At 71.7% G+C, this 57,339-nt stretch carries 43 protein-coding genes, 1 tRNA gene and 1 pseudogene (1 of these 45 only partly in view); 33 read left to right on the top strand and 12 right to left on the bottom strand.

All coding sequences use genetic code 11. The features are described from left to right. Nucleotides 1–122: 122 nt before the first annotated feature. Nucleotides 123–1,130, bottom strand: coding sequence for an ATP-binding protein (locus ABZY91_RS08135; protein ID WP_355400714.1), 1,008 nt, complete (start codon nucleotides 1,128–1,130; stop codon nucleotides 123–125). Nucleotides 1,131–1,352: 222 nt separating this feature from the next. Here ABZY91_RS08135 and ABZY91_RS08130 point away from each other — a divergent pair, with 222 nt between their 5' ends. Further along, nucleotides 1,353–2,252 carry an oxidoreductase gene (locus tag ABZY91_RS08130; RefSeq protein WP_329885721.1) on the top strand — a complete coding sequence of 300 codons (900 nt, stop codon included), beginning with the start codon at nucleotides 1,353–1,355 and terminating at the stop codon, nucleotides 2,250–2,252. A gap of 427 nt (nucleotides 2,253–2,679) precedes the next feature. Here the strand turns inward: ABZY91_RS08130 and ABZY91_RS08125 are convergent, their stop codons facing one another. Then, nucleotides 2,680–3,516: an HAD-IB family hydrolase gene (locus tag ABZY91_RS08125; protein ID WP_355400720.1), complete on the bottom strand. Its 837-nt coding sequence runs from the start codon at nucleotides 3,514–3,516 to the stop codon at nucleotides 2,680–2,682. An 812-nt stretch (nucleotides 3,517–4,328) separates the two neighbouring features. Here ABZY91_RS08125 and ssd point away from each other — a divergent pair. From ssd to ABZY91_RS08090, 7 genes are all read left to right on the top strand, one after another. Beyond that, the gene (ssd, locus tag ABZY91_RS08120; RefSeq protein WP_355400712.1) at nucleotides 4,329–5,453 is read left to right on the top strand and encodes a septum site-determining protein Ssd; all 1,125 of its coding nucleotides are present in this window, start codon (nucleotides 4,329–4,331) and stop codon (nucleotides 5,451–5,453) included. After that, entirely contained in the window at nucleotides 5,453–6,796 is a 1,344-nt protein-coding gene (locus ABZY91_RS08115) for a TadA family conjugal transfer-associated ATPase (RefSeq protein WP_355400710.1), read from the top strand. Before ssd ends, ABZY91_RS08115 begins: the two co-directional genes overlap by 1 nt. A 321-nt stretch (nucleotides 6,797–7,117) precedes the next feature. After that, on the top strand, nucleotides 7,118–8,005 hold the full coding sequence (locus ABZY91_RS08110; protein WP_355400708.1) for a hypothetical protein: 888 nt from the start codon (nucleotides 7,118–7,120) through the stop codon (nucleotides 8,003–8,005). Nucleotides 8,006–8,217: 212 nt separating this feature from the next. Then, a complete protein-coding gene (locus tag ABZY91_RS08105) occupies nucleotides 8,218–8,838 on the top strand; it encodes a type II secretion system F family protein (protein WP_355400706.1) in 621 nt (206 codons plus the stop codon). A 168-nt stretch (nucleotides 8,839–9,006) separates the two neighbouring features. Continuing rightward, nucleotides 9,007–9,219, top strand: a complete 213-nt coding sequence (locus ABZY91_RS08100; protein WP_355400718.1) for a DUF4244 domain-containing protein — start codon at nucleotides 9,007–9,009, stop codon at nucleotides 9,217–9,219. Next, nucleotides 9,209–9,706 carry a TadE family type IV pilus minor pilin gene (locus tag ABZY91_RS08095; RefSeq protein ID WP_355400704.1) on the top strand — a complete coding sequence of 166 codons (498 nt, stop codon included), beginning with the start codon at nucleotides 9,209–9,211 and terminating at the stop codon, nucleotides 9,704–9,706. The genes ABZY91_RS08100 and ABZY91_RS08095 overlap by 11 nt, the downstream gene beginning before the upstream one ends. After that, nucleotides 9,694–10,236: an Rv3654c family TadE-like protein gene (locus ABZY91_RS08090; RefSeq protein ID WP_355400702.1), complete on the top strand. Its 543-nt coding sequence runs from the start codon at nucleotides 9,694–9,696 to the stop codon at nucleotides 10,234–10,236. The genes ABZY91_RS08095 and ABZY91_RS08090 overlap by 13 nt, the downstream gene beginning before the upstream one ends. Here the strand turns inward: ABZY91_RS08090 and ABZY91_RS08085 are convergent. Then, nucleotides 10,231–12,735, bottom strand: a complete 2,505-nt coding sequence (locus ABZY91_RS08085; RefSeq protein ID WP_355400700.1) for a DEAD/DEAH box helicase — start codon at nucleotides 12,733–12,735, stop codon at nucleotides 10,231–10,233. The two genes, ABZY91_RS08090 and ABZY91_RS08085, sit on opposite strands and share 6 nt — an antisense overlap. A gap of 220 nt (nucleotides 12,736–12,955) precedes the next feature. Here ABZY91_RS08085 and bldG point away from each other — a divergent pair, with 220 nt between their 5' ends. The 13 genes and pseudogenes from bldG to ABZY91_RS08020 form a co-directional block, all read left to right on the top strand. After that, entirely contained in the window at nucleotides 12,956–13,297 is a 342-nt protein-coding gene (gene bldG / locus ABZY91_RS08080; protein WP_327678470.1) for an anti-sigma factor antagonist BldG, read from the top strand. Between the two features lie 173 nt (nucleotides 13,298–13,470). After that, complete coding sequence (locus ABZY91_RS08075; RefSeq protein WP_329885693.1) at nucleotides 13,471–13,893, top strand: ATP-binding protein; 423 nt, start codon at nucleotides 13,471–13,473, stop codon at nucleotides 13,891–13,893. A gap of 278 nt (nucleotides 13,894–14,171) precedes the next feature. After that, complete coding sequence (locus ABZY91_RS08070; RefSeq protein ID WP_355400697.1) at nucleotides 14,172–14,867, top strand: hypothetical protein; 696 nt, start codon at nucleotides 14,172–14,174, stop codon at nucleotides 14,865–14,867. Between the two features lie 382 nt (nucleotides 14,868–15,249). Then, complete coding sequence (locus ABZY91_RS08065) at nucleotides 15,250–16,782, top strand: methyltransferase (RefSeq protein ID WP_355400695.1); 1,533 nt, start codon at nucleotides 15,250–15,252, stop codon at nucleotides 16,780–16,782. 272 nt (nucleotides 16,783–17,054) lie between these two features. Continuing rightward, nucleotides 17,055–17,570 (top strand): DUF3592 domain-containing protein, encoded by a 516-nt coding sequence (locus tag ABZY91_RS08060; protein WP_355400693.1) that lies wholly within the window; start codon nucleotides 17,055–17,057, stop codon nucleotides 17,568–17,570. A 505-nt stretch (nucleotides 17,571–18,075) separates the two neighbouring features. Further along, a complete protein-coding gene (gene topA / locus ABZY91_RS08055; RefSeq protein WP_355400691.1) occupies nucleotides 18,076–20,949 on the top strand; it encodes a type I DNA topoisomerase in 2,874 nt (957 codons plus the stop codon). A 169-nt stretch (nucleotides 20,950–21,118) separates the two neighbouring features. Then, nucleotides 21,119–24,577 (top strand): dTMP kinase, encoded by a 3,459-nt coding sequence (gene tmk / locus ABZY91_RS08050; RefSeq protein ID WP_355400689.1) that lies wholly within the window; start codon nucleotides 21,119–21,121, stop codon nucleotides 24,575–24,577. Nucleotides 24,578–24,851: 274 nt separating this feature from the next. Next, nucleotides 24,852–26,063, top strand: coding sequence for a DNA polymerase III subunit delta' (locus ABZY91_RS08045; protein WP_329952403.1), 1,212 nt, complete (start codon nucleotides 24,852–24,854; stop codon nucleotides 26,061–26,063). Nucleotides 26,064–26,373: 310 nt separating this feature from the next. Further along, nucleotides 26,374–27,558 (top strand): hypothetical protein, encoded by a 1,185-nt coding sequence (locus tag ABZY91_RS08040; protein ID WP_355400687.1) that lies wholly within the window; start codon nucleotides 26,374–26,376, stop codon nucleotides 27,556–27,558. 117 nt (nucleotides 27,559–27,675) lie between these two features. Then, complete coding sequence (locus tag ABZY91_RS08035; RefSeq protein WP_355400685.1) at nucleotides 27,676–29,412, top strand: alpha/beta hydrolase; 1,737 nt, start codon at nucleotides 27,676–27,678, stop codon at nucleotides 29,410–29,412. Nucleotides 29,413–29,536: 124 nt separating this feature from the next. Continuing rightward, nucleotides 29,537–30,187 carry a leucine efflux protein LeuE gene (leuE, locus tag ABZY91_RS08030; RefSeq protein WP_355400683.1) on the top strand — a complete coding sequence of 217 codons (651 nt, stop codon included), beginning with the start codon at nucleotides 29,537–29,539 and terminating at the stop codon, nucleotides 30,185–30,187. 80 nt (nucleotides 30,188–30,267) lie between these two features. After that, nucleotides 30,268–30,341 (top strand) — tRNA-Thr (locus ABZY91_RS08025). Nucleotides 30,342–30,743: 402 nt separating this feature from the next. Then, nucleotides 30,744–31,366 (top strand): annotated as a pseudogene (locus ABZY91_RS08020) (mobilization protein); the annotation flags it as partial. A 135-nt stretch (nucleotides 31,367–31,501) separates the two neighbouring features. On the opposite strand, the gene ABZY91_RS08015 reads toward ABZY91_RS08020, so the two are convergent. The 4 genes from ABZY91_RS08015 to ABZY91_RS08000 form a co-directional block, all read right to left on the bottom strand. Further along, complete coding sequence (locus ABZY91_RS08015) at nucleotides 31,502–31,912, bottom strand: NUDIX hydrolase (protein ID WP_355400716.1); 411 nt, start codon at nucleotides 31,910–31,912, stop codon at nucleotides 31,502–31,504. Nucleotides 31,913–31,915: 3 nt separating this feature from the next. Beyond that, entirely contained in the window at nucleotides 31,916–32,467 is a 552-nt protein-coding gene (locus ABZY91_RS08010) for a flavoprotein (protein WP_355400681.1), read from the bottom strand. Further along, complete coding sequence (locus tag ABZY91_RS08005) at nucleotides 32,464–33,738, bottom strand: helix-turn-helix transcriptional regulator (protein ID WP_355400679.1); 1,275 nt, start codon at nucleotides 33,736–33,738, stop codon at nucleotides 32,464–32,466. Before ABZY91_RS08005 ends, ABZY91_RS08010 begins: the two co-directional genes overlap by 4 nt. Nucleotides 33,739–34,106: 368 nt before the next feature. Next, on the bottom strand, nucleotides 34,107–34,253 hold the full coding sequence (locus tag ABZY91_RS08000; RefSeq protein ID WP_355400677.1) for a hypothetical protein: 147 nt from the start codon (nucleotides 34,251–34,253) through the stop codon (nucleotides 34,107–34,109). 17 nt (nucleotides 34,254–34,270) lie between these two features. Between ABZY91_RS08000 and ABZY91_RS07995 the strand changes: the two genes are divergently transcribed. The 8 genes from ABZY91_RS07995 (at nucleotide 34,271) to ABZY91_RS07960 (ending at nucleotide 45,403) form a co-directional block, all read left to right on the top strand. Then, nucleotides 34,271–34,921: an ATP-binding protein gene (locus ABZY91_RS07995; RefSeq protein ID WP_355400675.1), complete on the top strand. Its 651-nt coding sequence runs from the start codon at nucleotides 34,271–34,273 to the stop codon at nucleotides 34,919–34,921. A 35-nt stretch (nucleotides 34,922–34,956) separates the two neighbouring features. Beyond that, nucleotides 34,957–35,859 carry a phosphotransferase gene (locus ABZY91_RS07990; RefSeq protein ID WP_355400673.1) on the top strand — a complete coding sequence of 301 codons (903 nt, stop codon included), beginning with the start codon at nucleotides 34,957–34,959 and terminating at the stop codon, nucleotides 35,857–35,859. A gap of 34 nt (nucleotides 35,860–35,893) precedes the next feature. Further along, complete coding sequence (locus tag ABZY91_RS07985; RefSeq protein WP_355400671.1) at nucleotides 35,894–36,889, top strand: hypothetical protein; 996 nt, start codon at nucleotides 35,894–35,896, stop codon at nucleotides 36,887–36,889. Nucleotides 36,890–36,898: 9 nt separating this feature from the next. After that, the gene (locus ABZY91_RS07980) at nucleotides 36,899–37,576 is read left to right on the top strand and encodes a phosphoglycerate mutase family protein (RefSeq protein ID WP_355400669.1); all 678 of its coding nucleotides are present in this window, start codon (nucleotides 36,899–36,901) and stop codon (nucleotides 37,574–37,576) included. Between the two features lie 9 nt (nucleotides 37,577–37,585). Further along, nucleotides 37,586–38,722, top strand: a complete 1,137-nt coding sequence (locus ABZY91_RS07975) for a hypothetical protein (RefSeq protein ID WP_355400667.1) — start codon at nucleotides 37,586–37,588, stop codon at nucleotides 38,720–38,722. A 247-nt stretch (nucleotides 38,723–38,969) separates the two neighbouring features. Then, nucleotides 38,970–40,958 (top strand): class I SAM-dependent DNA methyltransferase, encoded by a 1,989-nt coding sequence (locus ABZY91_RS07970; protein ID WP_355400665.1) that lies wholly within the window; start codon nucleotides 38,970–38,972, stop codon nucleotides 40,956–40,958. Further along, on the top strand, nucleotides 40,955–42,196 hold the full coding sequence (locus tag ABZY91_RS07965; protein WP_355400663.1) for a hypothetical protein: 1,242 nt from the start codon (nucleotides 40,955–40,957) through the stop codon (nucleotides 42,194–42,196). Before ABZY91_RS07970 ends, ABZY91_RS07965 begins: the two co-directional genes overlap by 4 nt. 3 nt (nucleotides 42,197–42,199) lie before the next feature. Continuing rightward, nucleotides 42,200–45,403: a type I restriction endonuclease gene (locus ABZY91_RS07960; protein WP_355400661.1), complete on the top strand. Its 3,204-nt coding sequence runs from the start codon at nucleotides 42,200–42,202 to the stop codon at nucleotides 45,401–45,403. A gap of 184 nt (nucleotides 45,404–45,587) precedes the next feature. Here ABZY91_RS07960 and ABZY91_RS07955 read toward each other — a convergent pair whose 3' ends face one another. The 4 genes from ABZY91_RS07955 to ABZY91_RS07940 form a co-directional block, all read right to left on the bottom strand. After that, on the bottom strand, nucleotides 45,588–47,723 hold the full coding sequence (locus ABZY91_RS07955; protein WP_355400659.1) for an AIPR family protein: 2,136 nt from the start codon (nucleotides 47,721–47,723) through the stop codon (nucleotides 45,588–45,590). A 397-nt stretch (nucleotides 47,724–48,120) separates the two neighbouring features. Next, nucleotides 48,121–49,389, bottom strand: coding sequence for a sugar ABC transporter permease (locus tag ABZY91_RS07950; RefSeq protein ID WP_329885754.1), 1,269 nt, complete (start codon nucleotides 49,387–49,389; stop codon nucleotides 48,121–48,123). Nucleotides 49,390–49,445: 56 nt separating this feature from the next. Beyond that, entirely contained in the window at nucleotides 49,446–50,234 is a 789-nt protein-coding gene (locus ABZY91_RS07945; RefSeq protein WP_329885674.1) for an ATP-binding cassette domain-containing protein, read from the bottom strand. Nucleotides 50,235–50,362: 128 nt separating this feature from the next. Beyond that, complete coding sequence (locus tag ABZY91_RS07940; RefSeq protein WP_329952376.1) at nucleotides 50,363–51,469, bottom strand: substrate-binding domain-containing protein; 1,107 nt, start codon at nucleotides 51,467–51,469, stop codon at nucleotides 50,363–50,365. A gap of 294 nt (nucleotides 51,470–51,763) precedes the next feature. Between ABZY91_RS07940 and ABZY91_RS07935 the strand changes: the two genes are divergently transcribed. Together ABZY91_RS07935 and ABZY91_RS07930 are read left to right on the top strand one after the other, a co-directional pair. Further along, the gene (locus ABZY91_RS07935; protein WP_355400656.1) at nucleotides 51,764–52,249 is read left to right on the top strand and encodes a nuclear transport factor 2 family protein; all 486 of its coding nucleotides are present in this window, start codon (nucleotides 51,764–51,766) and stop codon (nucleotides 52,247–52,249) included. 143 nt (nucleotides 52,250–52,392) lie between these two features. Continuing rightward, nucleotides 52,393–53,409, top strand: coding sequence for a DUF2332 domain-containing protein (locus ABZY91_RS07930; RefSeq protein ID WP_355400654.1), 1,017 nt, complete (start codon nucleotides 52,393–52,395; stop codon nucleotides 53,407–53,409). Between the two features lie 181 nt (nucleotides 53,410–53,590). On the opposite strand, the gene ABZY91_RS07925 is transcribed toward ABZY91_RS07930, so the two are convergent. Further along, nucleotides 53,591–55,138, bottom strand: coding sequence for an MFS transporter (locus tag ABZY91_RS07925; RefSeq protein WP_355400652.1), 1,548 nt, complete (start codon nucleotides 55,136–55,138; stop codon nucleotides 53,591–53,593). Nucleotides 55,139–55,267: 129 nt separating this feature from the next. Between ABZY91_RS07925 and ABZY91_RS07920 the strand changes: the two genes are divergently transcribed. Both ABZY91_RS07920 and ABZY91_RS07915 read left to right on the top strand, forming a co-directional pair. After that, nucleotides 55,268–56,278 carry an AsnC family transcriptional regulator gene (locus ABZY91_RS07920; RefSeq protein ID WP_355400650.1) on the top strand — a complete coding sequence of 337 codons (1,011 nt, stop codon included), beginning with the start codon at nucleotides 55,268–55,270 and terminating at the stop codon, nucleotides 56,276–56,278. A gap of 189 nt (nucleotides 56,279–56,467) precedes the next feature. Beyond that, a protein-coding gene (locus tag ABZY91_RS07915) for a sterol desaturase family protein (RefSeq protein ID WP_355400648.1) crosses the window boundary here: on the top strand, nucleotides 56,468–57,339 show its 5' portion. It continues 7 nt past the right edge of the window; only the first 872 of its 879 coding nucleotides appear in the window; the start codon lies at nucleotides 56,468–56,470; the stop codon falls past the right edge of the window.

Here is a 57,339-nt window from a genome sequence, read left to right as displayed (position 1 = left end):
CCGCCTACCGGCGCGCGTTCCACTGGCCAGGCGTGCGGGGCACCCACCCGGCGTGGGCCCCCCGGGGGGGGGGCGCCCCACCCCCCGTCGGTGGCGCCGGGGCGGCGGAGGGCCGCCGCCGGTCAGGCCGGAGCGCCGGCCGCGGCGGGTTCGTCGGCCGCGGCGAGCCGGTCGCCGAGCACGAAGCCCCGGTCCACCTGGGTGGCGAGGTCGATGCCGACCTTGGCGTTGGCCCAGCTCTCGGCGTTGCGGAGGTGGAAGAAGACGGCCTGCTCGGTGTAGCGGCGGGCGTCCCGTTGCCCGTACGTGGTGTCCGCCTCCGCGCGCAGTTCGTCCAGCACGGCGCGGTTGGCCGGCTCCAGGGCTCGCAGCTGCGGGTTGGCGCCCTGTTCCAGCCGGCGCACCCAGTCGGAGTGCCCGAAGGCGGTCAGCAGGTCGTCGCCGACCTCGCGGCGGAGGAACTCCAGGTCCTCGGGCCCCTGCACCTTGTTGCCCACCACGCGCAGTCGCACGCCGAAGTCGCGCGCGTAGTCGCGGTACTGGCGGTAGACCGAGACGCCCTTGCGGGTCGGCTCCGCGACCAGGAAGGTCAGGTCGAAACGGGTGAACAGGCCCGAGGCGAACGAGTCGGAGCCCGCGGTCATGTCGGTCACGACGTACTCGTCCGGGCCGTCGACCAGGTGGTTGAGCAGCAGCTCGACCGCGCCGACCTTGGAGTGGTAGCAGGCCACCCCGAGGTCCTCCTCGGTGAACGCGCCGGTCGCCAGCAGTCGCACCGAGCCCTCGTCGAGCGCGACCGGGCGGGCGCAGGCCGCGTACACCGGGTTCTCCTCGACGATCCGGAGCAGGCGCGAGCCCCGTCCGGGCGGGGTCGTCTTGATCATCTCCTCGGAGGACCGGATCAGCGGGTTGGAGCCGCGCAGGTACTCCTTGATGTCGGGCAGGTGGGCCCCGAGCGAGGGCAGTTCGGCGGCCTGCGCGTCCGTCAGGCCGAGTGCGGGGCCGAGGTGTTGGTTGATGTCGGCGTCGACGGCGATGACCGGGCGGCCCGAGGCGGCCAGGTGGCGGATGAACAGTGCGGACAGCGTGGTCTTGCCGCTGCCGCCCTTGCCGACGAAGGCGATCTTCATCTGGGACTCCGGCTCTCGCTCGCTCTGGGGCCCGCCGCGGTCGCTCGTCCGCTCCGCGGCCGGGGTCGACGATCTCCAGAACTGGAAATCGTTATCGCTTCCGATAGCGGCCATGCTATCCGGGGTTTCGGGTGGTTCGCCGGAGGGAAGTGAGGATTGCCTCTAAAGGGTGATGCGAGGTTGCCGTTCCGGGAGTGGCCCCGGTTCATTACCCTCGGGTAGGTGAGCACTGGAACAGATCCCCTCGCCCCGCTGGCCCAGCTCCCCGGGGTGCCCGACGCGGTGGCCGAGGTGCGCAAGGCCGTCGACCGCCTCTACGGCCACCGGGTGATGCGCCGCCGTGCGGCCGAGGTCACCTCGGAGTCCGCCCTGCGGGGCGCCCGGGCCTCCGCCGCACTGGCGGGGGCGGACTGGCCGCTGGAGGAGGTCCGGCGGCGCAGCGACTTCGGCGCCGACCCCGAGGCCCGGGCGGTCGGCGCCGCCCTGCGGATCTCGGCCGAGGCCGGCCAGCTGCTCAGCGTCTGGCGGCACTCGCCGCTCCAGGTGCTGGCCCGGCTGCACCTGCTCGCGGTGGGGGACTCCGACGCCCCCGCGGGGCGGCCGCGCCAGGCGGGCGAGGGCGCCGACGATCCGTTCCCGCTGGAACTGAAGCCGGTGGAGGGCGTCGAGTCCGCGGTGCCGGGCGCGGTGGACGGGCCGGTGCCCGTGCTGCCCCCGGCGCCGGGCTCGGAGGAGGTCGCCGCCAGGCTCGACCAGCTCTCCCGGCTGCTGGTGGCCCGTGCGGAGGGGCAGGGCGTCGGCACGCCGGCCCTGGTGGTCGCCTCGGTGGTGCACGGCGAGCTCCTGGCGCTGCGGCCGTTCGGCTCCCACAACGGCCTGATCGCCCGGGCCGCCCAGCGGATCGTGCTGATCGCCGAGGGGCTCGACCCGAAGTCGATCTGCCCGGCCGAGGTCGGCCTGGCGGAGCTGGGGACCGACGCCTACCGGCGGGCGCTGGCCGGCTACCTGGCGGGGACGCCGGAGGGGCTGGCCGCCTGGATCGGCCACTGCGGCCGGGCCCTGCGGCTCGGGGTTCGGGAGTCCACGGCGGTCTGCGAGGCGATGCAGCGCGGCATGGTCTGACCGGACGCGCGGTCCGACCGGCGTCAAGGGCGGTCGAGGGGCGGCGGCCGGGGGTCCCGGGCCGGGAGGCGCCGGGACGAAGAGATGCGGCGGCACCTGATCCTGCCGGGTGCCGCCGCTGGCACAGATGCCGGGTGACCATGCATGCACCGGAAGTGCCCATCAGACGGGGATCCTGCCCGTTCGTCTGGTGCGGCGGCCCGACAGCGGGTCGGCTGCATGTGGGTGCTCAGTCATCTGTACGCGGTCCGTGGGGCCTGAACTGCGTTGTCGGTTTGACCTCTTAGGGGTCCTGACCGGGTCTCGCGGGCCGTGCTTCATTTGTATCGCGTTTCGGGCGAAAGGGGAACCCGAAACGAGAAGTCTTCGGCTTTTGCCCGTTTTGCCCCTCGGTTCGGCGGCGGGTGCCCGGCGCTTCCCGCAGGGGTCAGGCCGTCGGGCGCCGCCGTCGCGCCACGTACCAGATCACCCCGGCCGTGAGCACCGCCGTGCCGATCGCCACCGCGGTCAGCACCGAGCCGCTCGGCGCCGAGAACTCCGGGAGCCGACGCCGGAGTTCCACCGGCCGGTCGAAGACCAGCACCGGCCACTCCCGGGCGACCGCCTCCTTGCGTAGCGCGCGGTCCGGGTTGACCGCCGAGGGGTGGCCGACCGCTTCGAGCAGCGGCAGGTCGGTCGACGAGTCGCTGTAGGCGTAGCACTCGGCGAGGTCGTAGCCCTCGCGCTCGGCCAACTCCCGGATGGCGGCGGCCTTGTTCTCGGCGTAGGCGTAGTACTCGATCTCGCCGGTGTAGCAGCCGTCCTCGATCTTCAGCCGGGTGGCGATCACGTGGTCGGCGCCGAGCAGCGCACCGATCGGCTCGACGACCTCGGAGCCGGAGCTGCTGACGATGACGACGTCGCGACCGGCCGCGTGGTGCTGCTCGATGAGCGAGGCGGCCTCGTCGTAGATGATCGGGTCGATCAGGTTGTGCAGGGTCTCGGCGACGATCTCGCGGACCTGCTGAACGTTCCAGCCCCGGGTGAGTGCGGAGAGGTACTCGCGCATCTTCTCCATCTGGTCGTGGTCCGCGCCGCCCACCAGGAAGACGAACTGGGCGTACGCACTGCGCAGGACGGCCCGACGGTTGATCAGGCCACCCTGGTAGAAGGGGCGGCTGAACGCGAGGGCGCTCGACTTGGCGATGATGGTCTTGTCGAGATCGAAGAAGGCCGCGGTCCGCGGGCCCGTCGGACGCGCCGGGGCGGCCGGCGGGCCGGTCAGGGGCGTCGCGTCCGCCCCGGGCGCCCCGGCTGCCCCGGCCGCTCCGTCGCTCCCCGGGGCTTCGGCGGCTCCGGCGGCTCCGGCGGTGGAGTCCGGGGACTCGTCGGCGTTCTCGGTGGTGTCCACGGGAACCGAGGATAGAGGGCACCACAAAACGGCCCGCCATTCGGTGTACTCGTGGGCGTGCGGGTTTGTGTTTCTGGCCGCTCGGGTACACCATGGAAGTCACGGATCGTTCGCGACCGTGCTAACCCGGTCCGGCTCCTCCCCCCCGAGTCGGGCCGTGGATAGACGACCCCCGCTCTCCCCCCCGGCGGGGGTCGTCGCACGTCCGGGGCCATTTTCAGGGCTTGAACGGCTACTGTCGGGGAATCGGCCCGCCGGCCCGGCGGACATCTACGGGGGGTGTCGGCGACGGGCCCCTTCGGGCGATTTGGTCACTCTCCGTAGATCATTGATCATGGCTGTCCTCAGCCCCTCGAACGCGCGGAATGGTCGGTCGAGGCGGCTCCCGCAGCAGCGCCCGGAGCGGTTGCTTCCCCTTGGTGCGGTCTATACCGGTTCTTCTCAGTGAGCCCGTTTCGTCAATTCTTTGCTCAATAGCCCCCCTTCCGAGTGAACGTTTTCCTCCACAACCCCCGAGTTGTCCACAGGGAATCGGAACCCGGCGGACGGAATCCGGATCACCGCCCACCGTGAGGGTCGGCAGCGGTCACCGGGTCCGTGCTGCGGGCCCGCGGCCGGCTGTCGCACCGACCGGACGTGTGCCCGGCCCGCCCCGTGCGGCCGGGCACCCGCACAGGGGAGCCGCCATGTCGAAGCCCACCACCGACCACGCCACCGCCAACGGTCCGGCGCCCACCCGACCGCTCGTCCTCACCGGGGACCCCGGCCTGGCCGAGCACCTGCTGCGGATCTGCGCGGCGGCCGGCACCGAACCGCAGCTGCTCCGGGGAACGTCGCCGCCGCGCGAGCTCTGGGAGGGGTCGTCGCTGGTCCTGGTCGGCGACGACCGGGCCGAGCAGTGCGCCGGTCTGCCCCGTCGGGCCGGGGTGCTGCTGCTGGGGCTGGACCTCGACGACCCGGGGGTCTGGGTCAGAGCCGTCCAACTCGGCGCCGAGCACGTGCTCTTCCTGCCCGACGCGGAGGCCTGGCTGCTCGATCGGATCGCCGACGCCGTGGAGGGCGTCGGCACCCCTGCGCTCACCGTCGCGGTGCTCGGCGGGAGGGGAGGCGCGGGCGCGTCCACCCTGGCGTGCGCGCTCGCCGTGACCGCCGCCCGCCGCGGACGGCGGACCGTCCTCGTCGACGGCGATCCGTTGGGGGGCGGGCTCGACCTCCTGCTCGGCAGCGAGACGGCCGCCGGCCTGCGATGGCCGGACCTGGCCGCCTCACGCGGCCGGGTGAGCGGCGCCGAGCTGACCCGGGCGCTGCCCGCGCCCAAGCGGCTCACCGCGCTGTCCTGCCTGTCCTGGGACCGGAGCGACACGCTGGCCGTGCCCCCCGAGGCCATGCGCAGCGTGCTGGCCGCCGCCCGTCGCCGTGGTGGTCTGGTGGTGGTCGACGTGCCCCGTCGGCTCGACCCGGCGGCCGGGCAGGCGCTGGAGCAGTCCGACACGGCCCTGTTGGTGGTGCCGGCCGAGCTCCGCGCGGTGGCGGCCTCCGACCGGGTCTCCGCGTCCGCCCGGATGCGGATCGAGGACGTCAGGGTCGTGGTGCGGCCCGTGGGGCCCTTCGGCATCCCGGCCCGGAAGATCGCGCAGGGACTGCGGCTGCAGCTCGCCGGCGTGCTGGAGCCGGAGCCCGGCCTGGCCGCCGACACCGAGCAGGGCGTGCCGCCGGGCATCCGGGAGAGCGGCCCGCTCGCCCGCTTCTGCGAGACCTTTCTGGACGAGGTGCTGCCGCCGGTTCCGGCGGTCGGGGGAGGTGTGTACTGATGGTCCGTCTGCGGAGAGCGGGAGGCTCGGACGGCGTCGCGGGCCGCCGCGCCGGCGCGTACGAACAGCGGTCGCTCCGGAGCGTGCCCGTCGCAGGGCGCGTGCCCGCGCTCGGGCCGCCGCCCGAGCCGAACCCCTACGGACGGACGGCCCGGGAGGCGCGGGCGGCGGCCCTGGTCGACGCCGTCCGGCTGCGGCTGGCCGAGTCCGGGGCCGCCCCGACGGCCGGTTCCGTCGCGGCCGCGCTGCGCGCCACCCGGCCGCCGCTCGGCGGCGACGACGTCCTCGACACCGTGCGCTCGCTGTGCGCCGAACTGGTGGGTGCGGGCCCGCTGGACCGGCTGCTGGCGGCGCCCGACGTCACGGACGTCCTCGTCAACGGACCGGACGAGGTCTGGGTCGACCGCGGCGGGGGCCTGCGCCGGGCGACCGGCGTCCGTTTCGCGGACGCCGGTGCGGTGCGGCGGCTGGCCCACCGCCTGGCCACGGCGGCCGGACGGCGGCTCGACGACGCACGGCCCTGGGTGGACGCCAGGCTGCCGGACGGCACCAGGCTGCACGCGGTGCTGCCGCCGATCGCGGCCGGCTGCACCCACATCTCGCTGCGGGTCTGCCGCCCCAGGCCCTTCACCCTCGACGAGCTGGTGACCGGCGGGGCCGTGCCGCCGCGCGGCGCGGAGCTGCTCGCGGGCCTCGTGCGGGCCCGGCTCTCGATGCTGGTCAGCGGCGGCACCGGCACGGGGAAGACCACGCTGCTGGCGGCGTTGCTGGGTCTGGTCGGTCCGGAGGAGCGGATCGTCATCGCCGAGGACTCCGCCGAGCTGCGTCCGGACCACCCGCACGTGGTCCGGCTGCAGAGTCGCCCGCCGAACCAGGAGGGGCTGGGCGAGCTGACGCTTCGGGACCTGGTCCGCCAGGCACTGCGGATGCGGCCCGACCGGCTGGTGGTCGGGGAGGTGCGCGGGGCCGAGGTGTCGGACCTCCTGGCCGCCCTCAACACCGGCCACGAAGGCGGCACCGGGACCGTCCACGCCAACACCGCGGCGGACGTCCCGGTCCGGCTGGAGGCGCTCGGCTCGCTGGCCGGGCTGGACCGGGCGGCCGTGCACAGCCAACTCCGCGCGGCGCTGGACGTGGTGGTGCACCTCGTGCGGGAGCCGGCCACCGGGAGGCGACGGATCGCCGAGATCCACACCTTGGCCGGCGACCGGCAGGGACTGGCCGTCACCACCCCTGCGGTGACGTTCACGGCGGACGGCGGCGCGGTGCCGGGGGCCGGCTGGGAGCGGCTGACCCGGTTGCTGGCCGACCGGGGGGTTCGGCTCGCGGGCGGGCCGCCGTGACGGCGGCCTCGGTGCAGGTGGCGTTCGTCCTGCTGCTGGGTGGGTGCGGGGTGGGCGCGGTGCTGTTGCTCGGTCCCTGGAACGGGAGAACTCGGCGAGAGGCTGGTGGCGGACGTGACGGTTGACCGGGTCGAACTCTGTTGGGCGGCGGCCCTCTGCGGGGCGGCGGCGGCCGGCCGGTGGTGCCTGCAGAGGCAGTTGGCGGGCGTCCGGCGGGCCGGGCACCTGCTCGCCGGCCGGGCCGGTGAGTCCGGCGAGGCCGGCGGATCCCGGGGAGCCGCCGGTCACGGGCGGGGGCGTGGGCCCCGGCGGCGTGGAGCCGTGCCGTTCGGCAGCCGGGTGGGCGCGTCCTGGCGGGCCGCCAGGGGTGCACCCGAACTGCTGCTCCTGCCCGGTGGACTGGCGGCCGGATGGGTGACGGTCTCGCCCGTTCCGGCCCTGGCCGCCGCACTGGCCGTCCTGCCGCTGAGGAGATGGCGGCTGCGGCGCGCGGCGGCGGCCGGGGCCGGACGCCGGGCGGCCGCGGTGGTGGAGCTCTGTGCCGGACTGGCGGGTGAGTTGCGCAGCGGAGCGACGCCCGAACAGGCGCTGCACGTGGTGACCACGCGGATCGCCGCCGACCGGGCGGAGCTGGGCCGGCTCGGGGCGGAGCCGGTCGCCCGGCTCGCGGCCGGCCGGTACGGCGCGGATGTGCCCGCCGCACTCCTGCTGCTCGCCGACTTGCCGGGAGGCCGTGGAGCGGCTGCGATCGCCGCCTGCTGGCGGGTGGCCTCCGACGGTGGAACGGGCCTGGCGGCCGGTCTGGACGGGGTGGCCGAGGCACTGCGCGTCGAACGGGCGCTGTCCGAGGAGATCGCCGCCGAGCTGGCGGCGCCGCGCGCCACGGTCGCGGTCCTGGCCGGGTTGCCTCTCGTGGGTCTGTTGCTCGGCGCGGCCGTCGGCGCCCGACCGGTGGACGTCCTGCTCCACACACCCGCCGGGCTGGCCTGCCTGGTCGCAGGGGCGGCGCTGGAAGGGATCGGCCTGGCCTGGACGTCGCGCATCGTCCGGTCGGCGTCGGAGGACGCCCGGGAAACGGGTCCGTTCCGCGGCCGGGCCGCCGTGGGCCGCCCGGAGCCCGGGTCCGGCCGGCGGTGCGGGATCACCCGGACCCGCCCTCGGGAGGGACGGTCTAGCGGATCGTTCGCGGGGAAGGTGAGGTCGGCGTGATGCGGGCGATGGACTGGACCGTCCTGGGCCCGGCCATGGCGGCGGGTGCGCTGCCGCTGAGCGGGTGGCGTGTCCGAAGGACGGCCCGGCGGCGGGCGGCGAAGTGGCGAACGGCCAGGGTGCCGACAGTGGGGCCGCCAAGGGCCGGAGACGCCCCGGCCCGCCGGTGGCCGGGAGGTGGTCGGGCTGAGCCCGCCAACAGGGGAGCCGCCGTGGCGGAGCGGGCTCGGCGGGGGGCCGCGGCGCTCTCCGCGGGGATCGGCGCAGCGGCGTTCCTCGGCGGTGGGGCAGGCCCGGTGGTGGGTCTACTGGTGGCGGCGGGGCTGTACCGGCGGCTGCCGCGGGCCCGGTCCCCGGCGGAGCGGCGAGCGCTGTCGGACGAACAACGGCTGGTCCGACAGCTGCCACTCACCGCGGAGCTGTTGGCGGCCTGCCTCGGATCGGCTGGCTCGCCGGCGGAGGCCGTCGTAGCGGTCGGCCGGAGCGTGGGAGCCCCGATGGGCCCCCGGTTGATGGCAACGGCGGCGGAACTCGCCCTGGGCGCGCCGCCGGAACACTGCTGGCGCCGACTGGGCGAGGAGCATCCGCGGTTGGCACCGCTGGCCCGCTGCCTGGTCCGGACGAGCCTCAGCGGGACCCCGGCGGCCGAGGCGCTCGCCGGACTGGCGGGCGGCCAACGAGCGGAGGCCGTACGGGCGGCGCACACGCGGGTCCGCAGGGCCGGCGTGCTGGCCACCGTACCGCTCGGGCTCTGCTTCCTCCCGGCCTTCGTCCTGCTGGGTGTGGTCCCGGTTGTGCTGGGGCTCACCTCTCGCTTCACGCAGCAAATGTGACGCATCGTCAAAGATTTCGATCGGTACCAGGCGCAGTGTGCGGAGGCTGCGGTGGACGCCGCTCCGCCCGGGCCCGGTCGACACCTGAATCGATCCAAGGAGAGAACCATGGATGCAGTGCTCAAGCCCGTGTTCGACAGCGGCAGTTCGCTCGGCCGACTGGTGCGGATGGGGCGGCGACGGGGCCGCTGGGCGATCCGTCGGATCCGGCGGGCCGGCCGGGCGAGGGCCCGCTCGGACGCCGGGATGACCACGGCGGAATACGCGGTCGGCACGCTCGGGGCGTGCGCGCTGGCTGCCGGGCTCTACAAGGTGGTGACCAGCCCGGCGGTCATCGGAGCCCTCACCGACGTCCTGGACCGTGCGCTCCATGCGACCTGAGGCACCGTCCGCAGGGCGGTGTGCCCGGCTGCTTCCTGCCGGCTGCGGCCCCTGTGCCACCCGTTCCGGTCGGCTCGCCCCGACCGGCCGGAACGGGCGGCGCCGGCGGCGGGGCGACGGTGGCTTCGTCACCGCCGAAACCGCTGTCGCGCTGCCGGCGCTGGTGCTGCTGGCCGCGATGCTGGTCTGGGCCGTACTCGCGGTGGGTGCCCAGGTGCGGTGCGTGGATGCGGCGAGGGAAGGAGCCAGGGCGGCGGCGCGGGGCGAGACGGATGCCGCCGGGATCGCGCGGGCGGTCGCCCCGCCGGGGGCGGAGGTCCGGATCGACCTGGCGGCGGACACGGTCCGGGTCACGGTGGACGCGCCGTCCACGGCACCGGGCGGGCTCGGGAGCGTGCTCTCGGTCCGGCTGGGCGCGGCGGCCGTGGCAGCGCGGGAGGACACCTTGCGGGGCGGGGAGGGAGGTGCCGGCCCGTGGCCGAGCTGACGCGCGCCGTGGCTCGGGCGCGCAGCGCACTGCGGTTCCGCTCCGGTCGGGTGGGGGCCCGCAGCGGCGGGCACGACGGCGGGTCCGCGACGGTCTGGCTGGTCGTGTGCGCGCTGTTGGGCTGCGCGGCTTTCACCGTCCTGCTGTCGGTGGGTGTGGCGGTCGGCGCCCGCCACCGCGCGGAGTCCGCCGCCGACCTCGCGGCGCTCGCGGCGGCCGACCGGCTGCTGCTGGACGCGGACGGCGGCTGCGACCGGGCCCGGGCCGTGGCGGCCGCGCAGGCGGCCACGGTGGTCTCCTGCACGGTGGACCGGGAGGCCGATGCCGTCGACGTGGTGGCGGAGGTGCCGGTTACCGGGCTGCCGGTCCGCCTGCCGGTCGGGCCGGCGCGTGCCCGGTCCCGGGCCGGCCCGATCCGTGCGGCGGTCGCCCCGACGGACGAGGACGCGCGCGCCGCGGTCGGCGAGGCCGTCACCGCGGTGGCCGGCCCGGCGGTGACGGCCGCCCAGACCGAGGGGACGGGCTCATGAACCTCCGGCTTCCCCGGCTTCGCACGCCTCCCCGACGCCCCCGACCTCCCCGGCCGCGGTCGTCCGTCCCTCAGGCTCCGCTTCGACCGCGTCCGCCGCTTCGACCGCTTCCGCCGGTTCCGTCGGTTCGGAGCCGTCCGCTTCCCCAGTGGCCGCTGCCGGTTCCAGCCGCTCCGCGGCCGGCACGGCGGGCGCTCCTGCGAGCAGCACGTCCAGCATCCGGACGGCCGCCGCCTTGTCCAGCGGGTCGTTCCCGTTGCCGCACTTGGGCGACTGCACGCAGGAGGGGCAGCCGCGTTCGCACTCACAGGCCGCGATCGCCTCCCGGGTGGCCGTCAGCCACTGGACGGCCCGCTGGAAGCCCCGCTCGGCGAATCCGGCACCGCCGGGGTGGCCGTCGTAGACGAAGACGGTGGGCAGTCCGGTGTCCGGGTGGAGCGGTACCGAGACGCCGCCGATGTCCCAGCGGTCGCAGGTGGCGAAGAGCGGGAGCAGCCCGATCGAGGCGTGCTCGGCGGCGTGGGCGGCGCCGGGCAACTGGTCGAGCGGGATGTCCGCGTCGAGGAGCTGGTCCTCGGTGACGGACCACCAGACCGCGCGGGTGCGCAGGGTGCGCGGCGGCAGGTCGAGCTTGCTCTCGCCCATGATCTCGCCGGTGGAGATCCGCTTGCGGAGGTAGCCGACCACCTGGTTGACCACCTCGACGGAGCCGAAACTGAGCCGGCCCTCGCCCCAGTCGACGGTGGTGTCGGTGGAGAGCACCGAGATGGAGGTGATGTCGCGGGCGGCGGTCGTGTAGGGCGGGTCGGCGGGTTCGACCAGCGCGACCGAGTTGTCGAGGTCGAACTCCCGGACGAGGTAGCTGCGGCCCCGGTGGAGGTGGACGGCGCCGGTGTGGACGGTGGTGTGGGCGGCGGAGGCGTCCACGGTGCCGAGCAGCCGCCCGGTCGGGGCCTCGACGATCTGCACCGGGCTGCCGCCGCTGCCCCGCAGGTCGACGCCGTCGGCGGCCCGTTCGCGGCGGGTCCAGTACCAGGCGTCACCGCGGCGGCGGAGCAGCCCGCGTCGCTCCAGTATCGGCAGCAGCGGTCCGGCGGAGGGGCCGAACAGTTCCAGGTCGGTGTCGGTCAGCGGGAGCTCGGCGGCGGCCGCGCACAGGTGCGGGGCGAGGACGTGCGGATTGTCCGGGTCCAGCACGGTGGCCTCGACCGGGGTGGCGAACAGCGCCTCCGGATGGTGCACCAGGTAGGTGTCCAGCGGGTCGTCCCGGGCGATCAGGACGGCGAGGGCGCCCTGGGCCTCGCGCCCGGCCCGTCCGGCCTGCTGCCAGAGCGAGGCCCGGGTGCCGGGGTAGCCGGCCATCAGGACGGCGTCCAGGCCGGAGATGTCGACACCGAGCTCCAGTGCGGAGGTGGAGGCGAGGCCGAGCAGCCGGCCGGAGTGCAGATCGCGTTCCAGGGCGCGGCGCTCGTCGGCGAGGTAGCCCCCGCGGTAGGCGGCCACCCGGTCGGCGAGCGGGCGGCCGAGCTGGTCCTGGGTCTGCAGGGCGACCAGCTCGGCGGAGCGGCGGGAGCGGACGAAGACGACGGTGCGGATCTCCCGTTCGACGAGGTCGGTGAGGAGGTGGGCGGCCTCGGCGGTGGCGGTCCGGCGGACCGGCGCCCCGTGCTCGCCGACGTTCTCGGTGAGCGGCGGCTCCCAGAGCCCGAAGACCACGGGCCCGCGCGGGGAGGCGTCCTCGGTGACCGCGTCGGCGGGCAGGCCGGTGAGCCGCCGTGCGGTGACGGCCGGGTCGGCGGTGGTGGCGGAGGCGAGGAGGAAGGTGGGCTCGGATCCGTACCGGGCGCAGATCCGGCGCAGCCGCCGCAGCACCTGGGCGACGTGCGAGCCGAACACGCCGCGGTAGCTGTGGCACTCGTCGATCACGACGTAGCGCAGGGTCTTGAGGAAGGAGGACCAGCGGGCGTGGGCGGGCAGGATGCCGCGGTGCAGCATGTCCGGGTTGGTGAGCACGTACGAGGCGTACTGGCGGACCCACTCGCGTTCCTCGGGCGGGGTGTCGCCGTCGTAGAGAGCGGCCCGGACCCGGGGCGGCGCGAGGTCCGCGGCCCGGCGGCGCTGGTCGGCGGCGAGTGCCTTGGTGGGGGCGAGGTAGAGCGCGGTGGCGCCGCGCCCGTTGCGGGCTTCGGTTCCGTCCAGCAGATCGGAGAGGACGGGGGCCAGGTAGCCGAGGGACTTGCCCGAGGCGGTTCCTGTGGCGATCACCACAGTATGGCCGGATTTGGCCAGATTCATTGCTTCTGCCTGATGGGCCCAGGGGCGTTCCACGCCCAGGGCCCGGGCGGACTCGACGATCTCGGGCCGGATCCAGTCGGGCCACGGTGAATAGCGGGCGGCCCGGGCGGGAAGGTGCTCCGTATGGGTGAGCCGGTCCGACCGCCCGCGGGTGGTGGACAGGGTCGTGAGCAGTGCCTCGGGCAGGCTGTGACGCGGCGGCATGAGGACCCAGTGTGTCACCGGAGTGACGGAGAATCGTCCCAAGCCATCGTGCGGGCATGGTCACAAGTGGTTGAATGTGGCCGTGTCGGCCGTACGGCCGGGGGTCGCAGCGCCGAGGCTTGCCGCATTGGCTGGGCGTGCCCGAGGCTTGTGACCATGCGGTGGCGGCCGTCCGGCCGAGGATCGCAATGACGTAGCAAGGCAAGGTGCTGGAGGTTCCGTGGACCTGTCCCTGTCGACCCGTACAGTCGGCGATCGCACGGTCGTCGAGGTTGGCGGCGAGATCGATGTGTACACCGCCCCGAAGCTGCGTGAGCAGCTGGTCGAGCTCGTCAACGACGGCAGCTACCACCTCGTCGTCGACATGGAGGGCGTGGACTTCCTGGACTCCACCGGGCTCGGTGTGCTGGTGGGCGGTTTGAAGCGGGTGCGCGCCCACGAGGGTTCGCTGCGACTGGTCTGCAACCAGGAGCGCATCCTCAAGATCTTCCGCATCACCGGCCTGACCAAGGTCTTCCCGATCCACAACTCGGTGGACGACGCGGTCAACGCGACCGACTGACCCGACCGATCCGGCCGGGTCGGCCCTCCGTGGTCGGCCCGCCCGATTCTCAACGCGGCCGGGAGCCGGGGCCCTGTTGCGGCCCCGGCCCGTCGGTCCGCCCAGGGGCCGACTGACGTCGGCCCGCAGCGGCCGTATGCCCGGCCCCGGTCGGAGCACCCCGAGGGGGAGAGATGGCAACCGTCGAACTTCGATTCAGTGCGCTTCCCGAGCACGTCCGTACGGCCCGGCTGGTCGCCGCGGCAGTCGCCAGACGAGTCGGGGTCGACGAGTCGGTGCTCGACGAGGTGCGGCTCGCCGTCGGTGAGGCATGCTCCCGCGCGGTCGGTCTGCACCAGCGTGGTGGCATCACCGGCGCGGTGCGGGTGGCCCTCATCGACCAGGAGAAGCGTTTCCTCATCGAGGTCGAGGACGAGGCCGGCCTCGACACCGTCCCGACCGCCGCCGGTTCGGCGGAAGGCGTCGACCCGGACGAGGACACGCTCGGTCTCGCGGTGCTCACCGGCCTGGTCGAGGACCTTGAGGTCACCAGCGGCACCGGTGGCGGTCTGATCCGGATGAGCTGGCCGGTCCCGGCCGACGTGCTCACGGGCTGACCGACTGGTCCCGGCAGGCCCGCCGGAGGTCGTCGCTCGCGGGCCGTGGGGTGACGGCTGGCCGGACACCGGTGGTCGATCACCCGGGGCGCCACGCCTCTTCGAGCGGGAGCCCTCCTTCGCAGTTCCTCCCTGCGGCGTGCCCTCGTCGTACCTTCGGCACGCCCTTCCGGCGACGGTCGGAGCACAGGCGCGGCCCGTACGGGCGGGAACCGGGGGTCGTGCGGCGGCCGTGTAGGTTCGCTGTTCGACGACCGAAACCGAAAGGGCTTCTCCCGGTGAACAAGCGACTGCTGGCCGTACCCGCGCTCGGCGCGCTGCTTGCGTTCGGCGCCGTCGGCTGCGGCGACGACAACAGCAAGCAGCTGGACTCCTGGGCGGTGAAGGTGTGCGGCGGGGCCAAGGACCCGATCGCCCAGGCGCAGACCGCGCTGGCGGACACCGGCCAGGTGAAGACCGGCGAGGTCCCGGTCGACCTCCAGAAGCGTCTCTCGGCCGACATCGGGCGGCTGGCCAAGACCAACCAGGACATTGCTGCGGCCATCGACGGCGCGGGAGCGCCGAAGGTGGACGACGGGGCCACTCTCCAGAAGGACACCGTCGCCGAGCTCACCAAGGCGGCCGACGGGTACCTGGAGGTCCAGAAGAAGTTGGACGCGCTGCCCAACACCGACCAGGGGAAGTTCGCCGACGGACTCCGCAGCATCTCCGACCAGATTCAGCAGCTGGCCTCGCTCTCCACGCAGGCACAGGGCAAGCTGCAGCGCGGCGAGCTGGGTGCGGCGATGGCCAAGCAGGAGGGCTGCAAGCCGGGCACGGCTGCCGCGGCTCCGTCGGCGGGCGCCACGGGCACGACGGCTCCCGGTACTCCGGCTCCCGGCACGGCGGACGGTACGAGCCCGGCGGGCAGCCCCGCCGCGACGGATCCCGCCGCCGCTCAGCCTTCCTCCGCCCCCGTCCCCTCGGCGAGCTGACGGACCGCACCCGCACCTCCCGCACCCGCACCTCCCGCACCCGCACCTCCCGCACCCGCACCTCCCGCACCCGCACCGGTATCCGTATCCGCACCGGTATCCCCGACCGAGCCGTTGTCGCCGTCGGACCCGCTGTTCCGCCCCCTTGTCCGCCCTCCTCTTCTGCCTCCTCGCCCGACCTGCCGAGGGGGCGTTCGCGCTGCTCGAATCGCTGTCCGGCCAGTGGGACGTCCCTCCGGGCCCGACCCGGCCCCGGAGCCCCGCCACGGGGTCGGCGCGTGGACCTGCACGGATCCGTCACGGGGCCGTTGAGGAGCTTTCGGGGGACCTTCGAGGGGTTGCCGAGGGGAGCGGGGGCGACCGGGCGGGGGACAATGTCGGGGTGATCAGTAGCCCCGTTCTCGACCCGACCCGCCTCGCCAAACTGCGTGAGGCACTGCTCGCCGCCTCGTACACCGCCGACGGCTGCCTGGACCTGCTCGGGCCCACCGGGTACGCGGCGCTGGCCCGCAGCGAGGCGGTGCCCGCCCTGCGGGCGACCCGCGGCGGCAGCCCGCTGGAGACGCTGGTGCGGCTCTTCCTGCTGCAGCAGCCCGTGCCGTACCAGGCGGCCGCCGCCGCGCTGCCCGTCGAGGACTGCCTGACCGACGGTTGGCTGCGGACGGACGGCGATCTGGTGCGGGCCACCGTCGACGTCCGCCCGTACGCCGACGAGGTCGCCGGTCTGCCGAGCGCGGACGCCTGGGTGGTCTCCGACCTGGGTTGTGCGGTCGGCGGCGCCGGCGGGATCGGGTCCGGTGAGACCGCGCACGGGGTGGCCCGCAAGGACCTGGTGCTCGGCGTGGGGGGCGCGTCCACCACGCTGGCCAACATCACGGTGCGCCGGCCGGTCAGGTCCGCGCTGGACCTCGGCTCGGGCTCCGGTGTGCAGGCGCTTCACGCGGCCCGGCACGCCCAGCGGGTCACCGCGACCGACGTCAACGCACGGGCGCTGCGCTTCACCGAGCTGACTCTGGCGCTGTCCGGTTTCGACCACGCCGAGACCGCCGAGGGAAGCCTCTTCGAGCCGGTCGGGGAGCGGAAGTTCGACCTGATCGTCTCCAACCCGCCGTTCGTGATCTCGCCGACCGGCCGGTTCACCTACCGGGACGGCGGCATGGCCGGCGACGACCTCTGCCGCAGCCTGGTCCGCTCCGCCGCCGCCCGGCTGGAACCGGGTGGCTACTGCCAGCTGCTGGCCAACTGGCAGCACGTCAAGGGCGAGGACTGGCACGACCGGCTGTCCGGCTGGGTCGCGGGCACCGGGCTGGACGCCTGGATCGTCCAGCGCGAGGTGCAGGACGTCGCCCAGTACGCCGAGCTGTGGCTGCGGGACGGCGGTGACCACCGCGGTCCCGGTGGCGACTACCAGGCCCGGTACGGGGAGTGGCTGGACGCGTTCGAGGCCGGGCGGGTCGAGGGAATCGGCTTCGGCTGGATCACGCTGCGCGCGGGTGGCGCCGAGCGGCCGACCGTCCGGGTCGAGGAGTGGCCGCACCCGGTCGAGCAGCCGCTCGGCCCGCACATCGAGGAGTGGTTCGACCGGCAGGACTTCCTGCGGACGCACGACGACGCGGCCCTGCTGGCGGCCCGGTACGTGCTGGCCGACGAGGTGGTCCAGGAGCAGGTCGGTGCGCCCGGGGCGGAGGACCCGGAGCACGTGGTCCTGCGCCACAACCGGGGCATGCGGCGCGCCACCAAGGTGGACACCGTGGGCGCCGGGTTCGTCGGCGTCTGCGACGGGACGCTGTCGGCGGGCGAGATCGTGGACGCGATCGCGCAGCTGCTCGGCGAGGACCGGGTGGTGCTGCGGGACCGGGTGCCGGAGTCGCTGCGCATGCTCACGGAGCAGGGGTTCATCAGCCCCGTGGCCTGATCGCGCCCTTCGCGACGTCCTGCCGTTTCACGCCCCCGCCGCCACGCGCAGCCAAGCGCGATGCCTCGCGCTCCCTCGCGCCCCCCTCGGGGTCGTTCGGGGGCCCTTGGGGTATCTCGCGTCCTTCCAGGTCGGCTTCGGGCCATCTGTGGTCGTCCGATTCACCTCTCCGTATCCCCTGGTTCGCCGGACGGCCTCCGGGTGTCTGTCCCCCGTTGGCCCCCGACTGTGAGGCTCTGTCCACAGGCTGTGGACAAGGCTGGGGGCTCGGGGTGGAGACGACGACGGCGACGGTCGGGGGCCTGATACTTGCCCTCTTCGGCGGCGCACTCCTGTTCTGGTGCGCCGCCGAAGTGCGCCTTCGCCACCGGGTGCGCCGTCGGGGCGTGCCGACCGTGGCCACGGTGGTCGCCGAGTCCGATCCGCACGGCGGACTCGACAGCGCACCACTGCTCTCCTACTCCGCGTCCGTGCAGGCCGGGTACGCCGGGCCGGCCGCCGTCCGGGCCGGGGCGGCGGGAACGGCGGCGGCCGCAACGGCGGCGCCGGGCCGGATCGGCGAACTGGTGCTGACCCGCCCGCGCGGCCGTACCCCGCTGCGCCGCCCGGCCGGTCTGTCGCCCGGCGCGTCCGTCCGCATCGCCTACGACCCGCGCCGCCCCGGGCTGGCGGTGCTGGCGGCGGAGGAAGGCCCTCGGGCGGTGGTCGCCGACCTGCTGTGGGCGACGCTCGGCCTGGTCTGCCTGTCGGCCGGGGCACTCCTGCTGGTGGCCGCCTCCTCGGCCTGAGACCGGCCCGAGACCGCCCGCGATCTGGGCCACGACCTGGGCCGCGACCTGGCCCGAGACCGCCGAGGCCCGGTCCGCGACCCGGCCCGGGCGCCGTTCCGCGCCGGCCGCCGCGGTCCGGAGTTCCGTACCGCCGGCGTCCCCGCCGGCCCGTGCCGGTCCCCGCAGGCCCTGCCGCCCGCCTGCCGTCGGCTCGGCGCAGGCCGACCGGATTCTTTGTTGACAGATTTGGAAATCCGTCATTCCATCCTTCGGAACCCACCGAAGCGCCCTCCGCAGGGCGCGATCCTCCGTCGTCGGGTTACCGTTCGAGTGGCGTCGGTCGGCCTTGCCGGTGAAAAAGCAGGATCCGTCCGTTTGACAAGGGTGGCCGGGGTACGGTCACACTCCGCTGGTGGGGTCGTCGTACAGCGGCGGCCCCGGGTCGGTGGAGGGGTCGGGCGGAGCGCAGCCCGTGCTGCCAGCGCCGACCAGCTCACATAACGACCGGGAGAGAAGAGCGAAGGTGTCCCCGAGCAGCGAGACCGCGCACGGACAGCGACTCGTCATTGTCGAGTCGCCGGCCAAGGCGAAGACGATCAAGGGCTACCTTGGCCCCGGCTACATCGTCGAGGCGAGCGTCGGGCACATCCGCGACCTGCCGAGCACGGCCGCCGAGGTCCCGGACAAGTACACCGGCGAGGTGCGTCGCCTCGGCGTGGACGTGGATCACGACTTCGCTCCCATCTACGTGGTCAACGCTGACAAGAAGTCCCAGGTCAGCAAGTTGAAGTCGCTGCTCGCGGAGTCCGACGAGCTCTTCCTCGCCACCGATGAGGACCGCGAGGGCGAGGCCATCGCGTGGCACCTCCAGCAGGTGCTCAAGCCCAAGGTGCCGGTGCACCGGATGGTGTTCCACGAGATCACCAAGGCCGCCATCCAGGAGGCGGTGCGCAACCCGCGCGAGCTGAACCAGCGCCTGGTCGACGCCCAGGAGACCCGCCGCATCCTCGACCGCCTCTACGGCTTCGAGGTCTCGCCGGTGCTCTGGAAGAAGGTCATGCCGAAGCTGTCGGCGGGCCGCGTGCAGTCGGTCGCGACCCGGCTGGTCGTCGAGCGCGAGCGCGAGCGGATGGCCTTCCGCTCGGCCTCGTACTGGGACCTGGTCGGCACCTTCGGCACCGGGCGCACCCCGGCGGACGCGGCCAACCCGGAGACCTTCGGGGCCCGGCTCTCCTCCGTGGACGGCAAGCGGATCGCCAGCGGCCGTGACTTCGGCCAGGACGGCCGCCTGAAGTCGGGCAGCACCGGCACCCTGCACCTGGACGAGCAGGCCGCCCGCACGCTGGCCGCCGCCCTGGAGCAGACGGCGTTCTCGGTGCGCGGCGTCGAGTCCAAGCCGTACCGCCGCTCGCCGTACGCGCCGTTCCGCACCACCACGCTCCAGCAGGAGGCCAGCCGCAAGCTGGGCTTCGGCGCCAAGCGGACCATGCAGGTGGCCCAGAAGCTGTACGAGAACGGCTTCATCACCTATATGCGTACCGATTCGACCACGCTGTCGGAGACCGCCGTCACCGCCGCCCGCGTGCAGGTCACCCAGCTGTACGGGGCCGACTACCTGCCGGACGCGCCGCGCACCTACGCCTCCAAGGTGAAGAACGCGCAGGAGGCGCACGAGGCGGTCCGCCCGTCCGGCGACCGGTTCCGCACGCCCGCCGAGACCGGCCTGACCGGCGACGACTTCCGGCTCTACGAGCTGATCTGGATGCGCACCGTCGCCTCCCAGATGAAGGACGCGGTCGGCCAGTCGGTCACCGTGAAGGTCGGCGGCCGGTCCGCCGACGGCCGGGACGTCGAGTTCTCCGCCTCCGGCAAGATCATCACCTTCCACGGCTTCCTCAAGGCCTACGTCGAGGGCGCCGACGACCCGAACGCCGAGCTGGACGACCGCGAGCGCCGGCTGCCGCAGGTCACCGAGGGCGACCCGCTGGCCGCCGAGCAGCTCAACCCCGAGGGGCACGCCACCAAGCCGCCGGCCCGCTACACCGAGGCCTCGCTGGTCAAGGAGCTGGAGGACCGGGAGATCGGCCGCCCCTCCACCTACGCCTCGATCATCGACACCATCATCAACCGCCGGTACGTCTTCAAGAAGGGGACGGCGCTGGTGCCGTCGTTCCTCTCCTTCGCCGTGGTCAACCTGCTGGAGAAGCACTTCGGCCGGCTGGTCGACTACGACTTCACCGCGAAGATGGAGGACGACCTCGACCGGATCGCGGCGGGCGAGGCGAAGTCCGTGCCGTGGCTGAAGCGCTTCTACTTCGGCGAGGCCGCCGGTGAGGGCGCGGCCACCGGCGGCGCCGCCGAGGCCGGCAACGGCGACGGCGACCACCTGGGCGGTCTGAAGGAGCTGGTCACCGACCTCGGCGCGATCGACGCCCGGGAGATCAGCTCGTTCCCGGTCAGCGACGCCATCACCCTGCGGGTCGGCCGCTACGGCCCCTACGTCGAGCGCGCCTCCGAGGTCGAGGGCGAGCCCGGCCAGCGCGCCGACATCCCGGACGACCTGCCGCCGGACGAGCTGACCGTCGAGCTGGCCGAGGAACTGCTGGCCCGGCCCAGCGGTGACTACGAGCTCGGCGCGGACCCGGTCAGCGGCAACACGCTGGTCGCCAAGGACGGCCGCTACGGGCCGTACGTCACCGAGATCCTGCCCGAGGGTACGCCCAAGACCGGCAAGAACGCCGTCAAGCCGCGGACCGCCTCGCTGCTCCAGTCGATGTCGCTGGACACCGTCACCCTCGACGACGCGCTGAAGCTGCTCTCGCTGCCGCGCGTGGTCGGTGCGGATCCGGAGGGCGTGGAGATCACCGCGCAGAACGGCCGCTACGGCCCGTACCTCAAGCGCGGCACCGACTCCCGCTCGCTCACCAGCGAGGAGCAGATGTTCACGGTCACGCTGGAGGAGGCGCTGGCGATCTACGCCCAGCCCAAGCAGCGCGGCCGCGCCGCCGCCGCGCCGCCGCTGAAGGAGCTGGGCACCGACCCGGTCAGCGAGCGCCCGGTGGTGGTCAAGGACGGCCGCTTCGGCCCGTACGTGACCGACGGCGAGACCAACGCGACGCTCCGCAAGGACGACGAGGTCGAGACCATCACCCCCGAGCGCGGCTACGAGCTGCTCGCCGAGAAGCGGGCGCGCGGACCGGTGAAGAAGACGGCGAAGAAGGCCCCGGCCAAGAAGGCGGCGGCCAAGAAGACCGCGGCGAAGACCACCACCACCACCACCAAGACGGCGGCGGCCAAGACGGCGGCCAAGAAGACCACCACCAAGACCGCCGCCAAGAAGACGACGACGGCCAAGAAGGCAACCGCGAGCAAGGCCGCCGCCACCGACGAGGGCTGACACCCGATCGGCGGCACCGGGCCCGCGTCCGCTCCGGCGGCGCGGGCCCGGTTCGTTCGGGGGCAACGCGCGACGGGCGTGTGCGGACTCTGTCACAACCCTGCGATGGCGCCCGTCCCGAGCTGCGCTCCCCTCTTTTGCGCCATGCGCCGACCGCTACGCTGACGGTATGACGAGCGCGGAGCAGCCCACCCCCAGCGTCGCCGAGGCCGCGAGAGCCGGCACGCCCGACCTTGCCGAGGTCGCGCCGGCCGGAACCACCGGCGAGCGCGTCCGCGCGCTGCTGCGCCTGCGCCCGTACCGCCGGCTCTGGACCACCCAGCTGATCGGCGGCACCGCCGACCGCCTGGGACTCCTGGTCCTGCTCGCCCTCACCGTGATCGCCGCCGCACTCGGCGGACAGTTCGGTGACCTGCCGCGCAGCCTCGCCTTCGCCGTCGCCGCCGTCTTCGCGGCCCGGCTGGCGGCCACCGGGCTGGTCGGCGCCGCCCTGCTCGGCCCGGTGCACGGGCTGCTCAGCGGCAGGCTCGACCGACGCTGGACGCTGCTCGGCGCGGACGCCCTGCGTGCCGTGCTGATCGGTGTCGCGCCGTGGTGGATCGTCTGGCTGGGCTCCGGCCCGAAGCCCTCCGGCGCCGCGACCTGGGTGCTGCTCGCGACCGTCTTCGTGACCGGCGCCGCCGAACGGGTCTGGGCGATCGGCAAGGCCGCCGCCGTGCCCGGCCTGCTGCCCCCCGCCAACCCCTTCGCCCCCGCTGCCGAGCGCCGCCCGTCCGCCGCCAACCTGGCGACCGTCCGGAGCCTGGACCACCGCACCGGCTGGGCCACCGTGCCGCTCGCCGCCGCCGCCCTCGTCGCGCTCACGCTGCTCAACAACATCTTCGCGGCGCTCGGCTCGGACTGGCTGCGCGCCCACCAGACCACCTTCGCCGCCGTCGGCGCGGCGGCCCTGTTCGCCGTCTCGGCCGTCCGGATCCACTTCCAGGAGCTGCCCGGCGGCGCCGTCAAGGTGGCCCCGCACTCCCCGCTGCAGGGCCTGCGCGCCCCGACCGACGCGACCCCCGGCCCGGCCATGGCCAAGGGCCGCACCGGCTCCGCCCCGTACTTCACCTTCGCGGTGGCCGCCGGGTACGCCGCGATGGCCGGTGTCTGCGCGCTGGCACTGCTCACCGCCGCCGAGCACCGCGCCGGGCCGATCGGCTACGGCCTGCTGGTGCTCGCCGCCACCGGAGCCCCCGCGCTGGGCGTCCGGCTCACCCGGGCGACCCTGCCCTCGCTCTCCCGCCGCCGGCTGCTCGCGCTCGCCCTGCTGACCGAGGGCGTCGCGCTGATCCTGGCCGGCCTGGTGCTGGACTTCGTGCTCGTGCTGCTGCTCACCGTGCTGGCCGCGGTGGCCGCCGGGATCGTCATCACCGCCGGGCGCGGACTGCTCGCCCAGGAGGTCGAGGAGGCCCGGCTCCCCAAGGTCACCGAACACCTGTACGCGGTGCTGCGGGTCGTGGTGGGCGCCGCACTGATCGTCGTCCCGCTGATCGCCGCCGCCTACGGGGACGTCGCGTACGGCGAGGTCGAGCCCGGCTCGTTCACCTTCATCCACGGTGGCGCGGCCCTCGCGGTCGCCACCGCCGGACTGCTCACCCTGGTGCTGGCGGCCGTCGTCCTGCTCCGGACCGACGACCGGCGCGGCACCGCCCCGTTCGGCAAGGACCTGCTGGACGCCCTGCGCGGCGCCACCGGCCCGGCCCCCCACCGCACGGCGGGCACCGGCTTCTTCATCGCCCTGGAGGGCGGCGACGGCGCCGGCAAGTCCACCCAGGCACAGGCGCTCGCCGAGTGGATCCGGGGCAAGGGCCACGAGGTGGTGCTCACCCGCGAACCCGGCGGCAGCCCGGTCGGGCAGCGGCTGCGCGGCCTCGTCCTGGACGTCGGCAACACCGGCCTCTCGCACCGCGCCGAGGCGCTGATCTACGCGGCCGACCGGGCCGAGCACGTCGAGAACGTCATCCGCCCCGCACTGGCCCGCGGCGCGGTCGTCATCACCGACCGGTACATGGACTCCTCGATCGCGTACCAGGGCGCCGGCCGCGACCTGGCCGCCACCGAGGTGGCCCGGATCTCGCGCTGGGCGACCGGCGGGCTGCTGCCCGACCTGACCGTCGTCCTGGACGTCGACCCGACCCGGGCCCGGGAGCGGTTCACCGAGGCGCTGGACCGGCTGGAGTCCGAGCCGACCGAGTTCCACCAGCGGGTCCGGTCCGGCTTCCTCTCGCTCGCCGCCGCCGACCCGGCGCGCTACCTCGTCGTCGACGGCAGCCAGCAGCCCGGCTTCGTCACCACCGCGATCCGCCACCGGCTCGACCGGGAGCTGCCGCTCTCCGAGCAGGAGAAGGCCGCCCGGGCCGAGCAGGAGCGCCTCGCCCGGGAGGAGGCCGAGCGGCGCGCCGCCGAGGAGGCCCGCAAGCGCGCCGAGGAGGAGGCCGCCGAGCGGAAGCGCCAGGAGGTGCTGGCGCAGCTCCGGGCCGAGCAGGCCGAGCAGGAGCGCCTCGCCAAGGAGGAGGCCGAACGGGTCGCCGCCGAGGCTGCGCGCAAGGCGGCCGAGGAGGCCCGCAAGCGCGCGGAGGAGGAAGCCCGCCGACGTGCCGAGGAGGAGGCCAGGCGGCGCGCCGAGGAGGAGGCCCGGCTGGCCGCCGAGGCCGCCGAGCGCAAGCGGCTCGCCGAGGAGGCGGCCGCCCAGGCGGAGCTCCAGCGGCAGCGCGAGCTGGCGCGGGAGGAGCAGCGACGCCGGGCGGAGGAGGCGCTGCAGCGGGCCGAGGAGGCCCGGCTGGCGCAGGCCGCCGCGCTGGCGGCCGCTGCTGCTGCGGCGGCCGAGGCGGCGGAGCGGGCCGACCGCTCCGCCGCCGTGCCGGACGACGCGGTGACCACCGAGCTGCGGGTCGTGAAGGATCCCGGGGCGCAGGCCCCGAAGGGGCGTGGCGGCGAGGACGCGACGCAGGAGATCTCCGAGCGGGACCGTCGGGCCGCCGTCCGCGCCGCCGAGGCGGCGGGCGGTGCGGCGGGCGCGGGACCGGCGGGCGACGCCGCCGCGACGGCGAAGCTTCCGGTCGTACCGGGGACCCCGGGCGCTCCGGGCGCTCCGGGTGTTCCGGCGGACGAGACCACCGTCCTCCCTCGGGTCCCGGCGGACGAGACGGCCGTTCTGCCCCGGGTTCCGGCGGACGAGACGGCCGTCCTGCCCCGGGTCGAGCCGGGTCGGCGGGGCGACGCGGTGCCGCCGGGGCTCTGGCGGGACGAGCGGCCCGCCGACGCCCCGCCGGCGGACCGCCCCGCGGACCGGCCGGTCGACAGTACGCGTGAGCTGCCGGTGGTCGACCCGCAGCAGCCGCCCGCCACGGAGTCCCGGCCGAGGCCGGACTGGGCGGAGGAGACGCCGATGGACGACCTGCCGAGCCTCACCGACACCCTGCTCGGCTCGCGGGACGAGTGGGCCCGCTGGGGCGACGGCACCGGCCAGGGCGCCCCGGCCGGTCCGGAGGGTCCCGTTCCGCCGAACCACGCGGACGGGCGGGACGGCCAGGGCGGCCAGGACGACGGCAAGGGCAAGGGCCGCCGCTGGGGCCGACGCGGCTGACCGGTGAGCCCGACCGGAGGGGCCGACCTCCGTCGCGGAACGGCTCACGAGGGACCACCGACGGCGGGCGGTGCTGCCGGGGCGAGGCTCCGGCAGCACCGCCCGCCGTCGTACCGGCCACGTATGCTCGACGACGGAGACGGCGCCGGGGCCGCCGTCCGACATCCCGGTCCCCACCGCCACCAGCGGTCCGTACCGCTGCGGCTACCGCCAACCGGTCCGCGGCACGGCGGAGCCGTCCGGGGTGGGGTCCGAACCTAGCTTGGGAGCAGCAGTGGCCGTCTGGGACGACCTGGTGGGCCAGGACCGGGTGGTCGAGCAGCTGACCGCCGCCGCCCGGTCGGCCGGGGCGACGGTCGCCGCCGGACGCGGAGCCGCGGCCGGGGCGGGCGGCAACGCCTCGCTGATGACGCACGCCTGGCTGTTCACCGGTCCGCCCGGGGCCGGCCAGATCACGGCCGCCCGCTCCTTCGCCGCCGCCCTCCAGTGCACCAGTCCCGACCTCGCGCTCGGCGGCACGCCCGGCTGCGGCTTCTGCGACGGCTGCCACACCGTGCTCGCGGGCAGCCACGCCGACGTCAAGTACGTCCGGACCGACGGCCTGTCGATCGGTGTCGGCGACATGCGCGCCCTCGTGCTGCGCGCCTCCAGCTACCCGACCAACGGCCGCTGGTCGGTGATCCTCGTCGACGCCGCGCACCGCCTCACCGAGGCCGCCGCCAACGCCCTGCTGAAGGGGGTGGAGGAGCCGTCCCCGCGCACCGTCTGGCTGCTCTGCGCGCCCTCCGTGCAGGACGTGCTGCCGACCATCCGGTCCCGCTGCCGCATGCTGGTGCTGCGCACCCCGGCCGCCGAGGCCGTCGCCGACATGCTGGTCCGCCGGGACGGCGTCGAGCCCGGGACCGCCCGGCTGGCCGCACTCGCCGGCCAGGGGGACATCGAACGGTCGCGCCGCCTCGCCGTCGACGAGCAGGCCCGGACCCGCCGCGACGAGGTGCTGAGGATCCCGCTGGAGGTCGCCGACATCGGCGGCTGCCTGGCCGCCGCGCAGCGCCTGGTGGACACCGCCAAGGCCGACGCCGAGGCGCTCGCCGAGACCCAGGACGCCCGGGAGACCGACGACCTCAAGGCCGCGTACGGCGCGGCGGAGGGCAGCAAGACACCGCGCGGCATGGCCGGGGCGGTCAAGGAACTGGAGAAGCGGCAGAAGAGCCGCGCCACCCGTACCCGCCGCGAGACGCTGGGCGTCGCGCTGCTCGACCTGCTCGGCTTCTACCGGGACGTCCTCGCGATCCAGCTCGGCTCGACCGGAGCGCTGGCCAACGAGGACCAGCGGCAGGCGCTCGGGCGGGTCGCCCAGTCCGGTCCGCCGGAGTCGACGCTGCGGCGGATCGAGGCCGTGCTGGCCTGCCGGCGCGCTCTGGACCGGAACGTCGACCCGCTGCTCGCCGTCGAGGCGATGACGGTGGCCCTGCGGGCGGGGTGAGCCTCCGGGCCCGCGCGCGTAGCAGGGAGCCGTGCGGAAGCCCTGAGATGCGCGCGGGTTCCTGCCGGTCCGTGCGCCGGCACCGGCCCGGGAGCGGCTGCGCCGAGCCCCGGACCACCCCTCGGGTACGGCTTCCCGCCTACCCGGCGTCCCACCTTCGAGTGAACGAGCGATACGCGCCGGGCACAGCCTCGTGCGGCCGCCGGGTCGTCTTGCACGCTGGGGGCCGACTGAGCCCCGGTCCCGGGGCCGTCGCGTCCCGTACGGCGCCGGGCCCGGTCGTCCGGCCCTCCCCGAGGTGGTGCGTCCCATGGTCGGTTCGCTTCTGGTCGTTCCCCTGCTCGCCGCCGCGGGGGGTGGGATCTGGCTGGCGCGCGGCGCGCTGTTGCGCTGGCGCGATCTACGGGCCGCCGAGACGTACGAGCTGACCGGCGACCAGCGGCCGATGCTGGTACGGGCGGCCGGGGCGATGGTCTGCGGGATCTGCGTCACCGTGCTGACCCTGCTCACGGCCCTGGGCGCCTTCGGTGACCTGGCCGGGGTCGGCACACCGACCGGGTCCGCCGCCGACCGGTCGGCCGACGGCGGGGGAGCGGACCGTCAGGCCGCGCCGCCGGAGTCCGCGGGCGGAGCACCTGCCGCCGCCCCGGCCCCCGCCGCGGCTCCCGCTGCGGCTCCCGCCGTGGCTGCGGTTCCTGCGGAAGCCGCCGGCGCGCCCGCCCCGCCGCCGGTGGTCAGCCGGTTCGACAGCGTCGGTCGACCGGGCGGCGGAGAGCTGCTGCAGTCGGCCGTCCCCGGCCCGGACGGCCACCCGCGGAACGTCCGGGTCTGGCTGCCAGCCCAGTACGCGAAGGACCCGAACGCCCGCTTCCCGGTCGTCGTGATGCAGGCCGCCGGCCCGGGGAAGACCGCCGACACCGAGGTCCCCGACGTCTTCGAGGGCCTCTCCTCCGCCGCCCAGGGCGCCAAGGCCCGCCCGTTCATCCTGGTCGCCCCCGAGGCGCCGATCGGCACCGGGCACCCCTGCGACCTGCTCGCCGCCGCCCCGATGGCCGTCGCCGACGACGCCGCGCTCCGCACCACCATCGCCGCCACCTTCCGCACCCTGCCGCCCGGGCCGGCCGGCTGGGGCACGCTGGGTGTGGAGGGCGGCGCGCCCTGCGCCGCGGCCGCCGGGCTCGCCCGCCCCGACCTCTACGGCGCGGCCGCCGCCGTCTCCGGCCGGTACGACACCGCCGCACTCGCCCGGACCGGGGCCGAGGCACCCGCCACCGCCGCCCCCAAGCTGCTGCTCGCCGCAGGCAAGGCCGACACCGCCGGGCTGGACGCGGCCCGCAAGCTGCAGTCCACGCTGCGCTCCGGCACCGGAGCCGCCGCCCGCGCGGAGGTACGGATCTCCGACAACGCGCAGGACTACTCGGCGGACCGGATCCGACTGCGCCTGGTCCGGCAGGCGGCGCAGTACCTCGGCGAGGCGCTCGCCAAGGCGTCCTGACCCGCCCGGGCGGGCACTACGCTTCCCGGTACCGGTGCCCGGAGCGGCACCGGTACCCGGTGGCGGAACCCGGACGGCACCGAAGCCACCGGACGCGATCAGCTGAGGGGGACCCCTATGCCGGCCGAGCTGCGGGCCGACCGTGAACGGCGTGCGGGTGTGGTCGCCGCGGCCGCACTGCTGGCGGCCGTCGGGCTGATGGCGGGGGGTTGCACCCCGACCGGGACGACCACCCCCGGCGCGGCCTCCTCCGACACGGTGCCGCCGGCCGGTGACGCGCCCGCGTCCGCCCCGTCCGCTCCCGCCTCCGGTTCTGCCTCCGCCGCTGCCTCTGCCTCCGCTTCCGGCTCCGCGCCGGCAGCGGCGTTCGCGGGCGCCCCCCGCCCCGCAGCCGCGCCGCTGGAGCCGCTGCCCGCCGCCGTCCCCGCCGCGCTCGCGTCCTACTACGGGCAGCGACTCGCCTGGCAGCCGTGCGACGACGGCTACGAGTGCACCACCTTCAAGGTGCCGCTGGACTACGACCGCCCGGCCGGCGGCGACCTCACGCTGGCCGCGGTCCGCGCCCCGGCCGTCACCGGCTCCGGGGCGGCGGGCGCCGCCCGCGGCGACCGGCTCGGCTCCCTGCTGCTCAACCCGGGCGGCCCCGGCGCCTCCGCCGTCGAGTACGTCGAGGGCGTCGCCCGCACCTACGACAGCGGCGTCCGCGCCCGGTACGACCTGGTCGGCGTCGACCCGCGCGGAGTCGGCCGCAGCGCCCCGGTGACCTGCCTGGACGGCGAGCGGATGGACGCCTACACCGCCGTCGACATCACTCCCGACGACCCAGCCGAGATCGACGCCCTAGTCGCTGCCGCCAAGGAGTTCGCCGAGGGCTGCCGCCGGCAGGCCGGGGACCGGCTCGGCCACCTGAGCACCGTCGAGGCCGCCCGCGACCTGGACGTGCTGCGGGCCCTGCTCGGCGACGAGCGGCTCAACTACGTCGGCAAGTCGTACGGCACCTTCCTCGGTGCCACCTACGCGGGGCTCTTCCCCGCCCGGACCGGGCGGATGGTGCTCGACGGCGCGATGGACCCCTCGCTCGACTCACTGGCCGGCAACCGCACCCAGGCCGGCGGCTTCGAGACCGCCTGGGCCGCCTTCGCCCAGGACTGCGTCAAGCGCGAGGACTGCCCGCTCGGCCGGACCGAGCAGAAGGCCGGCGAGCAGCTCGCTGCCCTGTTCGCGGCGATCGACGCCCACCCGCTGCCGACCACCGCCGACAGCCGCCGGCTCACCGAGGCGCAGGCGACCACCGGCGTCATCCAGGCCATGTACGCGGACTTCCTCTGGCCCCGGCTGCGCACCGCGCTGGCCGACGCCCGGGCCGGCGACGGCACCGGCCTGCTGAAGCTCTCGGACGACTACTACGGCCGGGAACCGGGCGGCTCGTACCCCAACCTGATGTTCGCCAACATGGCCGTGAACTGCCTCGACCTGCCCGCCCCCTTCGCCGGTCCGGACGACGCCGCGCGCGCCGTTCCGGACTTCGAGCGGGCCTCGCCGCGCTTCGGTCGCGACATGGCCTGGATGGCGCTGACCTGCACCTACTGGCCGGCCCGGCCCACCGGCGCGCCGCACACCGTCCGCGCTTCCGGTGCCACGCCGATCGTCGTCGTCGGCACCACCCGCGACCCGGCCACCCCGTACGCCTGGGCGCAGGCGCTGGCCGGGCAGTTGGAGTCCGGTCGGCTGCTGACCTACGACGGCGACGGCCACACCGCGTACGGCCGCCACGACACCTGTCTGGACGGCGCCGTCAACCGCTACCTGTTGGGCGGCGAAGCCCCGGAGAACGGGAAGCGCTGCGGCCGGTGAGGCGGTCCGGGCGGGAGTGTCAGGACGGGTCGGACGGGCGGAGGAAATCGCCTTCAACCACCATCCGGTACGACGTTACGATGAGCGCCCCTCGCTCTCCCCGTCACCCCCACCGGAGCCCACCGTGCTCGGAGTCAACGACCTGGCGACGTACGTCCTCGGCGCCCTCGTGATCATCCTCCTCCCCGGCCCCAACTCCCTCTACGTCCTCTCCGTCGCCGCCCGCAAGGGCGTCCGGACCGCGTACACCGCCGCCGCCGGGGTCTTCGTCGGAGACTTCACACTGATCAGCCTCACCTCGCTGGGCGCCGCCTCCCTCCTGGAGGCCAACCCGGCCGTCTTCGCGGTGGTCAAGTTCGGCGGCGCCGCCTACCTGCTCTGGATAGGCATCGGCATGCTCCGCGCCGCCCGCCAGCTCTGGCGCGAGCACCGCGCAGGCGCCGACGCCGCCCCCGACACCGCCCCGGAGCCGACCGAGCGCCCGTTCCGCCGGGCCCTGGTGATCAGCCTGCTGAACCCCAAGGCCATCCTCTTCCTGCTCTCCTTCTTCACCCAGTTCGTGGACCCCTCCTACGGCAGCCCCGTCCTCTCCTTCGCCCTCCTCGGCGGGATCCTCCAGACCTTCAGCGTCCTCTACCTCACCCTCCTGATCTTCGCCGGCACCACGCTCGCCGCCGCCTTCCGCCGCCGCAAGCGCCTCTCCGCCGGCCTCACCAGCGGCGTCGCCGCCCTCTTCGCCGGCTTCGCCGCCAAGCTCGCCGTCTCCTCCGCCTGACCCCCTCCCCTCGACCCGGTACGGATCACCGCCGAAACCTGTGTAGACTGGCCCGCGTTGCCGTCACCACCGGCAACGTTGCCGCCTTAGCTCAGTTGGCCAGAGCAACGCACTCGTAATGCGTAGGTCGCGGGTTCGAATCCCGCAGGCGGCTCCGAGAAGGCCCAGGTCAGATACTCGCTGACCTGGGCCTTTGCCGTTTCTCGGCATTCGGGCAGACGTCGACGGCGCGCCACAGGATTGCTTGCGTGAGCGACGCGTGAGCACGGGTGTTGATCTTGGGTTAGCCCTTGGCCTTCTTGGCCTTGGACTTCGCCTTCTTCGCCGCCTTCTGCTTGGCCTTCTCGGCTTCGGCTGCCCCTTGGCGAGGGCCTCGGCTTCGGTCTTCCGTTGAGGGGGACGAGCTTCGCGGCATCCTCGGCGATCTCGGGCACGACGCTGGTGTAGATGTCCGAGGTGATCTTGATGGAGGAGTGGCCGAGCATCTCGGACACCATCTTCATGTCGACCCCCCGGCGAGCGCGAGGGTGGCCGCGCCGTGGCGGAGGTCGTGCCCGCGCCCCAGGACCTGCGCGCCGAACTCCGAGCAGCAGCAGAGGTCTTCGCCCGCGCCCAGCGCTCCCAGATCCGCGCCGACCACACGGCGGCAGCCGGTCTGCGACAGGCGGCCCGCGACCTCGTGCACGCCGGCAGCGGCGAGGACGGCAGCACCCTCGCCGTCCTCGTCGCGGCCCTCGTCTGGGCCGCGATCCCCTCCCAGCGCTGGCACACCGCCAAGGGCCATGCCCAGCAGGCCGAAGCCGCACGCCGAACCGTTCAGCACCTTCAGGCCGCCTACGACCAGGCCGCCGCCGACCAGCTCGCCTTCCTAGCCCAACGCCAGCCCAAGGAGCAGACCCGCAACACCCTCGCCTCAGACGTCCGCGCCGCCATCCCCGACCACACGAGGCGGATCCTCGCCGAGCCCAACTGGCCCGCCCTCGCCACCGTGCTCGCCGACGCCGAGGCCGGCGGCTACATACCCCACCAGTTCCTCACCGAGGCCGCCGCCCGCCGCGAACTCGGCAGTGCCCGCCTGCCCGCCAAGGTGTCCTCATGGCTCGTATCCAGCACACCAGCCACAACCCCGCACCCAACCGCACCGTCGAGGCGGCACTCCTGCGCTCGTCCGCCACCCCACGACCAACCCGTCACCCACCACGACTGCCCTGCAGCGTCCCGGCACCCAGCCCCGACACCGCTGACCACCAGCGACCGGAATTCTGCTGCCGCTGGTGGGCGGCCATCAGTTGGTGGTCGCCCACAGCCGTTCACTCAGTCCTTGAGCGCGATATCCAGGTATGCCTGCACTGGCTCGAAGACCCCGTACGGGACGTATTCTGGGATCTCTGCAAGCGCCACCCACGCCAGTGCGTCCAGTTCTCGCGGGTCACCGACGGCAGTGGTGCCACTGACGATCTCGCAGGCCGTGTACGACATCCATCGGCCAGTCTCCGGGTGGACGCGCTCGCCGAGGACCTTGATGGCGGCCACGTTCAGCCCCGTCTCCTCCGCGGTCTCGCGGACAGCCGCGTGCTCGGGAGACTCGCCGGGCTCGATCTTGCCTGCCGGGAACTGCCACAAGAGCTGGCCCTCGCTGACTCGGCGCCGGACCATCAGCACCCGACCCTCTCGGATCACGATCGCGGCAGCGACACCTGGCGGCCCGTCTGAAGGCGGGAGCATCGGCTAATCCCTCTCCGCCGCTGAGGCCGCCACGGGGCGGAGCAGGTCGAGGACGTGGGTCCAGTTGTACTTGTCGCGGCCCCCGCCGGCCTTGGGCTTGTGGGGGACGTAGTCACCGATCAGGACGCCCATCGAACGGAGCCGGGCCAGGCTCTCCCCGTACGCGGGGTGGGCAGCCTGGGCTGAGTTGACGTAGGGCTGGACGGCCACGGGGATGCCGAGGCCGTACGCCTCGCAAAGGATGCCGAGCGCGAGGGTGTCGGAGATGCCAGCAGCCCACTTGTTGATGGTGTTGAACGTGGCCGGGGCGACGGCGATAGCGTCGGCCGGGGGCAGCGGCTGGGGGATGCTCGGCGTGCGCCAGGCGGAGCGGATCGGGTACCCGGTCTGGGCTTCAATGGCTTCCTGGTCTATGAATCCGAGCCCGTTCGGGGTCGCGATCACGCCGACTCCCCAGCCCTCGGCATGGGCCGCGGTGATCAGTTCGCCTACTCCGTCGGCGATGCCCGACGCGCAGACGACAACGTAGAGGAACGGCTTGCGGTGCTCGGTCAAACCTGGACTCCCAACTCCTGGCAGAAACGGCGAAGTTCCGGGACGGCGCCGCGCCGGTCGCGAGCGGCCATGTCACCGGCCAGCTCGAGCACGCTGGGCCGTCGGCGGATGTCCTCCGAGGCGCAGCTCTCCGCGATCCTGAGCGCTTTGTATCCCTCGGCCAGTCTGCCCTGCTGGCTGTAGGCCCGTGCAGCCTCCACCCACAGCGCCGCCCGGCGTTCGGGGACCGGGATGCGCCTGCGCATCAGCGGCTGGGCGGCTTCCAGCGCCGCTCCGGCGTCGCCCAGGACGACCGAGGCGCTCACCGAGTGGAGCGCGACGTTGGTCGGACTGAAGTTCGCCCAGGCTTCGGGGCCGTCGAGGTCGACGTAGCGCGCGACCTCCTGAGCCTCGGAGAGGAACTCGGCGGTCGTGGCGCGGTCGCCGCCGGCGCTTGCGGCCGTCACCCCGCGAAGGAGCATGAGCCCCAGCGCAGCGAGGTACTCGGGTGGGCGCCGGTCGTAGCTGCCGGAGAGTTGGTCGGCGGTGTGCCGGACAAGGGTGACGGCGGGCGCGGTGTGCCGGTCGCGCGCGAGGACGTGTGCCTGGACGCGGACGCTGGAGGCCATCACGACGGGGTCGGCGCTCCGTTCGGCCTCGGCCATGGCACGGCCGACCGCGAGCCAGGCGTTGCCGTGGTCGCCGAGCTTGAGCAGCAGGCTGACCGCGGTCTGGTACGCCGTCGCGAGGAGGCCGGACAGGACCTGATCGCCGCTGCGGGAGGCGTCCTGGGCCTGACGAAGGTCGACGATCAGCGACGGCAGCGCGCCTTCGAGTTCGGCGTACCGGCAGGTGTAGAAGAGCTTCCGGGCCTGGGAGAGCCGGGCCGCGAGTGCGGCCTGAGGTTGTGGCGCGTGCTCAGCTGGAACGGGTCCGGGCAGCAGTGCCTGGACCAGCTCTATCCCCACGCGAGGATTAGGTGTCGGGGCCACGAGCGCGACGACGCTCGCGGCCAAGAAGTTGCGACGGTGCATGTCGTCCGTCCTGCTGTCCGCACTGGTATGGGAGGACAGGCCCAGGCTTCCCAACGGGATGTCGAGCACGGCTGCGACAGCGCGCAGGACATCGATGTCCTGCGTCCCCCTGCCGCTCTCCAACCGGCTGATCTTCGACTGGTGGTAGCCCAGTTCGATGGCCACGTCCGCCTGCGACCGCCCGCTCAACACCCGTGCGCGGCGGATTACTTCTCCGATCCCGCCCGCTGCGGAGTGTCCTTTGGCCGTCTGCGACATGGCTTCTCCTGCCAATGCTGATCCTGCCTGGTGAGCCGAGCGTGGCCGCACCAGGACAACCCGTCATGCGCGATCTGCATGGATCATGCACGTGGCGCTCAGGCCCTAACCGTGTTGCATCGAGATGGAGTTGTCTGGTCGTCAGCAACTTGACCACCCTCGCAGCTTGCTGTTCCCCGCTCCCGCATGACCGAGTCCCACTGCGGTCTCTCGCATGCGCAGCTCTACCCAGTGGCTAAGGAGAAGCGCCGATGACCCTCCGCTCGGACGCACAGAGATGCGGTACCACGCACCAGCGGGACGCGGACGCGGTGGCCGTTCCTCTCGCTTTGGAGGACAGCCGGGGGTCGAACACAACCGCGAGCGCCTCAGATCGCGCCACTGAGCGTCGCGAGCGCCTCGCCCCCGCCAACACCCACGCCCGAGAGGTCCTCGACCGCCACCAGTTCGATGACGGCCGGTGCAGCGACGGCTGCGGCCGCTGGCCGTGCAACAGCGTTGTCGACGCGGTCCAAGCCTGCGATGGTGACCAGTGATCGCCTCTACTCACGCCCGACGTATCTCGCTCATCGGCACCAGGCGCGACCACGTCCCGCCGGCCCGGGACGCCGTCGTCCGAGTCGCCCGCTCGTGGGGGATCGACCCGACCTCGCTGGGCGACATCGCGCTGGTCGCCGACGAGCTGCTCGCCAACGCGGTCATCCACGCGCCAGGAAGACTGCTGGCCGGCATCTACCTCTCTCCGGACGGCGACCGGGTGGTGATCGAGGTCTACGACCCGTCGCGCCGGATACCCGCCGGGGCCGCCAACTTCGGCAACGACGAACTGACCACCGGTCGAGGCATGTTGCTGATCGAGGGCCTGTCGGAGACCTGGGGCGCGGAGCCGACGACCCATGGCAAGAAAGTCTGGGCCGAACTGGCGGTGCCCGCTGTCGCGGTACCCGAGCACCCTCGCTCGGCCCGAAGGACGGCACTCATCACCGGCCTCGTCCGCACCGACCGTCCCAGGCACCGTCCCCACTCGCCTGCCTGGCCCAGCGCTCGCGCGTACAGGTGGTTCTCGCGGCACCGCCCGTACCGATGCAGGCACACCGGCCGGGCGGCGACGGGGCCGGTCGCCCCTTCCCCCGGGGGCGGCCGGCCCAACCCCAGGCGACATGCCCGACACAGCCGTATCTGATCCACGCCAACTCGGCGCTACGGAAGGATGGATGGATGAGCGACTGGGACTTTGTGAAGGACAGAACCGCCACCCAAGGCGCGGTGTGGAGGTCGGCTGATGGCCTGCTCTACAAGCGGACAGGTGGCGAGGACCTACGGGCAGAGACCGAGTTCCAGCAGCTGGCCGCCAGCCTCGGCTACCCGGTGCCGGAGATCGTCGACAGAGGCTCGGAGGACGGGTGCTATTTCGTCGTCGAGCGCGCCATCGGCGACAACTCGCTGCACGAGGAGGCGCTGGCCGACGCCGGGCGGGACGGTCAGGTCAGCTACCAGGTGATCAGCACGGCGGCCGCCGTCGCGTCGAAGCTCCTCCAGGCCCAGGCGAGGCACTCCCTCCCCGCCGCGCCGTGGTTCGAGAAGGCGGCGTTCGCGGCCGAGGTCTTCGAGGAGAACCCGGACTTCGACACCCCGCGCGTCCACGAGGCGGTCAAGCACGCCCTCGACCGGTTGGCTCGGCTTCCGATGGTGCACGGGCACCTGGACTACGGCCTGCCCAACGTCCTTCAGGCCGGCGTCATCGACTGGCAGCATCACGGACCGGTCCCGCTCGGCTACGACGTCTACCCCGCGCTCGACATCGTGGCCTTCAAGGGCGGCGGCAAGGGCTACAGCATCACCCCGGAACAGCGCGCCGCCTACACCGGCGCACTCGACGAGACCACCGCATCCCTGATCGGGCAGCGGGTGAGCGAGCACCTGGGCGACTTCCTGCTCGTCAAGTGCTTCTTCTTCCTCGCCCTCATGCGGCCCACCGACCCCACGCGGCACGACAAGCACATCAAGTGGCAGTACCGCCGCACCCTCTTCACGATGGGACTTGATCAGTATGAGTCGGCCGACACGATCGACACCGGCACCTTCCCCACTCTGGAACGGTTCACCGCTGAACACCGGTAGGCCGGTCCCCACCGTCCGCGACCGCGACTACCTGATGGACCACCACGGAGTCGTCTTCAAGGTCATCGGCGACAGCCACCCCGGCAGCCACTACCTCGGCTACGTCAAGTACCACCCCGACGAGAAGGGCGACCGGCGACTGTTCGGCCGGACCTACCGGCAGAACAGCGTCGTGTCGAAGTCCTTCGGCATCCTGGCCGGCAGGCCGGAGTGCTACGTCTACTCCGACACCCTCGGCTGCGTCATCACCGGCATCCCGCGCGAGGACGTGGCCGTCCACTACTCCTGCCGCCAGGCCCTCGCCGCCATACACGAGGACCCCGGCGCGGTCGCCGACAACCCGGCAGGCAAGGACCTCCTGGCGATCACCGAGTGGATCACTGCGAACGACGCCCAGGGCCTGATCGGCGTCACCGGCTCCTTCCTCGTCGGCTGCTTCAACGATCGCTCCGACATCGACCTCGTCTGCTACGGCCCCGAGGGCTACCAGGCCGCACAGGAGCTCTTCCAGCAGACCGACCTGATCCGGCCGTACGACGGAGACGACCTCACCCGGCTGTATATCCGCCGGGCCAAGTACATGGAGGGCAGCTCGTTCGACGCCCTCATCAAGCAGGAACGCCGCAAGCTCCAAGGACTCACCGCCAACGCCGGCGCGCACATCAACTGCGAACCCATCCGCGCCGACCGCGACAAGACCTTCGCCCGGACCTCCTCCAAGGAGATCGGCGAGATCTCGCTCCTTGCCAAGATCACCGACCACGCCGAGGGCCTCACCACCCCGGCCGTTTACGGGATCAAGGTCAAGACCATCCTCAGCTCGACCATCGACGAGGCCGACTCCTTCGCCCGCCGGATCACCCACATGCGCTCCTACCTCGGCGCCTACACCGGTGCCTTCCGGTCCGGCGACACCGTGCACCTGTCCGGCAAGCTCGTCCACACGCAGGACGGCGAACACAGCGGCTTCGGCATCGAACTCACCCCCTGGACCGTCAGCGGCTCCTACGTCGCCAACCTCGCCGGATAGGACCGCACCGTGACCCTGCTCGTCATCCGGCACGCCGAGTCCGTCGAGAACGCCGACAAGTACAACGGCTTCTACCAGGACCCTCGCCCGTACAGCGGAGCCGCCGCGCACGCCATCTCCCGCACCATCGTCGGCCTGACCCCGCGAGGCTTCCGGCAGGCCCAGTGGCTCGCCGAGGTCCTCCCGCAGCCCGCGGGCTCCGAGCTGCTGCACGTCTACACCTCGACCTACCGCAGGGCGATCGACACCGCCGCGATTGCCCTGCCGGCCCTCCCCGATGGCTGGCCCAGGCAGACCGCGCTCCTGGATGAGCAGCACTACGGCGACGCCACCTACATGACCAAGCGCGAGCTCTACGACAGCTACCCCGCACTCGCCGAGGACCGCCGCCTCCGCAAGCACATCTGGACCGCGCCGGGCGGCGGTGAGTCGCTCGCCGAGGGCGTGCTCAAGCGGGCCGCCGAGTTCGCCGCCCTCGCCCAGGCCGAACTCCAGGAGGCCCGCACGGTTCTGGCCTTCACCCACCAGACCGCCGCGGTGGCGCTGCGATCCCTGCTCGAACTCCGCAGCCTGCCGGAGATCCTGGTCGAGGAGCGGAAGGGCAAGATGCCCAACGCCGCGATCCTCCACTACGAACTGCGAGACGGCCGGTTCACCCGGACAGGAACCACCACCCCGCCGATCTAGGAGGAGCCCGTGCGACATCTGTTCCTCAACGGGCCCGTCCAGAACGGGCCCTTTACCTTCGCCACTCGCCCCGGCAAGGCCGTCGGCATCCGCCTCGCCGCCGCGCTCAACGCCATCCTCGGGCTACCGCCCGCACCCCACCTGTGGAACACCGTCACTCTCGCCGGAGACCTCCGTCACCGCCAGGCCGAGGGGCCTACGATCCCCCGCCAGCGGTTCGAGGCCGACCTGATTGCCGCCAAGTACGCGTCTGGCCAGTCCCCGGTGGGCGGCATCATGACCGACACCGACGCGGAGGTCGCCAACCTCGCGCTGGAGATGATCGAGAACAACCTCCGCACCGGCACCCTCACCATCAGCCGCGAGACAGTCCCTACTTGCAGGGCCTGCGGTCACATGACCGGCGCCGGCGGCCACCCCTGCAACGCTTGCGGCAGCACCGACACCGAGGACCGCACGGGCTGCCACCTCGTCGCCGAACTCGCGAAGGACCGTCCCGTCCTCGACCGCTCGGACATCCACGCCAGCCACCGCCAGCAGCCCAAGCACCTCCAGCACACCGCCGCCAACGTCGCCGAGCGGTTGATCCTCTCCCGAACTCGCGACCACGGCATCGACCTCTCGCCCCTCGGCCTCAACAGCCTCGTCCTTGACCCGCGCGTCGGTATCCACGCCACCGTCCTTGCCGCAGCCCGACGGCACGAGGTGGACACGGCCGTCATGACCATCACCAAGAACGCCGCAAACCACATCGCCGCCCATGGTCAGTACTTCCGCGAACATGACGGCACCCGGCTTCAGTACACCCTGCATGGCCAGCTTCCCTACGACCACATAGCCAGCCTGCAGCCTCTGCACGAGGTGTACCGAGCCGAACAGGAGGTCAAGCAGGGCTTCGAAGCGTGGTTTCTCCCGCTCTTCTCTCTGAGGTCCAAGACCGGAACCCAGCCGGACCAGCTACCCGCGCTCTTCAAGCAATACATGCGGGCACACCTGGCTGAGCCCGTTTCGGCCGACGAAGCCGTCTTCGAAGCCGTTCAGCGCTCGGTCTCCGCTGGCGACACGGAATGGATCACGAACAAGCAGGCGCTGGCCCACGTGATGGCTGCCCGAGCCACAAGGATGATTGCGGCTGCGGAGAGGTGACGAGCCACTCCGAGGGGACCGCCGAGATGCAGGTGCCATGATCAGGTATCGACGGCTAGTTCAGAAGCGGGGTCTCCCTGATGACTGCGAGGAGAGCGCTGCTGCTTGAACACCTACCCACCTACCCAGAACTCTTGACCGGTGCTCCATCTCGTGTGGGTCTTGCCGGATAGGGTTCAGGTACCGCGGCACAGCTCTCGTCAAGCAGAGCTGCGACCGCCCGAGCCTCAGACCGGAGAAGACCTGCGTGAGCGTCCTCAGCCAGTTCGTGTGGAGCGTCGCCGACACACTGCGCGGCCCCTACCAGGAAGCCGAGTACGGCTCGGTGATCCTGCCGTTCACCGTGTTGCGTCGGCTGGAGTGCGTGATGGAACCGCACCGGGAGGCGATGGCTGAGATCATCGGCCAGTACCCCGGTGATCAGCAGCGTCGCACTCACCTGAAGCTCAAGACGCGCACCCCGGACAATGCGGGCCTGAACTTCTGGACGACCAGCAACTACACCCTGAAGAAGGCTCTGCAGGACCCGAACAACCTCGCAGCCAACCTCATCGACTACGTCTCGGGCTTCTCATCGAACCTGGACGTGTTCAAGTCCTTCGACTTCGAGAACGTCCTGCGCACCCTTGACGCCCGGGGCCGCCTCTCGCCCGTCGTCAGACACTTCCGGGGGATCGACCTGAGCCCTGAGACGGTCTCGAATGCGGACATGGGCGACCTGTTCGAGAACCTCATTTACCGGTTCGCCGAGTCCGCCAACGACGGCGCCGGCCAGTTCTATACGCCACGTGACGTCGTCCGCCTCCTCGTCGACCTCGTCTATGCCGAGGACACCGAGGCATTGCGCGGCCGAGGCCAGGTCCGCTCCATCTACGACCCCACCGTCGGCACCGGCGGCATGCTGACCGTGGCCGACGAGCACCTCCACGACCTGAACCGGTCCGCCTCAACGGCCCTGTTCGGTCAAGAGATCAACCCGCGCACCTACGCGATCTGCAAGGCCGATCTGCTCATCCGGGGCCAGGACCCGACCAACGTCCGTCAGGGCGACACCCTCGTCATCGACCGATTCGAGGCCCGCAAGTTCGACTACGTCCTCTCAAACCCGCCGTTCGGCACCGACTGGAAGGCCGTCGCCTCCGAGGTGACCGCCGAGCACGACCGTGGCGGCCAGGGACGCTTCGCCCCCGGTCTACCCACTGTCGGGGACGCCGCGATGTTGTTTCTCCTCCACGTCGCCTCAAAGATGCGCGACGTGGACGAGAACGGCCGCGGCGGTAAGGCAGGCATCGTTCTCAATGGCTCGCCGCTCTTCACCGGTGGCGCAGAATCCGGACCATCCAAAATCCGCGGCCACGTGCTCGAAAATGACCTGGTCGAGGCGATCGTTGCTCTGCCCAACGACATGTTCTACAACACCGGAATCCCCACCTTCCTGTGGATCCTCTCGAACGCCAAGCCCGCCGAACGCAAGGGCACCGTACAGCTCATCGACGCTACCGGGCTCGGCTCCAAACTGCGCAAGTCGATCGGCTCCAAGCGCGTCGAAATCTCTGATGACGCTCGCACCGTGATCGTTCAGGCGTTCGCCTCCTATGAGACATCAGACATCTCGAAGATTTTCGAGAACCGTGACTTCGCCTACTGGACAATCACCGTCGAGCGTCCCATGCGCTTCAGGTTCCAGTGCACCGCCGAGCGGATCGCCGACGTGGCCGACCACAAAACCCTTGGCAAGATCCCGGACCTGGTTGAGGCCCTCAGCTCCTTCGGCGAGCAGGTCTACCTCAACAGGGAGGAGTTTCTCGATGACCTCGGCAAACACCTGCGTGATTTCCCAGTCACGCTGACCGCGGCTCAGCGCAAGACACTGTGGCTGACGATCGGCGAACACGATGACGAAGCCGACATCTGCCGCTACACCTCCGGCCCGCACAAAGGCGCGATCGAGCCCGACCCTGTGCTGCGCGACACCGAAAATATCCCTTTCGGCTGGGGCGGCCACCCCAAAACCCATGACGCTGCACAGGAGACCATCGCCGCCTACTTCGAGACTGAGGTCAAGCCACACGTTCCTGACGCCTGGGTCGACAAGAAGACGAAGATTGGCTATGAGATCCCGTTCACTCGGAATTTCTACCGCTACACTCCGCCCCGCCCGTTGGAAAAAATCGACGCTGACCTCAACCGCGTTGTTGGCGAGATCATGGGGATGCTGCGGGAGGTAGAGGCGTGAGCGCTGTTCTACCGATGAAGCGATTGGCGAACGTCGTACTCGGGAAAATGGTTCAGCCGGAGTCGAAGAGCCCGTCTGACATCCCCGCCCCATACCTGCGAGCGGCACACGTCCAGCCTCAAGGGAAGATCATTGAGCTGCCGGAGCAGCCGATGTGGTTCCATCCGAGCGAACTACGGGCACTTGACCTGCGACGCGGCGACGTTGTGATCGTCGAGGGTGGCGCCGGCTACGGTCGATCAGCCGTAATCCGTGAGGATCTGCCAGGGTGGGGTTTCCAGAACTCAATTATCCGTCTGCGCCCCCTCGCTGGGCGTGCCGATGGAAGGTTCCTCGACTATGCGCTACAAGACGCACTCACGCGTGGCCGGGTCGACCTCGTCACAAGCACTGCGACGATTCCACACTTTACTGCCGACAAGGTGTCAAAATTCGAGGTATCAGCACCCGCCCTCGTTGAGCAGTGGGCCATTGCCGATTTTCTGGACCGCGAGACAGCACAAATCGATGCCCTGGTCTCAAAGCAGGAGGAGTTCATCGAGTTCCTCCGAGAACGGCGACGCGCCGCGATCGAGGTCGCGGTGTCGGAAGTTCGCGCAAGCGGCACAAGACTGAAGCACTTCATTCGGTCGGTACGTCAAGGCTGGAGCCCGCAGTGCTATTCGTGGCCTGCTGATGGGGTCAACTCCTGGGCGGTCCTCAAGGCAGGTGCAGCGAACGGCGGAGTCTTCCGCCCTTTGGAGAACAAGGAGCTTCCAGTAGAGGAAGCCCCTCGGCCTGAGGTTGTCGTGCAACGTGGCGACCTAATCGTTTCTCGTGCCAACACTCGCGATCTCGTTGGAAGCGCAGCCGTCGTCGAAGGCGACTTCCCGCGACTAATGCTGAGTGACAAACTCTATGCTTTCACGCTTGACGGCGACCGGGCACTCCCTCAGTTCGTTGCCACCGTGCTTGGAAGCCGCAAATGGCGTGATCTGGTAGAGATCCAAGCCACGGGCGCGAGCTCCTCGATGCTCAATATTAGCCAAGCCGACATCGTTAACCTTCCGATGACACTCCCATCGGTCGATGAGCAGTGTCGGATTCTCGTTCATCTCAACGACCAGACCACGCATATCGATGCCCTCATCGCCAAGGCACAAGAGCACATCGCCTTCGCCAGGGAGCGACGTTCCGCGCTCATCACGGCCGCGGTAACCGGACAACTCGACGTACGCACTACTCGGAAGGCAGGCTGATCGATGGCGTCCTCGGACCAGACCCGCGAAGAGGCGTTCGAGACTGAGATCGCCGAGTACTTGGCGGCCCGCGGCTGGGAGTACAGCACTTCCGACGGCGGCTATGACGCGAAGCGCGCCTTGTGGCCCGAGGACGTCCACTGGTGGCTAAGCACCACCCAGGCCGAGGAGTACAAGAAGGTCATCAAGGTCGGCAACCCGACCGAGCTGGCCGACAAGGACGCGCTCCTCGACGCCCTTGTGAAGCGCCTGGATGCTCCTATGGGCTCTGGAGGCGGCACCCTGAACGTGCTACGCCGGAGGTTCTCCCACACCCGTGGAGCAACGGCGCATTTCCATATGTGCCAGTTCGCGCCGGCCACTACCCTCAATCCGACCGTTGTGAACGCCTACGAGTCGGTTCGACTGCGAGTAGTCCGCCAGGTCCACTTCTCTTCTGCCAGAGGCGACAATCGGTCGATCGACCTGGTGTTCTTCGTCAACGGCCTGCCCGTCGCGACGCTCGAACTCAAGTCATTCTTCAAGCAGGAGTGGCGCACTGCAGTCAAGCAGTACAAGCAGGATCGCCAGCCGACTGGCCAACCGCTCCTCGGCTTCGGCACTCGCGCCCTGGTCCACTTCGCAGTCGACGACGACGAAGTCTGGATGACCACGAAGCTGGCTGGCGACAAAACCCACTTCCTGCCGTTCAACCGGGGCCACGCTAGCGGCGCAAAAGGCAACCCCTCAAACCCGAACGGTGCAGCCACCTCCTATCTCTGGGAGGAGGTCCTCGATCGGCACAACTGGCTCCACATCCTCGGCGCGCTGATGTTCCTGCGGAAGGACGAGGATGAGGACCCGGCCACCGGAAAGATCAAGCGGACGACGGCGCTGCTATTCCCCCGCTACCACCAGTGGCGTGCGGTACGGCGGGTCGTCGACGAGGTCCGCGTTGGCGGGCCCGGGCGGCGATATCTGATCGAGCACTCCGCCGGCTCGGGCAAGACCAACACGATCGCCTGGACCGCGCATCGCCTCGCCCGGCTGCATGACGGGGACAATCGCAAGGTCTTCGACAAAGTTCTGATTGTCTCCGATCGTAAGGTTCTCGATCGGCAGCTCCAGGAGGCCGTCAGCCAGGTCGACGACTCCGGCGACTTGGTGGCGGTCATCGATTCCGCCTCTGTGCGCCGCTCCGGCGGCTCGAAGTCCCGGGCCCTGCTCGACGCGCTGACCGGGCCCGCTCTGATCATCGTGGTCACGATCCAGACGTTCCCCTACGTCAAGGGCCTGATCGACACGACGCTCGGCGACAGGGCGTTCGCCGTCATCGTCGATGAGGCCCACACCTCCCAGTACGGCAAGACGGCCAACGCCCTGAAGCAGGTCATCACCGACGGCGGGCAGGTCGCCGAAGACGAGCCGGTCGACACCCAGGACGTCGTCAACGAGCTCCTCTCCGCCGACGACGAGCGCGCCAAGCGCGAGCAGCGGATCTCCGCCGAAACGGCTGCCCGAGCCGCGTCACCGAACGTCTCGTTCCTCGCGTTCACCGCCACGCCGAAGCACAAAACGAAGACCCTGTTCGGGCGCCCCAGCGCCGATGGCAAGCCCGAGTCGTTCGACGTGTACACAATGCGGCAGGCCATCGAGGAGGGGTTCATCCTCGACGTACTGCGTGGATACCAGACGTACAAGACCGCTTTCGAGATCGAGGAGCGCGGTGCAGACGGCGTCGTTACCACGATCAGCAGTGACGATGAGGGTCAACTGGTCGACCCGAAAGCCGCGACGAAGAAGATCATGCGGTTCAAGAACCTTCACCCGTCCAACATCGGGCAGAAGGTTGAGATTATCGTCGAGCACTTCCGGGCCAATGTCGCGCACCTCCTCGGTGGTCAGGCCAAGGCTATGGTGGTCACGTCCTCGCGCCAAGCAGCCGTCCGCTACAAGATCGAGACGGACAAGTACATCCGAGCCAAGGGCTACAGGCTCAAAACCATAGTCGCGTTCTCCGGTGACATCGACGACGAGGACTATGGCTTGGAGAACGCCACAGAAGCGTCCTTGAACCCGGGCCTCGGGTCCGATCTCGCTCGGGAGTTTCGGCGCCCCGACTATCGGCTAATGCTGGTGGCGGACAAGTTCCAGACCGGCTTTGACCAGCCACTGCTCTGCGCGATGTACGTCGACAAGCAACTCCCCGATGTGCACGCCGTCCAGACGCTCTCCCGTCTCAACCGCACCTACCGCGCCCCGTCTGGTGAGGCGAAGGACCAGACGTTCATCCTTGACTTCGTCAACTCCCCCATCGACATCCAGAATGCATTCCTGCAGTACTACACCGAGGCCCACGTTGAGTCTGCCACCGATCCCAACCTTGTCCACCAGCTCGCCACGAAGCTAGCTCAGCCCGGCATCTACACCCGCGCCAACGTCGAACGCTACGCTGAAGCCTGGTGGGGTCAGCAGCGGCACTCGGCTCTGGCGGCGGCGATCACGCCGGCCCGCCATGAGTTCGCCAACCGATGGACCGAGGCAACTGAGAGGGATGACAGCGAGGCCCTGAACGAGCTGCGGACCTTCCGCAAGGACTGCGGCTCCTACGTCCGCCTCTACGACCACATGTCTCAGGTCGTCGACTACGCGACCACCGACCTGGAGAAACTCGCTGAGTTCCTGCGCCAGTTGGTGCGCCTGCTCGCGATCGACGATCCCAGCGCCGACGTGGACCTGTCCGGGATAGTCCTCAAGCAGGTTCGGCAAATTGACCAGGGTAAGGCTGCTATAGCCTTGTCCGGAGACCACGAGACGCCGGGGATGCGGGGCATCACTGGTATCGGCACCGCGGTGGCCCGCGATTCGCAGCAAGTGCTGCTGTCGGAGGTGATCGCCAAGATCAACAGCTTGTTCGGCGGCGAATTCGCGGACCCGCAGATCGGCGCCTTTGTCACGGCCGCAGCCGGGATGGCCGAGGAGGACCCGCGGATCGCCGAACAGATCGACAACAATGCGCAGGATCAGTTCCTCCTCTCCCCTGACCTGCGCGAGGCCCTTACCGACGCGGCCGTGCTCAACGAGGGGGCCTTCGGGAAGCTGACCGGCGCGTTGACCGGCGAGGGCGAGCGGGCTGATGAACTCATCCGGCTGATCGGTGCGTACCTGTACGAGTCTCGGCACGCGCGCACGGAGCCCGAGGCTGAGCCGGAAGAACCAAAAGCATGACCTCAACCGCCGGGTCGACAGCGAAACCTTGGTCTCATTCACGCTCGTCCGGCCAGGCTCAGTCGCTGGCCAGCTGCTCGCTCCGCCGCGAGCCAGGACGAGTGTGAACCCTGGCAGGCTCGACGAATGTACGGAGACCCGGCAACCTGTGGCGGTTGCCGGGCATCACCGCGCTGCTCTCGGGCTATTCCTCTTCAGCCTGCTCGTCAAGCACTGTCCGAGCCAACTCCGAGAGGGTTGCGCCACCGTCTACCGTCCACCGTGCAGGGCCCTGGACCGCCACAGGCGCTTCCTCCCAACCTGCGAGCTCGTAGAGGTTGAGGACGAGGCGCGTGGGTGAGTATGCCTGCCCATCGACTGCCCATACGAGGCACCGCGTTCGGTCGTTCACCCATGTTGCCTCGCCGCGTTGGGGGTCCTCGGTGAGCCACGGGGTGAGCGCGTCGATCTCGGGTTTGTTCAACAGGCGCAGGCGAATTGGTACTCCATCGGTGATCCTTCCGTGGTCCACGAGGGTGGGCACGGCATTGGGACGGCGCGGTTTGCGCTTGCCCTCCTTAGCGGCCTCGTAGATGGCCGGCAGATCGGGAATGACGCCTTCCCGTGCGGCGTCGCGCAGCACCAGCTCTGCAAGGCGTTTGCACCGCCCGGCGTCAGTGAGTGTTCCACTGAGGAAGGAGGTCGGTCCGTACTCCATATCGATGTGGTGGATCAGCCAGGACAAGACGCGACTGGTGAGGGCGGGAACCTCTCGCAGCGCCACATTCCAGTCGTACTCCGGATCGTCGATGCGGTCCTGGTCGAGAAGCTGGAAGACCAGGTGGGTGACGAGTAGGTCACCTCGCTGGCTCACGTCGGCAGCGCGCTTCTGGAAGCGCTTGCGTTCTTCGTTGAGGGCGGTGCCCACGGTGCGGTGCACGAGTACTGAGCGCCAGATCTGGAAGGCCCCTGGACGCTCACCGAAGAGGCGAGGGTAGGCGCCTCCGCTACCTCGTTCCCAGAGCAGGTCAGTGTCCCGCTTCGCCCGCACGGTGAGTTCGGTGTTGCGGTGCGCACACGCCAGGGCAATGGCGGCGTGCACCACGGAGCAGCCCTCGTCCGGTGCCGGGTCGGGTTCGCCGCGTTTGAACACATAGGACTTCTGGAGGGACAGCATGAAGTCCTCGCGGATCATCGCCTGAACCTCGTCCAAGGCGATGAAGTCGCGTTGTTCCACGTGATTTTGTGTATTGGTTGTCTCGGTGATGCGCTGGGCCAGATCCGACATGTTCTTGTCGACGACGATCACCTTGACCGTGACCTCAGCGTCCTCGACTGCCTCGGGCGACGCCTTCGAGGCGCGGTGCGCCGCCGCGACGGTCTGCGCGCCGTTCACGACGCTCACCCCTGAGAGGTGTAGATGCACGGGCTCGTCTGGACGTCGGCGCCCGGGCCACTCTTCTTTCAGCTGATCGCACAGCACTGTCACGCCGTTGTTGAAGAGCCAGAAGTTCTCCGGTTCGTCCACCAGAGTGCTCAGCATGCCCGAGTTGACGCGGGTGGTGCCGAGAGACTGGCGGAGGTTCTGCTCGTACAGTCGACTCTCGTGTTCCTGGTACCACTCAGCGATGTTGCTTGCTGAGACAGTGCCTTGGTAGGCGCTGAGCGGAGTGTTCCGCCGGAGCCAGTTCGTCATCCGCACAGTGACCTGTACAGATTCGGGAGCGAGATCCTCGCGAATCTGTCGGAGGATGTCAGCAGCGAGGACCACGCGGTACTCGAGGACCGGGCCGAGCCCGTTGAAGTCCTTGCGAGCGTCTTCGAGAACGTTGACGACTTCCTTGCTGAGCGTCCCCGTACCCATGACAGCGATGACCAGAGTCACCCTGAGTCGGGCGTCGTGCATTGCAGCGTTGACGCGAGCAGCGATTGGTTCCAGGCGGTCGTTGAAGCGGTCGAAGCTTCGCTGCTCAACGAGGCGGAGGCCGGCGATGAGCTTGTGCGCCGCATTGGTGTCGAGCTTGCCCTTGCCTTCGTCACTCCACTTGGCTTGGACGAGCCAGACCTCTTGTGTGCCCTCGGTGACGGCCACACCGTCGATGCCTTGGTCGTCTTCACCGTCGATGACGGAGGCACCAGCGGTCCTCTGGTCGCATCCCGTCACTTCGCGCACAGCAGCTGCCGTCAACGCGCGTGAGAGGAAACGCTGTTCGTAGCCTTGAGGGTCGTACCCCTTGAGGTCTTCGTCGTAGATGAGGCCCTGGTACTGCTGTAGAAGCGCAGTGCGGATCTGGTGGATACGGATGGGGGCCGTGGCAGCCCTGCATTCTGACTCTTCCAAACCTGCCCCCAACGCCGTGCCGTGTGCTGCATCGCTCTGGCACAGTCTAGGGATCTAGGGGGAGAGCCGGGTGGTGCTTGCTGCCATCGCGGTCTCTGAACTCCCATCACCTGACATTGGGATCAACCCTGATGGCTCCCCAGGTGGCGAGGTCGATGCGTGAGCGATGCGTGAGCGGACGGGGCAGCACGTGCCGGTTCGGGTGGGATCGTGGATCACGGCGCAACGTCCTGACCTGCGGGTTCATCACCAAGTGATCGATGCCGGCAGTAGCCATCGTGATCACTCTCGGGCTCGTAATGCGTAGGTCGCGGGTTCGAATCCCGCAGGCGGCTCGGACGGAGCCCGGGTCGGATGTATTCGACCCGGGCTTCTGCGTGCGCGGGGTGGTGCGGGGTCAGGCGCGGCCGGCGGCCTGTTGGGTGCGGCGGGCCAGGGAGTCGATGACGACGGCGGCGAGCAGGACCGCGCCGGTGATCATGAACTGGATGGCGTTGCTGAGGCCCTGGATGTTCATGCCGGACTGGATCGACCCGATCACCAGCGCGCCCAGCAGGGCCGACCAGGTCTTGCCGCGTCCGCCGAAGAGGCTGGTGCCGCCGATGACGGCCGCCGCGATGGCGTTCATCAGCAGGTTGCCGCCGCCGGAGGTCTGGCTGGCCGACTGGATCTGCGCGGCCAGGAAGAGGCCGCCGATGCCCGCCATCGTCGAGCAGATGACGAAGACGCTGATCCGGATCCAGGAGACGTTGATGCCGGCGCGGCGGGCGCCCTCGATGTTGCCGCCGAGGGCGAACACCTGGCGGCCGTACCGGGTGCGGCGCAGCACGAAGTCCAGCACCACGATGAAGATCAGGAAGATCAGCAGGGCCAGCGGGAGCCCCTTGTACTGGTTGAGCGTGTAGGCCGCCAGGAAGGCGATGACGGCCAGGACCGCAGTGCGCAGCACGATGTCCACGATCGGCCGGGAGGGTACTCCGGCGCGCTGGCGGCGGCGGGTGTCGACCAGCGTGGCGAGGAGGAACAGGGCGACGCCGACCAGGGCCGCGCCGTACGCGGCGGCCTGCTGACCGTAGATGGTGCTGTACAGCCTGGAGACGATGTCGTTGCCGGAGAGGTTGACCGTGCCGCTGGAGCCCAGGATCTGCAGCATGGCGCCGTTCCAGCCGAGGTTGCCGGCGAGGGTGACGACGAAGGCGGGCACGCCGACCTTGGCGAAGAACAGGCCCTGGATCAGGCCGACGACGGCGCCGCCGGCGACGGCCACGATCAGCGCCACCCACTGGTTCACGCCGTGGGTGACGTTCATGACCGCGAAGATCGCCGCGCACAGGCCGCTGACCGAGCCGACCGACAGGTCGATCTCGCCGAGCAGCAGGACGAAGACGACGCCGATCGCGATCATGCCGGTGCCGACGATCTGCTGCGACAGGTTGGAGAGGTTCTGCGCGGAGAGGAAGCTGCTGTTGAGGCTGCCGAACACGGCCCAGATGACGATCAGGGCCAGGACGACCGGCAGCGAGCCGAGTTCGCCGCTGCCGAGGCGGCGGCGGAACTCGCCCAGGTAGCCCTTGACGCCCTCCTGGCGGACGATCAGCCGGGGGTCGACGGCGGGGGTCGCCTCGGGGGCCACCGGGACGGGTGCGTTGACGCCCCCCTTCGGCATGCTGTCCTCGGGCAGCGGGACGTGGCGGCGCTGCTCGCCGCCCGGGGTGTCGTCGCTCACTGGGTGCCCTCCGTGCCGCGGGCCTGCCGACGGGTCACGGCGTTGTCCGTGGCACCGGTGATGGCCGAGATGATCTGTTCCTGGGTGGTGGAGCGCCGTTCGAAGACGCCGTTGTTGCGGCCCAGTCGGAGCACCGCGACGGTGTCCGCGACCGCCATGACGTCCGCCATGTTGTGGCTGATCAGGATCACGCCGAGGCCCTTGTCGCGCAGCCGCTCGACGAGGTCGAGCACCTGGGCGGTCTGTTCGACGCCGAGCGCGGCGGTCGGCTCGTCCAGGATCACGACCCTGGGCGAGCCGATCAGCGCGCGGGCGATCGCCACCACCTGGCGCTGGCCGCCGGAGAGCGAGGCGATCGGGATGCGGACGCTGGGGATGCGGATGGAGAGCGTGTCCAGCAGTTCGCGGGAGCGCTTCTCCATCTCGACCTCGTCGAGCACGGTGAAGCGCCGGATCTCCCGGCCGAGGAAGAGGTTGGCGACCACGTCGAGGTTGTCGCAGAGCGCGAGGTCCTGGTACACGGTGGCGACACCCAAGTGCTGGGCGTCCTGGGGCCGGTGGATGGAGACCGGCCTGCCGTTCCACTCGATGACGCCCTCGTCCGGCTGGTGCACCCCGGCGATCGCCTTGACCAGGGTCGACTTGCCGGCGCCGTTGTCGCCGACCAGGGCGAGCACCTCGCCGGCGTGCACCTCCAGTTCGATGTCGGTGAGCGCCTGCACGGCGCCGAACCGTTTGGAGACCCCGCGCAGGGCCAGAACGGTCTCACCTGCCACAGTGACCAACTCCCTTGCCCCGCCCGGGCGGGGGCGGGGCGTCTACGGATTCGGGGGGCCGGCCGTGTGGTGCGGCCGGGGGCAGGCCTCGGGCGTCGGGGCCGGGGCCGGTGCCGGGTGGGCCGGGCGGTGTGCTGCTAGGAGATACCGGCCTCGGCGCACGCGGCGGCGTAGTCGGCGGTGCAGATCTGCTGCGGGGTGTAGAGGCCGTCGGCGACCACCGTGGTCTTGATGTTGTCCTTGGTCAGCACGATCGGGGTGATCAGGTTGGCGGGCACGGAGTTGCCGCTGCCGTTGGTCACGGTGGTCGGCAGCAGCGCGGGATCGGGCGTCCTGCCCTGCGCGAAGGCGACCGCGATCTGGGCCGTGGCGTCCGTCTCCGGCTTGAACGGCTTGTAGATCGACATGGTCTGGGTGCCCACCAGGATCCGCTGGACGCCGTCGAGCTGGGCGTCCTGGCCGGTCAGCGGGACGCTGAGGCCGGCGGCCTTGAGCGCGGTCGCGATGCCGGCGGCCATGCCGTCGTTCGCCGAGTACACGCCCACGACGTTCGGGGCGCCGATCGCGGTGATCGCCGCCGCGGCCTCCTGGTTGGCGTTGTTCGGGTCCCAGTTCGGGGTGTCGTACTCCTTGCCGATCTGGAGCTTCCCGTCGATCGCGCTGTGCGCGCCCGCCTTGAAGTCGGCCGCGTTGGGGTCGGTGGGCGAGCCGTTGATCATGATGATCTGCCCGGCGTTCGCCTTGTCGCCGACGGCCTCCACCAGGGCCTGTCCCTGGAGCTCGCCGACCTTCTTGTTGTCGAACGACACGTAGGCGTCGACCGGGCCCTGCGCCAGGCGGTCGTAGGCGATCACCTTCACGCCGGCGTCGTGCGCCTTCTGGACGGAGGACTGGATCGACTTGGAGTCCACGGCGTCCAGGATCAGCACCTTGTCGCCCTTGGTGAGGGCGGTGTCGACCTGGGTCTGCTGGGTGGTCGCGTTCTCGTTGGCGTTGTAGTAGTCGATCTGCGCGTTCGGCGCGAGCTCCTTGATCTTCTGCTCGATCAGCGGACGGTCGAACTGCTCGTACCGGGTCGTCTTGGTCTCCGGCAGCAGCAGGCCGATCTTGATCGTCCCGCCCGACGCCGCGCTGCCCGAGGACGTGCTGCCGGTCGACTCCTTGGCGCTGCCGCAGGACGCCAGGCCGAGACCGACCGACGTCACCGCGATCACCGCGAGGACGTGGCGAAGACCGTTGCTCATGAGGATGCCTCTTCCGTATGGGTCCGACCCTGGAGTCCGCCCCTGCATCGAGTCTGCGAACAACGGCCGCGCACCACGATTCGGGTTGAGCCGAGCGGGTGCCTCCGGGGCGCGCCGCCTCGCTCCGCCGCGGGAAGCCGGAGCCGGAGCCGGAGCCGGATCCCGGGGCGGCGGGCGCCCGTGCCCCTGCGCGGCTGTGGAGGCTCCGGGCCCGGGGAGGGCGGGACGCCGTCGGCCGCCGGGAGGTCCTAGAGTCGATGACGGGTCGTCACCATGTCGAGCAGGGGTGGAAACGTGTATCACGCCATCGTCCGGCGCAACCTGCGCAACTCCTTCGCCGAGGTCAATCGCGGCAACTACCCGGCTATCGTCCGGCAGTTCGCCCCCGACGCTGAGCACTGGTTCTCCGGCTCGCACGCCCTGGCGGGCGGGCGGCACGACGCGGAGCAGATCCAGCGCTGGTACGACAGGCTGGCCGAGGTCATGCCCGACCTGCGCTTCGAGCTGAAGAAGGTCGTCGCCAAGGGCTGGCCCTGGGACACCGTGGCGTTCGTCGAGTGGGTGGACCACCTCACCGACCGGGAGGGCAACCACTACTCCAACCAGGGCGTGCACGTCCTGCGGATCAAGTGGGCGAAGATCACCGAACTGCACATCTACTGCGACACGGCCCTGCTCGCGTCGGTCTGCGACGTCCTCGGGCAGCAGGGCGTCACCGAGGCCGTCGCTCCGCCGATCGGGCACCCCGGGCCGTTCCGCGCGGCACTCCCGGCCGGGTGACGCGCGAGCTGCCGGTACGGGGGGCGGGGGAGGCTCCGGCGGCCCGGCCCGGCCCGGCGTCGGCCCGCCGGAAGGCCCCGTGGCGGACTCCGGGGCCCTCCTCGTATGCTGCCGGCTCGATCGTCCGGGAGGGGGAGCGGGAAGTGGACACGGCGGGGCGGTACCGGCAGTTCGCGACGACGGAGGCACGGGGCAACTCCCCGTCCTACGAGAGGCTTTCCTCGGCCGTCTCCGGCGACCCGGGTCTGCTCGCACTGATCGACGAACTCCCGCCGCCCAAGCGTCAGCCCAACCTGCTGCTGGGCGCGGTGCGCTTCCTGGGCGGCCCGATCGACGACGAGTCCGCCTTCCGTGACTGGACCGCCCGGCACTGGCCCCGGGTGCGCGCCACCGTCCTGGAGCGCCGGACGCAGACGAACGAACCGGGCCGGTGCGCCGCCCTGCTCCCGGTGCTCGCCCGGTTGCCGCAGCCGTTGGCCCTGATCGAGGTCGGCGCCTCGGCGGGCCTCTGCCTGTATCCGGACCGGTACCGCTACCTGTACCAGCACGGAGACGGTGTCACGGCTCTCGGTCCGGCCGACAGCCCGGTCGTCCTGGAGTGCCTCACGACGGGCAGCGGGTCCGGTGCCCCGCCCGGCGGTGACCGGGGCGGGGCGGTCGTCCCGGAGCCCGTCCGGCTGCCCGAGATCGCGTGGCGGGCCGGCGTCGACCTGAACCCGCTGGACGTCACCGCCCCGCAGGACGTCCGGTGGCTGGAGTCCCTGGTCTGGCCCGAGCAGCACCAGCGGCTGGCCCGGCTGCGGGGCGCCGTGCGGATCGCCCGCGCCGAGCCGCCCGAGCTGGTCCGCGGGGACCTCAACGGGACGATCCGAGAGCTGGTGGCGGCCGCCCCGGCGGGAGCGACGCCGGTGGTCTTCCACAGCGCGGTCATCGCCTATCTGACGCCCGACGAGCGGGAGTCCTTCGCCGCCACGATGCGTGAGCTGGCATGCCCCTGGATCTCCAACGAGGGCCCGGGCGTGCTTCCGGAGGTGGACCGCCGCCTGCCGGACGTCCCCGCGGCCGGGCACCTGCTCTTCACCCTGGCCCTGAACGAGCGGCCGCTCGCCCGCACCGGCCCGCACGGCCAGTCGCTGGAGTGGCTCCCCTCCGGGGGCTGAGCCAGGGCCCCGGCTCCCCGGACCCCCGGCCCCGGACGCACCGGACACCGGGGTTCCGGTCCGGGGACGATCCGAACCTCGCGACGGACCAGCTGCTCGGGCCGGTCCTGGTCCGTTCCTTCCGTTCCTTCCGTTCACTCCGTTGCTTCAGGACGTCCTGCGCGGGCGAGGCGGCGGACCGTCATCGCTGGGCGAGTGTGCCCTTCGGCCGCTCCTCCGTGGCCCGGCCGTTCGCAGAGGGCCGACCGTCCGCCGGAGGTCGGGCCGGGGTCGGCCGGGCCCGGAGGAGGACCGCGACGACTGCGGCGCCGGCCAGCGCGGTGAGGGCGGCGACCAGCAGGGTGCGGTCGAGCGCGGTGGCGAACGCGGCGCGGACCAGCTCGGAGGGGATACCGGGCACCGGCGCTCCCGCGCTCAGGGCGCGGGCGGCGGCCTCCGGATCGGGGACGGCGGTGGATCCGCCGGTGGTTCCGTCGGCGAGCGAGGCCCGCAGCCCCTGGTGGAGGACGAGACCGAAGACCGCGATCCCGAGGGCCTGACCCAGCTGGCGGAACGTGTTGAGGGCGCCGCCCGCCATGCCGCCGCGCTCCGGCGGGACGGCGGCCATCGCGCCGGCCGCCAGGACCGGGCTGACCGCGCCCACACCGAGCCCGGTCAGGGCGAGGCCGGGAAGCAGCGCGGTCCAGGTGGACGAGGCGTCGAGGGTGCACTGGAGAAGGGCGCCCGCGCCGATCACGGCGAGCCCGCCGGCGAGCGGCACCGCCGGGGGGAGGGCGGCGAGCCGGCGGCCGGCCAGGGCGGAGACCGCGAAGGCGACGAGGCTCATCGGCAGCAGCGTGAGACCCGCGGCCATCGGGCCCCCGCCGAGCACCGACTGGAGCCAGAGCGAGGTGTACGGCAGGTAGGAGAACGCGGCGGCGGAGTAGACCAGGCCGCAGAGCATGACCCCGGTGAAGACGGGGCTGCGGAACAGCGCGAGGTCCAGCAGGGGGTGCGGACTGCGGCGCTCGACCAGCAGGAACACGGCGAGCGCGGCGGCGGTCGTCCCGGCCGCGCCGAGGACGGACGGTGAGGTCCAGCCGTCCGCGCCGCCGCGGATCAGCAGCAGGACGGCCGAGCCCGCAGCGACGGTGAAGGCGGCGGCGCCGGGCAGGTCGATCCGGTGCGCGTCCGGGTTCCGGGACTCCGGCAGCGTCCGGCGGGTGAGGATCACGGCGGCGACCGCGACCGGCAGATTGACCAGGAAGACGGACCGCCAGCCCAGGTACTCGGTGAGCAGTCCGCCCGCGACCGGCCCGGTGGCGGCCGCGGCACCGCTGACGGCGCCCCAGACGCCGAACGCCACCGCCCGGTCCCGGCCTCGGTAGGCGAGGTTGAGCAGGGCCATCGCGGTGGCGAACATCGCGGCCCCGCCGGTGGCCTGGACGATCCGCGCCGCGATCAGCACCCCGCCGTTCGGGGCGAGCCCGCAGCCCAGCGAGGCGACGGCGAAGACCGCCAGGCCCGCCGTGTACACCCGCCGCCGGCCGACCCGGTCGGCGAGCGCGCCGAGGCCGAGGAGCAGGGCCGCCAGCGCGAGCGCGTAGCCGTCCATCACCCATTGAAGGCCGTCGAAGTCCATGCCCAGCGCGGCGCCGATGTCCGGCAGTGCCACGATCACGATGCTGATGTCGGTCAGCAGCATGAACACCCCGAGGCTGACCGCGATCAGCGGCCACCACTTCCGCATCCCCGTACTCCTTCGTCCGTGCGCCGGCCCGGGCGGCCCGGCGCACCGTCACTCTCGGTCCGGAGCCGCCGTCCGCGCCGCCCGGTGGGGTCGTTCCGGCGGATCTCGACATCCACTACCGTCCCGGTGATGGAAACCGTGACGCTGGACGAGCTGGACCGGGCGTTGCTGCACGCCCTGCAGGTGGACGGCCGGGTGCCGTTCCGGCGGGTCGCCGAGGTGCTCGGGGTCTCCGACCAGACGGTCGCGCGCCGCTACCAACGGCTGCGGACCGCCGGGGTGGTGCGGGTGGTCGGGCGGACCGACGCCCGGCGGCTCGGCGAGGTCGACTGGCTCACCCGGATCCGGTGCGTCCCGGACGCGGCGTCGGCGCTCGCCGAGGCGCTGGCCCGTCGGCCGGACACGTCCTGGGTCAGCCTGCTGTCGGGCGGCGAGATCGTCTGCAACACCCGCTCGCAGGTCCGGCCGGACCGGGAGGAGCTCCTGCTGGGGAAGCTTCCCCGGACGCCACGGGTGCTCGGCGTCAGTGCGCACTACCTGCTGCGGACGTTCGTCGGGGGGACGGTCGCGTGGAGCGGGCGGACCTCGGCACTGGACGCGGACCAGGTGCGTCGGCTGCGTGCGGGCCAGGCGCAGCCGACGGAGGCGGAGGCGACCGTGGCGGCCGCGGTGCCGGTGGTACCGGTGGTGCCGGTGGTGCCGGACGAGCTGGACCGCGCGCTGCTGGCGGCGCTCGCGGTCGACGGGCGGGCGCCGCTGGCCGGGCTGGCGGCCCGGACCGGGGGTTCGGAGGCGACGGTGCGGCGCCGGCTGGCCGCCCTGACCGGGTCGGGGCTGCTCTTCTTCGACGTGGACGTGGAGACCCGGCTGCTCGGCTTCGAGGTCGAGGCGTTCTGCTGGCTGACCGTGGCGCCGGGGAAGCTCGCCGCGGTCGGGCACGCGATGGCGGAGCATCCGGAGGTGGGGTTCGTGGCCGCGACGACCGGCCCCGCGAACCTCGTGGCCGGGCTGGTCTGCCGGGACGTGGAGGCGTTCTACGCCTACCTGACCGGTCGGCTGGGCGGTCTGGAGGGGGTGGTGGCGCTGGAGACGGCGCCGGTGGTCCGGAGTGTGAAGCGCTCCGGAGTGATGATTCGCTAATCGATTGATCAGGGTCGCTTGGCCGATTCTTCACCCTTTCTGGCGGATAGTTTGTTTGCTTATCATCAGACAAATTGAACGCCATGTGATTCTTTTCTAAAATCCCTCGCATCGACTTCTGGGCGCCCTTAGTATCTGAACGAACACTTTCGGTGAGCGTTCGACGGTGGACTGCGAAAGGGGGTCGTCATGGGAGGGCAGCTCCGGGCCGCGCTGCGCCATGTCGCCTACCCGTCCCTGCTGGTCGCCCTCGTGGCGATAGCGGTCGCGGCCCTGCGCCTGCGCTGGGATCTCGGCCGGGCGAGTCAGCTCTTCCTGGTCGGAACCATTGCCTATCTGACGCTTCTGGAATGGTTGATTCCGTACGAACCGGAATGGACCCCCAGTGTGCGCGAGTGGGGCTGGTACGGCATCTACTTCGTGCTGACGATGATCGGCGGAGCCCTGTCCCAGGTGCCCGTGACGACGCTCGTCGGCTGGTTGGCGCCGCCGCATCCGGCCCTGCCGCTCTGGGTCGAGATCCCGGTGGCGATGCTGCTCGGCTCGCTGGCCAACTACCTCGTCCACCGGTGGTGTCACACCAACCCCCGGCTCTGGCGGCTGCACGGCGTGCACCACGTGCCCGACAAGGTGAACGTCGCCAACAACGGCGTCAACCACCTGCTGGACGTGGTGCTCACCCAGGGCGCGGTCCAGGTGTCGCTGGCGCTGGCCGGGTTCTCGGCGGAGACGGTGTTCGTCGTGGGCCTGTTCGTGGTCGCCCAGGGCTACTTCGTGCACGCCAACATCGACGTCCGGATCGGTCTGCTCAACCACGTCCTCGCCGGGCCCGAACAACACCGGCTGCACCACAGCGTCGACCTGGCGGAGGCCGGCCACTACGGCTCCGACCTCTCCGTCTGGGACCACGCCTTCGGTAGCTTCACCTGGCGGCCCGGCCGGCGGCCGGTCGAGGTGGGGCTGCAGAACCCGGCCGACTTCCCCGCCACCGGGGAAGTGATCGCCAGTCACCTCCAAGCCTGGCGTCGGCCGGTGCGTGCCGACGACTCCCCGACCGGATC

This window comes from Kitasatospora sp. NPDC002965, from assembly GCF_040611255.1.
Taxonomy (GTDB): Bacteria; Actinomycetota; Actinomycetes; order Streptomycetales; family Streptomycetaceae; genus Kitasatospora.
Note: the sequence above shows the minus strand (reverse complement) of the source record. Positions and strands in the feature narration are given on the sequence as shown.

Bases quoted from the DNA above. Each gene is read 5' to 3' on its own strand.
- ABZY91_RS08135 (WP_355400714.1), bottom strand. From the start codon at position 1,130: ATGAAGATCGCCTTCGTCGGCAAGGGCGGCAGCGGCAAGACCACGCTG.
- ABZY91_RS07950 (WP_329885754.1), bottom strand. From the start codon at position 49,389: ATGCCGAAGGGGGGCGTCAACGCACCCGTCCCGGTGGCCCCCGAGGCG.
- ABZY91_RS07960 (WP_355400661.1), top strand. From the start codon at position 42,200: ATGGCGTCCTCGGACCAGACCCGCGAAGAGGCGTTCGAGACTGAGATC.
- ABZY91_RS08040 (WP_355400687.1), top strand. From the start codon at position 26,374: ATGGTCGGTTCGCTTCTGGTCGTTCCCCTGCTCGCCGCCGCGGGGGGT.
- ABZY91_RS08035 (WP_355400685.1), top strand. From the start codon at position 27,676: ATGCCGGCCGAGCTGCGGGCCGACCGTGAACGGCGTGCGGGTGTGGTC.
- ABZY91_RS08015 (WP_355400716.1), bottom strand. From the start codon at position 31,912: ATGCTCCCGCCTTCAGACGGGCCGCCAGGTGTCGCTGCCGCGATCGTG.
- tmk (WP_355400689.1), top strand. From the start codon at position 21,119: ATGACGAGCGCGGAGCAGCCCACCCCCAGCGTCGCCGAGGCCGCGAGA.
- ABZY91_RS08095 (WP_355400704.1), top strand. From the start codon at position 9,209: ATGCGACCTGAGGCACCGTCCGCAGGGCGGTGTGCCCGGCTGCTTCCT.
- ABZY91_RS08085 (WP_355400700.1), bottom strand. From the start codon at position 12,735: ATGCCGCCGCGTCACAGCCTGCCCGAGGCACTGCTCACGACCCTGTCC.
- ABZY91_RS07920 (WP_355400650.1), top strand. From the start codon at position 55,268: ATGGAAACCGTGACGCTGGACGAGCTGGACCGGGCGTTGCTGCACGCC.
- ABZY91_RS08075 (WP_329885693.1), top strand. From the start codon at position 13,471: ATGGCAACCGTCGAACTTCGATTCAGTGCGCTTCCCGAGCACGTCCGT.
- ABZY91_RS07990 (WP_355400673.1), top strand. From the start codon at position 34,957: ATGAGCGACTGGGACTTTGTGAAGGACAGAACCGCCACCCAAGGCGCG.
- ABZY91_RS07940 (WP_329952376.1), bottom strand. From the start codon at position 51,469: ATGAGCAACGGTCTTCGCCACGTCCTCGCGGTGATCGCGGTGACGTCG.
- ABZY91_RS07925 (WP_355400652.1), bottom strand. From the start codon at position 55,138: ATGCGGAAGTGGTGGCCGCTGATCGCGGTCAGCCTCGGGGTGTTCATG.
- ssd (WP_355400712.1), top strand. From the start codon at position 4,329: ATGTCGAAGCCCACCACCGACCACGCCACCGCCAACGGTCCGGCGCCC.
- ABZY91_RS08115 (WP_355400710.1), top strand. From the start codon at position 5,453: ATGGTCCGTCTGCGGAGAGCGGGAGGCTCGGACGGCGTCGCGGGCCGC.
- ABZY91_RS07985 (WP_355400671.1), top strand. From the start codon at position 35,894: ATGGACCACCACGGAGTCGTCTTCAAGGTCATCGGCGACAGCCACCCC.
- ABZY91_RS08100 (WP_355400718.1), top strand. From the start codon at position 9,007: ATGGGGCGGCGACGGGGCCGCTGGGCGATCCGTCGGATCCGGCGGGCC.
- ABZY91_RS08005 (WP_355400679.1), bottom strand. From the start codon at position 33,738: ATGTCGCAGACGGCCAAAGGACACTCCGCAGCGGGCGGGATCGGAGAA.